This window comes from Falsiroseomonas sp. HC035 (assembly GCF_050563525.1).
In the GTDB taxonomy this organism is placed as follows: Bacteria; Pseudomonadota; Alphaproteobacteria; order Acetobacterales; family Acetobacteraceae; genus Falsiroseomonas.
In genome coordinates, this window is sequence record NZ_JBNXUN010000024.1 from 1 (window position 1) to 48,053 (window position 48,053).

Below are 48,053 nucleotides of genomic sequence, written 5' to 3' on the forward strand. Positions count from 1 at the left end.
ACGGACGAGGAGGCCGCTCCTGGCTACGTCCACGCCGGTTTTGCTATGACAGCACTGCCGCACAAGCGGATCGACGTCTCGGAGTGGGTACGCGACGGCGCCGACGTTCGCCTACGTATCGAGAGCGGCAAGAGCCACGACGGCACCGTCGTAGGCATTCCCTTCGGCTACGTCGCTCGGTTGATCCTCCTTTATCTCCAAACAGAAGCCATCAAAACGCGTTCCCGCGAGGTCGAACTCGGCAGGTCGATGCACAGTTGGCTTAAAGCGATGGGCCTCAACAGCGGCGGCAAGGGCTATGAGGCGGTCCGCGAGCAGAGCAGGCGCCTGAGCCTCTGCCGGCTGACCTTCTATCGCCTTGGGGAAGGCGGGGAGGCGGTCCTGAACGGCAGCTTCGTCCGCGAGGCGATCCTGCCCGGCCGCGACACCGGCTCGCAGCTCTCCCTCTGGCGCGAGACCGTGTTGCTCGACGAGGTCTTCTACGAGTCGCTAATCCGTCATCCGCTCCCGGTTCGCGAAACGGCCATCCGGACGCTGTCGGGCCGCAGCATGGCCATCGACCTTTACATCTGGCTCGCCTACCGGCTGCACCACCTTACACACCCGACCCGCGTCCCCTGGCCAGCGCTCTACCGCCAGTTTGGCGCCGGCTTCGCACAGCCGCGGCAGTTCCGCGCGCACGCCCGGGAGGCGCTGGCGCTCGCCCTGTCGGCCTACCCGGAAGCCCAGGTCCGCGTCGATGACGAGGTTGTCACGCTCATGCCGTCGCCAGCACCCGTTCCGGAACGGCTGCGCCAACCGGGACGCGCTACAAAGAAGCAGCTAGCTGATAGGTATTAGATGGCCAGACTGACCTCGCCTGAGAGGGGTCAGTCGGTAATGAAGGCCTGAGCTTCCTTAGAAAGAGGCAAAGATGCTGAGGAATCGTCACGCGGTGGAGCAGATCACCGGCCTGCTGCGGCAGGCTGAGGCGGAGCTGGCGCAGCGGTGTACGGTGGTAGATATCTGCCGCGATGGCGCATAGAAAGGCGCCGTCCGAGATCGGCAAGTGCCTCGCGCAACTCGGGCGGCGACAGCACCATCACATCATCACCCCACGTCGCGAAGTGGTTTGTCATCTCGATGAGGCCGCACGCCCGGAAGCAGACGATCAGGCTCCCGTCCGGCATCCGTTCTGTCTCCTGCGACGAGTGGAAGCGCCAGGTCGCGGCGTCGGCAGCGGCCTCAGGCGAGAAGCGGAGAACAACATCACGTACCGTGTCGCGGCCGACGCCGAAGCAGTCGGCAATCTGCTGCGCCAGCTCGAAGCGCGGGGTGAAGCCCTCATTCATGACCCGCAGCGACACGATGCGGTCGAGGCGCCAGAGCGCTGTGTCCGGCTTGTCGGGCGCTGCGGCGAGCAGATAGGGGCGGCTGCCGTAGAGCAGGCCGTAGGGCTCGAGGAGGTGCTTCCGCTCTCCGCCAGCCTGGCCCCTGTAGCTGATCTCGATGTGGCGCATCGCGACGAGCGCCTCACGGAGATCGCCGACAAGGTTGGGAGGCAGTGCGACACGAGGGCCAGGGCGGATGGCCACGCCCTCGGCGGCGAGCAGAGCCTCGCCGTCCACCTCGGCCCGACCCAGCATGGCTTCCGGAGCGCGAGCCGCCAGCTTGTCGCGCACGCTTCGGAGCACCGCCGCACGATGCGGCAGGCCGGCCTCCTGCAGCGTACGGGCCGAGAGCTCGAGTTCTGCCAGTTCCTCGCTCGTCGGCCCGGCAGCGCGGGAGATGGGCGTCAGCGGCAAAGTCCACCGCTTCTCGCGCTCGACCGTCTCGACCTCCTGCAGGAGGCCACAGGTACTCTCGATCGCCCGCATCAGTCGTTCGATCTTGCGGCGCCCACACCCGAGTTCCTGCTCCATCTCGCGGATGGTGCGCCCGCCGCGGCTGCCGGCGAGGAAGCGGAGGAGGGCAAGCCCCTCCGCGAGCCTGGCATGGCGGGGAGGGGCGTCAGGCAGTGGCATGCTGGTGGTTGCGGGCGGCGGCGATGCTCGCATCGAGGACTGATGCGTTCTTCGTCCAGGTCGCACGGGCCTGACCCGAGAAGTGCGGCAGGAGCAGGACGCCGCAGCTGTGCTCGGTGCCGGCGACGCGGAGGTGCATGTCGGGGTGGAAGCGCCAATGGCCGGGGTCACCCTGTCCCGTCAGGTACTTCCAGCTGTCGATCCCGAAGCACACCACGACGTCGGGCTGGACGATCCGGAGAAGGTGCGCATGCACGGGCGCACAGTGATCCTCCCAGACCTTCCGGCTGTCGGTGGGAAGTGTCACCGCGGTCGGGCTGCGCAGGAACAGGGCATTCGTGGTGAGCGTGGAGAGGGGCTCGGCTTCCAGCGCGGTCATGACGGAGAGCACCGATCCCGCATGCCCGGCTGCCTCATCGGAGGCGAAGTAGTTCCAGGCCCTGGGATGCTGCTCGAGCGTTTCGCCGATGGTGTCCGACCGCTGCTCGGCCTTTTCGGCCTCGCCCCCGGGGTTGAGGCCCATGACGTAGTAGCGGCCCTTCCGCACGGTGTCCCAGCCGCTCATCAGGACGCGGCCGGACCGGGCAAGAATGCCCGGCAGGTCTTCCCGCGGGCCCAGGAGGCCCTTGATGTCGGCGATCAGCTTCTCGTTCATCCCTGGCATCCTCAACGGCTGAATCCGATCCGCACCTGTCGCAGGCCCGGCTTTGCGTCCTGCTCCGCCCGCAGGCGCATCAGCAGCCACGAGGCATCTCCCTCGTACCCCTCCAGGCTGGCCTGTCGTTGAACGATCGTAAAGTCAGATGGGGTCAACGTTTCGAGGAGCGCAATTTCCTCCGGCGGCTCCGCTGCGAAGCAGCGCCGGAAGGCCAGGGCCGCCTGGGTGGCGGTGAGGTACCCGAAGCGCGCCTTCACCAGGAAGCGCCGCATCGCCGCCGGGTCGAGCCGCTCGACCAGGTTGGTGGTGCAGCAGAAGGGGAGGGGATGGCTCTCCATCCAGGTGAGCATCTCGTTCACCTCGCTCACCTCCCAGCCATGGGCGGCGTGCTGACGGTCCCCAAGCAGGCTGTCCGCCTCGTCGAAGACGAGGAAGGCGCTGCTGTCCCGCGCCTCCGCGAAGGCCGCGGCGATCAGCGCCTCCGTTCCGCCCACCCACATGCTCAGGAGGTCGGAGGCACGCTTCTGCAGCACCGGCAGCCCCATCCGATCCGCGAGGTAGCGCGCGTAGGCGCTCTTGCCCGAGCCAGGTGGCCCGGAGAGCAGCAGCGACACCGCCCGCGTCGCGCCCGGCAGGGCCAGCCGCTCCGCCAGGGTGCCAAGGTCGCGATCCGCGTTCACCAGGGCAGGCTCGTAGCCCTCCAGGACCGTCTGAGGGAGGGGCAGCCGGCCGCCCGCCATCGCACGCGCCATGCCGGTGACGGCCCATTCCACCGTCTCCGCCGCCCCGCCCGCGAGCCGCGCGGCCCTCATGGCCGTGCGCGCGACACCGGGTGACGCGGGAAGCCAGCCTGCCAGACGGGCGAAGGTCTCCGGCGCGGCCGCCACGCCCTCGGCCACCGCGGCCTCGCGCCAGAGTCTCGCCCGTTCGGCCGGTGGCGGGACGCGCACCTCGACGCAACAGGTCATGCGGCGAAGCACGGCGGCTCCGAACCCCTCGAGGCTGTTGGCGGTCCAGATCACGGGAGTCCGGGTTTCCTCCAGCATGCGGTGGAAGAAGACCCTCGATCGGTGCCGCGCGTCGAAGGCGTCCTCCGCCTCGTCGAAGAGCAGGAGCCCGGGGTTGGAAGGCCCGAGGAGCCGCTGGGACAGGCGCAGCCAGAACCATCCGGTCCTGGGTGGCCCAAGGCATCCTGCCGGCCCCGCTGAGCCGCGGCCCCACCGCGCGCTACCCCGCCGACACCCTGCAGCGCCTGATGGCCATCCGCGCCATGCGCGACCTCCTCGGCATGTCGCTCGGCGCCATCCGCCAGGAGCTGCTCGTCGCCAGCGCCGACCAGATCAAGGCCTATGCCGCCAAGGCCGGCGCGCTGGCGCCTGAGCGGACGGAGCTCGCCGAAGCACCGGCCGATGCGCTCGACTACATCCGGCGCCTCCGCAGCGACCCCAGCGGCCCCGCGAGTGCAGGTGAGGTCTCCGCCTCTATCCCGACGCCACCTGCTTCCGCGCCGCCCCGGGCGCTGGCAAGGCGGGACACCTCGCAGGCTGCGGCGCCCCGGGGGTTCGAGGCGCTGGAGCAGCGCCTTGGCCAAGGCCGCGCCAGCCCCGCCGCCCGCAAGGCACGGGCCGAGGATTGGCTGCGCATCCCCATCACCCCCGACGTCGAACTCGCAGTCCGCGGACGCCTCGACGCCGAGCAGCGCGCCCAGCTCGAGCGCTGCGCCGACCTCGTCCGCGACATCCTGCTCAGGAGCGAGCCATGACCGACAGCACCACCAGCCTGACTCTCACCCTCGGCCTGGACCGCAGCCTCGCCTGGCAGGAGGGCAACAGCGTCCGCTACGCCGTCGCCGAGCTGCTCGCCGCCGGAGATGTCCGGCCGGAGAAGGCACCGGCGGTCAATCTGGCGCTTGCCGTCGATGTCTCCGGCTCCATGGCCGGATCCAAGATCGAGGCCGCCCGGCGCACCGCCACCGCGGTCATCGAGGCGCTCACCCCGCGTGATCGCCTGACCCTGGTCGCCTTCGACAGCACCGCCGAACTGCTGCTCGACGCCCGCGCCATGGACAAGGCCGGACGCGCCGCCGCGCAGGCCGCCGTACGACGCCTGGAGGACCGTGGCGGCACCAACCTCTGGGAGGGATGGCTGCTGGCCGCCGAGCGCGTCGCCACGGCCATGGCGGCCGATCCACGTGCCTCGCACCGCGTGCTGATCCTCTCGGACGGCCAAGCGAATGAGGGCGTGACCGAGGTCCAGCAACTCGCCCGCCACACGGGCGGCCTGCTGGAGCGCGGCATCGTCACCTCCGCCGTCGGTATCGGCGACGGCTATGACGAGGTGCTGCTGGGCGCCATGGTCGAGGCCGGCGGCGGCCGCCTGCACGACGCCGAGCACGCGGCGGAGATCGCCGAGGTGGTGCTGGGCGAGTTGCTGGAGGGTCGCTCCGCGCTGGTCGAGCGCACCACGCTGCGCTTCGCGGTGCCGGCCAACCTGCGCGCCGAGGTGGTCGGCGGCTGGGCGCACACGGTGCTGCCAGGCGCCATCGAGGTGCTGGTCGGCAACCTGCTGCCGGAAACCCCGAAGCGCATCGTCTTCCGCCTGCACTGCCCGGCCGGCACGCCAGGCACGGCGCTGCTGGTCGGCGCATCCGCGCGCGGTACCTCGCCCGACGGCGGGGAGGCAGTCGAGGCGGCCCCGTTGGAGGCGGAGCTGCGCCTCGCCCGCGGTCCCGAGAACAACGCGCAGCCTCGCGACCCCGCCCGCGCCATGGCGGTGCTACAGGCCTGGCAGGCGGAGACGTTCCGAAAGGCGGTGACGATGAACCGCGAAGGCGATCGGCGCGGCGTGAAGCACTTCCTCGAGCGGGAGGTGCGCCACATCGAGCGCTACGCCCGCGGGCTGGAGGGGGCGGAGCCGCTGCTGGCCGAGCTTGTGTTGCTGCTGCGCCGCGCCGACGAGGAGCTCGACCCGCGCCTGAGCAAGGAGCTCTATGCGGCCTCCGCCTCCCGGGCCTTTTCCGCACCGGAGCACCGCATGATGCCGCGCGCCAGCCTCGCCTCCAGGCTCCGCCGGGACCAGCCATGACGCGGCGCTACCTCGCCTACGGCTCCAACCTCTGCGCCAGCCAGATGGCGCGGCGCTGCCCAGCCGCGAAGCGTGGCGAGGTGGTCGAGCTGCCGGGCTGGCGCTTCGTCATCAACCGCCGCGGCGTCGCCACCCTGCTGCCCGAGCCCGGTGCCTGCGCCGCGGGCCTGGTCTGGCACCTGACCACGGTCTGCGAGGCGGCGCTCGACAGGTATGAGGGCGTTGCCCAGGGTCTCTACCGCCGCGAGGAGGTCGAGGCGGGTGGCGCGCCGGCGCTGGTCTACCTCGCCGCCGAGACGCGCCCGGGCATGCCGCGTCCTGGCTATCTCGAGGGCATCCTCGCCGCGGCGGAAGCGCTTGGCCTGACCGAGGATCGCCGCGCGGAGATCGCGGCCTGGGCACGCCCGGTGGCGCCCTGGCTGGTGGCGGAGGTGTTGGCCGGCTACCGCCTGGAGATCGACGGCATCCATGGCCCGGAGCATTGGCTGCGGGTGCGGGCCAACGGCCTGGCACTGGCTGCGCGCACGCCCGGTGCCGACGCGGCGGCGATCGAGCTTTTCGCCCTGCTGCATGACTGCCGGCGCCAGGATGACGGCACCGACCCCGGTCATGGCGAACGTGCTGCCGCCCATGCCCGGGCGCTGGCGCGGGATGGGGTGCTGCGGCTGGATGCGAAGCGGCTCGATCTGCTGGCCACGGCCTGCGCCCGGCACGAGCACGGTGAGGTCACGGACGATCCGACCATCGGCTGTTGCTGGGATGCGGACCGGCTGGAGCTCTCTCGCCTTGGCCGGCGCCCGATCGGGCGACTTCTGAGCACCGCGGCCGCCCGCGATCCTGACATCCAGGCCGAGGCGTGGCTGCGGGGGCAGGGGAGGGGGCTGGATGCAAAGGCCACCGCAGCCTGGGGCCTGCATGCGCCGGTCGCGGCCTGAAGCACACCAGGGTTTGGACGACGGGCCACACCAGCAAACGCCGACCATGCTGCCGATTAGGCGGATCCACCAGCCTGACAACGCCGCCACATGAGGACGCCATGTACCCGAAGCTCATCATGACGAATGGCGAGGGCGAGGCCATTCCGCTGGAGCGCGTCCCGCTAGCCTCGGGTGAACGCAACGAGGCATGGCTGCGGGATTTCCTGTTGCGCCATCCCGAAACCCTGCCCGCCGCCGAGATCGACACCGCCTATGGCAATCTCATCCCGGTTTGCCGGGAACTGCCGACGGATGCCGGTCCCATCGACGCGGTGTTCGTGAACCGCGCCGGGGCGCTCACGATCGTGGAGTGCAAGCTGTGGCGAAACCCGCAGGCACGGCGCGAGGTGATCGGGCAGATCCTCGACTACGCCAAGGAACTTGCGCGCTGGCGCTATGAGGACATGCAGCGGCAGGTTTCACGCGCGCTGCGCTCGCCGGGCAATGCATTGTTCAGGCTGGTGGCGGAACGCCATCCGGATGCCGATGAGGCCGCCTTCGTCGATGCGGTCGGACGCAACCTGCGGGCCGGGCGTTTCCTGCTGCTCGTGGCAGGCGACGGCATCCGCGAGGGCACCGAGAGCATCGTGCAGTTCATGCAGGAGCACTCCGGCATGCGCTTCACCTTCGGTCTGGTGGAGATGGCCGGGTACGCGATGCCGGATGGCCGGCTTCTGGTGCAGCCCCGGGTCCTGGCAAGGACGGTTGCGATCGAGCGGACGATCATGCGCGTGGTCGAGCCCCTGGCGGCGGCAGGGCAAATGGAGGCGGTGGAGGAGGATGACCTCACGGAGGAGCCGCCGATTCTCCAGCGCCGTCGCGATCCGGCTCTGCTGGAGGCTGACCGGCGTTTCTGGCTCCGCTTCGGCCAGATCCTGCGCCTGGATGACCCATCGCAGCCGCCACCACGGCGGCGGGGGTTTGGATGGGCGCGCTACGACCTGGGTCTGCCGGAAGCCTGGATCACCGCCTACCGCGCCCGCTCGGTCGATCTCCTGGGTACCTACATCGACTTCCGCGGCGAGGCCGGAGCGCGTCTGCTGGCCGCGCTCGAGCCGGAGCGCGCCGAAATCGACGCACTGCTCCGCGGCGCGGTGCCAGAAGGGGAGCTGGAGTGGGGAGAGACACCGCCGGACTCGCGCTGGGTCGCCCTTCGGCTGCGCATACCGGGTCCCTGGACGGAGGCAGATGACGCCAGGCACCTCGCCTGGCTTGCCGCGGCTGGCAATGCCTTCGTCAACGCCTTCCGTCCACGGCTTCAGCGGCTGGTCGGTACCGCTCCGCGGGCCTGACGGGTTTCGGGAGGCAGCCGTGGCGGCAGACGCCTCGGCTGCCTGAGCAATGGATTCAACCGGTGCAGTACACTGCGCTCCAGCGCCCTGGGCAGCTGGCGACCTTCCGCGAGGACCTGGACCAGCCGGTGCTGGAACCCCAGGTCGTGACGCATGATGACGACAGGTGACGCTGCTCAGGCCAGCATGAGGATGGGATGACCCTACCCGCCGTCGCCACGGCCGCTGGTCGCGGGCCTGAGACGGAGGCGCTGGCTGGGCTGGTGGAGCGGGTCACCTTCCACAACGCCGACAGCGGCTTCTGCGTGCTCCGCGTGAAGGTGCGCGGGCAGCGTGACCTCGTCACCGTGGTCGGCCACGCCGCCGCCATCGCCGCCGGCGAGTGGGTGCAGATGAGCGGCACCTGGACCAACGACCGCACCCACGGCCTGCAGTTCAAGGCCGCCTTCCTCAAGGCCAGCCCGCCCACCACCCTCGAGGGGATCGAGAAGTACCTCGGCTCCGGCATGATCCGCGGCATCGGCCCGGTCTATGCCACGAAGCTGGTCCGGGCCTTCGGAGAGGCTGTGTTCGAATTGATCGAGCAGGAGCCGGCCCGGCTTCGCGAGGTCACGGGCATCGGCCCCAAGCGTGCCGCCCGCATCATCGCCGGCTGGGCCGACCAGAAGGTGATCCGCGAGATCATGCTGTTCCTGCACGCCCACGGCGTCGGCACCTCGCGGGCCGTCCGGATCTACAAGACCTACGGGGTCGAGGCGGTGCGGCTGATCAGCGAAAACCCCTACCGCCTGGCCCGCGACATCCGCGGCATCGGCTTCCTCACCGCCGACCGGGTCGCCGAGCGGCTGGGCATCGACAAGACGGCGATGATCCGGGTGCGCGCCGGCATCTCCTTCGCCCTGGCCGAGGCGATGGACGAGGGGCATTGCGGCCTGCCGGTGGACGAGCTGGCGGTGCTGACGGAGAAGCTCATCGAGGTGCCGCCGGCGCTGATCGAGGCGGCGCTCGGGCTCGAGCTGGAGAGCGGCGAGGTGGTGGCCGACCGGGTGGAGGGCCGCCGCTGCGTGTTCCTGGCCGGGCTCCACCGCGCCGAGCAGGTCATCGCCGAGCGCCTGCGCATCCTGGCCTCTGGGCGCCCGCCCTGGCCCGAGATCGACGCGGCGAAGGCGGTGCCATGGGTCGAGGCCAGGACCGGCCTGACGCTCGCCGAGAGCCAGCTGGCGGCGGTGCGCCTAGCGCTGCGTTCCAAGGTGCTGGTGATCACCGGCGGCCCCGGCGTGGGCAAGACCACCCTGGTCAACTCCATCCTGAAGATCCTCACCGCCAAGGGCGTCGAGGTGGCGCTGTGCGCGCCGACCGGCCGCGCCGCCAAGCGCCTGTCGGAGAGCACCGGGCTGGAGGCGCAGACCATCCACCGGCTGCTCGAGACCGACCCCAGGACCGGCGGCTTCAAGCGGGACGAGACGCACCCGCTCGCCTGCGACCTGCTGGTGGTGGACGAGACCAGCATGGTGGACGTGCCGCTGATGCGGGCCCTGCTCAGGGCGCTGCCGGACCGGGCGGCGCTGCTGGTGGTGGGCGACGTCGACCAGCTGCCCAGCGTCGGGCCGGGCCAGGTGCTGGCCGATGTCATCGCCTCCGGCGCCGTGCCGGTGGTGCGGCTGACAGAGGTGTTCCGCCAAGCCGCCAAAAGCCGCGTCATCGTCAACGCGCACCGCATCAACCACGGGCAGATGCCAGAGCTGGAGGCGGCGGAGGGCTCCGACTTCTTCTTCGTGGAGGCGGCCGAGCCGGGGGAGGGGGTGCGCCGCCTGCTGGCGGTGGTGCGCGACCGCATCCCGGCACGCTTCGGGCTCGATCCGGTGCGCGACGTGCAGGTGCTGTGCCCGATGAACCGCGGCGGCCTCGGCGCGCGGGCGCTGAACCTCGAGTTGCAGCAGGCGCTGAACCCGCCGGGCGAGCTGCGGGTGGAGCGCTTCGGTTGGACCTTCTGTCCGGGCGACAAGGTGATGCAGGTGGCCAACAACTACGACCGGGATGTGTTCAACGGCGACCTCGGCGTGATCGGCGGGCTCGACCTGGAGGAGGGTGAGCTTACGGTGATCTTCGACGGGCGGCCGGTGGTCTACGGCTTCGCGGAACTGGACGAGCTGGTGCTGGCTTATGCGACGACGATCCACAAGGCGCAGGGGTCGGAGTACCCGGCGGTGGTGATCCCGCTGACGACGCAGCACTACGCCATGCTGGCACGCAACCTGCTCTACACCGGCGTGACCCGCGGCAAGCGGCTCGTGGTGCTGGTCGGGCAGCGCCGCGCCCTGGCCATCGCCGTCAAGAACGCCAACGGCCGCCGGCGCTGGTCCAAGCTGCGCGAGTGGCTCGCGCCGAGCCTCAGCCCGCCGCACGCGCAAAGAAGCTGAGGGTGCCGCCACCCGCCCGCTGCTCCCCGCTGCCTGCAAACTCCTACATCCATAATTTTCCGTTGTGGACAGAAGCCGGCCTGGACCAGCGGCTACATACGAATTTCAGCGGCGGCGCGACGACACAGGGACACCCATGGACTCATGGGTCAGCAGCGGCATCATATCCATAGGGCGATCGCCTCTCTGCGGCGCGACACCATCCGGCGAGATGTGGGCTGTCGCCCGAGTTATGGCGAAGCGCGTCACGCATGGGCCTTCCCAGGTAACCGTCTGGGTGCTGGTCCCGCGGCTGGCATCATAAGGGGGGACACGCAGGTCCGTCTCCGCAACTCTGGTTTCGCGCTGGTTCATCAGCTTCTCGTAGCCAACGATGTGGAGCACCAAACCGGTGATCCTGCCAAGCTCTGCCGCCCCGGCGTAGTTGACATAGAACGTATGGGTGCAAGCGCCTTGGCCTGCGAACAGGGCGTAGGGCATCACGACATTGATTTTCGGAATCGGTTCGCTAGCCTGCGCTTCAGCGGCCAGTATTGGCACGAAGAATGCTGCCAAGGCAGCAACACTTAGGGGAAGACGATGCATGATGGTCTCCACGAGCACTGCCAGAATAGAAAATCAGAAGGCAGCTTTCTTACTTCAAAAAACATTTATGTCAATATACGAACACATAGCTGATATTTCAAAAATTGTCAGGTCGGCATACACATAGCGATGCCTGCCTCAATGCTGCTCATTTTGATTTCGTTACACGATACGAGTTGGCAGCGGCAGCATGGGGTTTCGGCGGTCTAAATCCTGGTTCTTGTGAGACCGGGATTTGGCCGGAATTATTTCAGTCGATCGAGAAAAGCGGCCTTGGACGTGGGTCCGGCTGCCGCATAATGATCAATATGGAAAATCGGGCACCTAAACCATTGATATTTGCCCGAAATCCGCAACGCCGTGAGACGCTATCCGACCCACGTGAGATCCCTGCTTCTCTCAAAGCAGCTGCTCCATCTGATTTACGCCGGTGTATTCATGAGCGACCGGAGCAGCTCTGCAGGGTCAAAGCTGAGCGCCTCGGCGATCTCCAGGAATTCAACGACATCGAGCCGTCGTTCGCCCGTCTCATACTTCGAAACGAAACTCTGGGGACGACCCAGGCGAGTTGCCAACTCCACCTGCGTCAGACCCGCCGCCAGGCGACGCTCGGCGATCAACTCCTGAAACCGCGCTCGACGCGGCGAACGACGCGAGCGGGGCATGGGAAGGGCGGGCCAATCCGGCTGTACCCGCCCGTCGCTACGGAGTTGCGCGCCTCAAACCCAAAATGGGATATTTTCGCATGGCCGGGTGCCCCCCGATTCGGGGGACGGCGGCACCTGCAGAGAAGGTCAGTGGAGCATGCCGGCCGAGACTGATTTTGCCCGTTGCATCGCGCTCTACAAGCGCCACGACGTCGCGTTCATCGCACAGCTGGTGGGGGACACGCCGGTAGAGGTCTGTCGCGTGCTGCGCCGCGAGAGAGCCCTGCGCGACATCCAGGCGTGCGAAGCGTCATTCATCCAGGAAAGATTCGGCGTGTGGCCTGACCAGGAAATCGCATCCCACCTCGGCCTGAGCGCAACACAGTTGGACCAGTTCGTGCGCCGCCATGAGTTGGTGCGGGCACGTCGGGACGAGCCACTGACCGCCGAGACGTGTGCTGCAAAAACACGATGGCTTGTGGAGGAGCGGCTCAGGCTCCTCGTGGATGTACAATTGCCGCGGCGCATTCGCGGTCAAGACTTCCTCGACAATCACCTCCACGCGGTCATCGCCTACGCCACTCGTGAGAAGGCAAAATGCGCTACCGGCCGGCATTTCAGCGCCTGCGCCTTCCTGGTTCGCCTCGCCTACCCGGACCGCTTCAAGCCATGGCAGTTCAGGCACGCGAAAACCAATGACTACTTCTCCGGCGTGAAGGGACGAAAGCGCCTGCTTGATGCCCTTTTGCCGTTCGCTGTCGAGACTGCGGGTTCACTGGCGGCCTTGCCGCTGGCCCTGCGCACCAACGGCTTCCTGAACACGCGTTGCCTGCAGGATCATGGGCTTGGGGCTCACTGGTGGAGGCGTCACTGGCGAACCAAGGAGGAGATGCTGGAGGCCCTGGCGCGTCACGCTGGGATTGAGCCTCCTGGCCGCCGCGGCAACCTGACCAGGCCGCGAGCGCGGGCCCGGCTTGAGGCGGCCAGCATCGACACAGGCCGGTGCGCCGTGCCGGGCTGCCTGATCGCAGGGAGCGGCGAGGTTCAATTCCATCACATCGTACGCAAGACAACGCGGGTGATTCGCGGCTTCGACGTGCATTGCGCCGAGAACCTCATCCCGCTGTGCCGACATCACCACGGCATCGCCGACCGCTTCCGAAGGCGCGACTACGACATCAGTACCCCCGCCACGCTTCGCACCCAGCTGCTTGCCAAGCTTGGGTAAGGGACGGTCGCCCACCACGCCCTCACCTAGGATTGCAGACGAGATCTTCATCGTATCCGAGAGCAACAAGTGGACGTCATGTCAGGCTGCGATGGAACGCGCCTTATCCCTTCAAATTAAGTCTGACGTCACTTCGGCTCCCACAGGCGCCCAGTTTGTCCGCAATGGCCGGGTCGGTCATCACCGCGCTCACTCCAGCACAGATAGTGGTTGTCTGGAAAAGGCGGCTCGTCCTTCCCGGTAACGAGGTGGTCGAGGTCCGGCCGCAGGCCGTGTTGTGGGTGTCGTGCTGCCGGATGCATGCATCGTGCGAGGCGTAAAGCACGTCGGCTTTCAATCCTGAACAATCTTGCCAGTGAGTTTGCATCCGGCCGCGCATGGCGGCAGTCGCGGCAGAGCCGCGTGATCGTGTCGATTTCGGCGACCTCTTCTGGCATGGCCTCTATCTCATCCCGTTCGCGACCAGCCTACCCCGGGATGCAGTTCGCCTGTCGACCAAACTGCGCAACCCTTCGGTGAGAGGTTTTGATCAGTAGGCGGAGCGCGCCACCGGCACTGGTGCTGCCGGCGTACAGCAACATCCAGGCCGGCTGGAGCCTCGCGCGACGCGTATCCCGCCTCAAGGTTGCTGCGGCGGCGGCGCAGGAGGGTGTGATGCTGATCGTGGTATTGTGCTCGCGCGTCGAGACAGGCGCACCGACCCGGCAGGAGGCACCTATATACGTTTGCAACGGCCTGCTCGGTCTCGTGCCGAGCAGCATCCTGCTTCTCGCCTTGCACAAGGGTTGGCGTCAGAAGTGACGGTCGCTGGCTGGAAGCTCTCCCGTAGCACGGGTGACGTCCTATGGTGAATTCAGCGGATCAAGAAGCGACGCATCATCGTCGCCCACGCCGGTGGCGTTCATCCGCTTGGACACTGGCCACTCCCGCAGCGCGTTGGCTGGCGCCGGATGCAGCGCCTCCGTCCCCAGCGACCCGTCCAGCCAGCCAGCGAAGTCCTGCGGGCTCAGCAGCACGGGCATGCGGTCGTGGTAGGCCTCCATCCAGGCGCTGGCGCCCGACACAATCATCGTGCAGGTCAGCACCTCCTCCGCCGCGACCGGGTCGCGCCAGCGATTCCACAGGCCGGCGAAGGCCAGCACGGGCGTGCCGTCCGCGGCGGTGAACAGGTGCGGCTGTCGGTCCTTCTTCCCGCCGGTCCACTCGTAGAAGCCCGAGGCCGGGATGATGCAGCGGCGGCGCTTGAAGGCGTCGCGGAACATCGGCTTCTCCGCCACCGTCTCGGCGCGGGCGTTGAAGGTCGACGGCACCTCCTTCGCGGACTTCTTCCACCAAGCCGGGATCAGGCCCCAGCGCATCGAAACCAGCTCACGGCCGGCCTCGCCGGCGCGCACCACGTCGATGCTGGTCGTCGGCGCGATGTTGTGGCGGGGGCGGAGGTTGCGCGGCGACCCGATCAGGTCGAGCAGCGCGTGCAGCTCCGTCCAGGTGTACCGCTGCGTGAAGCGCCCGCACATGCCGCCAGCCTCCATGGGTTCCGCCTGCCGAGGACACCCGCTGCATGTCGCAGGCTCAGCCCGATCCTACAGTCCCGACCCCAGGCTGCCGCTCAGGCAATCCACTCCTGCTGGTAGATAACCCAGCCTGTCAGGGGCGGTTCGCAGCACTCGCCGCACCAGAGCTCGCGGCGCAGCCCGATCAGGTGCAGTCGGGCGTCGCGCCCAACCAGCGCCATCAGGTCGCGCCGGCTGAAGGTGCGGATGCGGCAGGCGCAGGGCAGCCTGAGTGCCTGGTCGCGGGCAAGATCCTCGACGGTGAAGCCGAAGGCGGGATCGCTCGGCATGGACGCTGCCTACGGCGTCCGATGTGGGGCGGTGGGTGCCCGGCGCATCAGCACGAAGCCGCTGGCCAGGAGGCGCTGGACCAGCTGCTCGGCGGCGATCTTCGAGGCGTACTCGACACCGGTCCGCCGCGCCCTGCCCCGCTCGTCGAAGCGCATGGCGTAGGCGAGGCTGTCGGCCACCTCCGCGGGATCGGCCGGACGCAGCCCATGGCCATCCAGATCCGGCGGTGCCGGCGACGCACAGGCGTCGAGCTCGATCAGTAGCGCCGTCACGGCCTCGTCCAACGCCGTGGTTGGCAGCCTGGGGCAGAGGCCGCGCGCGAGGCCGCAGGCTTCGGCGGCCGTCTCGCGCAGGCTGGCGGAGCGGGTGGCGATCGCGGCGGCGAGGAGCTCGCGCATCCGCCGGACGACCTCGGGATCAAGAGGGACTTGGGCTCTCATCGCGACCAGCGTGTTCTATTTATGTTCCACAGACAAGCTGGAGTAGATCCATCACCGGCAGGGGCGGAAGCAGACGGCTCCAGCTTGAAGGGAACAGTGGCAGTCTGTCGGGGGCAGGCCACTCACGACGTCAGGGCAGGCCTTGGCCAGACACGAAGAGCATGGCCGAGAAGCTTGTCGCTGCGGCTGAGGATCGCTTGTTCGTCCCAGGTCTCGTAGCCGCCGAGCATCGCGTTCAGCTGCATCAGGCCATGCTGCCGAAGCGCCACTCTCTTGCAGTCGGCATCCAGGGTATTCCAGGGAGAGTTGGAGAGCTTCTCGTTGAGCTTCTGCTTCACGAGGGTCAGGTTTCCCAAAGTGTGAAGCATTTTGTCCCGCTGTGCTGCGGCACCGACCTCGGCGCCTGAGGGCAGGGGCCACCACTGCTCCCAGCGCTGCGGCATGACATGCTCGACGCTCAGCGTCTTCGGGATGGCCACGGGATCGGTCAGGTAGGGATCCCGGAGCGACATCTCGAGCGCGCGCAGGATCATGGTGAGACGGCCGCGCTTCAGGGTTCTGTAGAGCGGGTATGTCCGCCAAGCGTTGCCGAACTCCTCATCGCTTGGCCAGCGAGTGCTGTCCGAACTCTCCTTCAGGAATTTCCCAGCAATGGCATCCGAGGCGACTTCAGCCTGCGCGACCACGTTCATGACATCGACAAAGAACAACCCGTACATGCCAGTGTTGAGCCCACACACCATGCGGCGGACCAGGAAGCTTTCCAGCCAGATGGCCGTCTTTGCGATGTCGGTCTGATCCCGGCCGGGTGTGGCCAGGAGGATCATCAGAACCGGCAGCGCGGTCGAGAAGTCCATCGCGCGAATCCGTGACGCGGCGACCAAGGCACGATCCGCTTCGTCCTCTTCCGCCAGGAAGATCCGACGTGCGGTGGACGACAGATCGCTTACTCGCCGAAGGTGCTCGGCGGCCGTGATCTGACCCTTGGTCGCGGAGAGGTAGGCGACGAAGGAGTCGTAGACCTGGGACATCGGAATCGGCTTGCCGGTCAGCACCGTCAGAGCCTGCTGCAGGAAGAAGTCGAGCCGCGGCCGCGCCGTGTATCCGGCACCGACCTTCTGCTGCCAGACGGCATCCTCGTCGAAGTGGCGCCAGTGCTTCTCGTAGAGTGCCGCGGTTGGCGCGCCCTCGTCCTGCGCGCGACGAAGCAGGATGTTCTTGACCAGGTCGCCCGGAGTGAGAGGGGTGCCGCGCGCATTCAGCGTCTCGAAGATCACCTGAGCCTGATCGTCTTCGGCCAGGTTCAGCACGATCAGCCAGAGATGCTGCCGGAGGGCCCGGGCCAAGGCGTCGGCGCGGCTGGCACGGATTTCGGGGTCGTTGCCACCGGCTGCCAGCCAGGTCTTCACCATCGTGCGGAAGAACAGGTAGCCAGCCGAGAATCGATCTGTGGCTCCGTTCGCTTCCTGGACGGTGCCGTCCATCACCTTCCGGAAGCGCGGCCTGTCCACGTTCGTGGGCCAGACCTTGTAGGTACCCTCGACATCGGTCTTGGCGGCGAAGGGGTGACGCAGGAGGGCGGCGAGTGGCAAGGCGGCGTCGGCCGTGACAACGTCCGCCTCAAGCTCGTCCGAAGTGGATTTCAGCAGGATCTGCAGGGTCGTGAGGCGTTGCTGCCCATCGATCACCTCGCGGCGGGGAACCTGGGTGACGCCGTTCGGACGTTGCTGCACGACGATCGACCCCAGGAAGTGGCGCCGCGGCGCCGCCTCAAGGCTGAGGGTTTCCTCGGCGACGCGGGTGATGTCCTCCCAGAGAAGCTCCCAGCGCTCATCGTCCCAGACATAGGGCCGCTGGAAGAGCGGCACGACGTAGACGCTTTCGCGAGAGAAGAGGTCGCCGATGGATACGTACTCAGGCTGCATCACAGGTCTCCAGTAGCCAGCCGATCCAAGATCTGGAACCGACTAAATAATGTTTGTATATCAAAACTTCTTAGGGCGAGAGTGGTCGCGGCGGCTCCAAGCACTGACCACCTGCTCCTGGACCTCGACGCGGTGTCGAGCCTCGAAGGTCTGCCTGATCTACGGCTTGCGGAGGCGTTGGGTGCGCCAAGCCGTGGTGACGACATGGCCGTCGTCGCCGCAGACGACGTAGGCGTCCAGGTAGGTCTCGACGATGGCGTGGATGCGGCAGCCGAGGCTGCGCCGGATGCGCCGGCGGGCAGCCTTGTCGGCGTAGTACACCTCGGCGCCCTGGTGGCGCATGCAGGCGCCCTGATCCATCAGCAGGCCGACGACGAAGGCCGGAATGGCCCGTTGCTGGCGGCGCACCGAAGCATGGCGGGTCTCGACGATATCCATGTCACGCCGCCTCCGCGCTCTTGGCGGCAAGCCGCTGGTCGATTTCTGACTTGCTCACCGCAACCCAGGGGCCGCGGGCGCGCACGATGCCCCAGTTTCCGACGGCGTTGCGGCGGCGCCAGCGGGCGACGTCCATCTTCGCGAGGGCGGCGAGGGCCTCATAGAAGTCGTGATGCTGCTCCTCTGAGCCTTTGGCCCCGATGGTGATGCTAAGGCCCGGCCCGCTCCTCGCCGTGCGCACCACGTGCTCTGGCGTAAAAGGCGTACCGTCCACATCCTGCGGTACGAGGATGGTGCCCCTCGTGTCGACCTCCGCCACTCGCGCCAGGTCGAAAGCCTCCTGGTCATCGCCCAGGTTGTGCCACCGGGACGGGCAGAACTCGCGGCGGCGCATCAGCCAGGCCATGGCCTCATTGGCCGGTATATGCCCTGCCTCGTCGGGGTGGAGTTCGCCGAGGCTGACCGCGTTGCGGACGGCGCCGAGCGAGACGCCTGAAAGGAACTGTAGCCCGTCTAGCGTCACCAATCCGCCGAAGTCGATGGCCTCTCGCGCGAGAACGCCTCTCCAGATGTAGAGATGGTCCGTGCCGAAGAGCGCAGCGCCGTGTTCCAGCAACGTCCTGCCCCGCGCGGTCAGCGCCTTGACCCGTTGCTCGCGGTCGTCGTGCGAGACAGGCTGTCCATGCCGCTCCCATGGGGCGATTCCTTGCGCGGCATATTCGGCACCAAATCGCCAAATCTGGGTCAGTTCAATGGTGTCGATCTCGCTGATCTTCTGATCGAGATAGGTGCGCCAACCCATGCCCTCGTAGAGCGCGCGAAGCTGCTCGCGGCGCTCGCCGAAGTTGCTGGCATCGACAAGAAGCGCCCGCATGGCGGTCCTCGTCGTCTCCTCGCCGACAGTCTGCTCGAGGATCTCGCCGATCCGGCGGAGACCCTGTTCGAATGAGCTGGCCACGGCGTGATGGAGGTTTGCGAAGCCGGCGTCGTCGCGAGGGAAGGCGGGGTCTGATGCGAGGGTCATTTGATGTCTCCGATCTCGTTTACCTTTGTGTCGGACTCGAACCGGATTGTAAAGGCAAATCTGACAGGAAGAATAACTTTCACCTCTACACCTATCGGTCTCCTGTTTTTTCCACTGTTTTTTTCCACCTTTCCATCATTAGAATGCTCGTGATCGGAAGCGCCGGTGGGGCAAGTTTGACGAGCAAACCCCCGAGGACGTCATGCTCAAGATAGAAACCCAAACCGATCTCATTCTCACCATTCACGGTCGCCAGCGAGCGCGGGAGCGTGGCATGTCGCACCACTCACTACGCGCGCTCCTTGCCGCAGCAGACCTTCTCGTTCCGGTAGGCAATGGATGTGTTGCCCTGTCCGCGTCTGCGGCGGCACTCATGGAAGCGCGCGCCGACGGACTGCCGCTGTCCATCGTGGATCGTCTCCGTAGTCGGGTTCTTGTGCTCGATGGGGAGGGGCGGGTGGTCACTGCACTCGTCCGGCAGGGATCGCGGGGACGGCGCTATGGGCGTACCTCAGGGCAGCCGCGACAGCGCTCGCACGGTGCCCATCGCGGGAGGACCTGAAGATGGGCAAGATCATCCATTTCGCGCCGCGTGATGAGAAGAGGGGCGAAGCCGACCTTGAGCGAACGGCACAGGCCAGGGCCGTGCGGCAACGCCTGGAGGAGCATCCTGGTGGCTTTGGGCAGGAGATCCAGACTGCTGTTGCTGAGCTGCACCGAATTATTGAGGAGCAAGGCCGTGACTTCAAGGCGCGCCTTTGCGAGCACGTCTTCGGTTCAAGGACGCGCTATCCAACGAAGCGCCTTTGGGGTGTGGTCTGGGATCCAGTTGGAAAACAACCATCGGTGAAGCGTCGCCAGCGGGCGACAATCTACGTCCGTATCTCTGACGGAATCGCAGACCTGACCGGCACTTCCCGCGACGAGATGCTCCTCCGAGTCTTCCCCGATATCGAAGCTGACCCGACCGTGCTCGCGCATGCACCATCTGGAAGGATTGGAGATGCGCTGCGTGACGAACTCTGGACGGCTTGGACGCGCGCGAGCGACGCGATCGCAGGCGAATTCGACCTGAGGCGGGCGCTTCGGGTCGCGATGGAAATCCCGCCCGAAAGACTTCACCCGCATCCTGTGTTCAGGCTGGAGTTTAACCAAGTTCTTGGTGAGCCTCAGGACATCTCTGAACGGCTAGGCCCTGTTGCCTACGCCCTCATGCCGTCGCCATGGACGTATGTGACGAGGGTGGCGCCGAGGCTCTTCCTGGGCGAAGCCGAGGTACGGACCCTGCGCGCCCGTGTCGAGGTGAAGAGGGAGGAGGGTAGATCACGGCGCCAAATGCCGAAACTGACGAGCTGGGCAAAGGTCTGGGTGCGCTTCTGGTGGGCAATCCTACCAATCGGACCCACCGGTGAACCGCGTGGTTGCTTCCTTGCGTCGCTCGCGACGACGCGGTTGACGACCGTCTTCGACGCTAAGCGCTGGCGCGATGTCGCAGGCAATCAGAGACCAGTTCCTGACCGGCCCGTGCCTTGGACGGCGCTGCTTAGCCCTGAACCAAGCCGCGATCATCCGTTGTGCTTCTTCCACCATAACCGAGACCGTCATGCCCCAGGGCTCGCGCTGGAGTGGGAGGCTTGGTCTGATGACTCTGAACATCGCTTCCGCTGCACGTCGGAACCAGACGAGGTGGTGCGGCGGGTGATCCTGGCGGTGTTCGGGTGCGATCCTTTGCTGCTGCCGCCGAACCCGATCCGTATCCTCCCCGCGACGCCACGGTGGCGCGACGCAATCTTCGGTTTACCGGATGGGGCGCTCGCGGACTGGGTTGGCCCTGATCCTGATGAGCCTGGCATTCCCCTACCCGAAGAGCCGCAAGAAGAAGACTTTGGGACCGACGAGGAGTATTTGGCCGCTGCCGAGATTCATTCTGCAGCGCTCAATGAGTGGGCAGACGCGGAGGACGCCTACCAGCTGCGGTTTTCAACAACGGCAAGCATCAAGAGCCTGACCGCGTATAGTCCCGTTGTCGTCCGCCACGAAGAATCCTATCAAGTGTGTCATACCTCGATCGGAGAGAAGCTTGAACGCAGCCTTCTCGAATTGCCCGAGGAGCGTCGTCCCGATGTTGCACTTCGTCAACAGGCAAAAAATCTTGCGAATCGCGCACAAGCAGCGACAACGGGAGGCCTCACTAGACGGCGCGAAAGGCTTTCAAGTTTGGGGCTGCCGCCTAGGAATGAATAAAGCCCAACGCTTGCCGCCTCGGCTGCTTACCTAAGGGCATTTTACATGCGTACGCGCCCAGCGGAGGAATGCGAGGCACTTGAGAGAACACTAGCATTAATCATGCGCTATACTCAGCCCGAAACACATCGATTTTGGCCAATTCCTCTGTGCGCCTTGAGATGGTGCTGAGGCTCCCCGATCATGACGTGGGGCTTTGTACTGCGACCCCAGTACAGCACACGACCTTGCGCCAAACCAACAGGCAATGCTCCCCACCGTAATTTGTACGTATACCAAAATCCATAAATAAATTAGATGAGTGAGTAGCTTTATATGATTGTCGATAAAGACTACTATGCGGTTCTTGGTGTTTTGCCAAGTGTGGATGCGCCTGTGCTCCAAGTCGTCTACCATGCCCTAGTAAAAAAACATCATCCTGATGCGGGTGGAAGCACTAGCAAATTCTTGGAAATCCAGGAGGCCTACGAGGCTCTGCGGGATCCCAAGAAAAGGGCAAACTACGATCAGCTTTGGACGGCGCGACAAGAACAAGCGGGCCACTACGACCAAGCCTCAGAAAGTGCTCCGGCCAGTACTACCAATGAAGATCTTGATGATGAGGCTTGGGAAATCGTGCGGGAGTATGAACCCGCAGTTATCCTTATAGAGCAGAAGCTTCATCGCCTCTCTCCAGACATCTCATTTTTATTTCGTGTTATTATTCTGACTAACAGAGATTTCAAAAATGCCGAGAAAATTGGCGGTTTGCTCGAAGATGAATTTATTCAGAGATATTTTGGCGATAATAAGACAATACAAATTTTTGCCCGGAGTCTACTTAGTCCGGCGACGGGAAGTGCGCGCCGTGATGCCGCCCGCGAGCTGAATCGTGTGATCCGTGCGCTGCGGAACCCGTCCGATCCCAAGTCGGTTATACGGCGTATTTGCGATAAGTTCGGACTGTATCAAGCGGGAGAAGCGCCTCGTCGCAACCTGCCGAACACCCCTCAGGGATGGAAAATCGTAATCGCAGCTGCTGAAGCGAGTGGGTGGAGGTATAAAGGAATTTTCTCTCCAAAATTTGTAAATAAAGCAACAGGAGAAACAATTGCTCCAAGGACGCCGCAAGATGCCTGGATTCAAATGGGGCTCGTTGAGCCACATGCTTTATAACGTAATGTAGGCTCATTGACTCGACGGATCTACTGATGCACATCGCAGAGATCAAGCCCGTCCCGTTATTGCGGTGCAATGATTATGCCGGTTTTGTTAACGTTTTATATATGATAATGTGCTTTATCAGATGTAGTTGGAGCCCACGGATGCCGAAGCGGAATCCAGCTACCACCAGTACGGTCCGCACGGTCATCCGAACCGGCGCGGACGCCGATGCCCTCATGGAGCGCATCCGCGCCTCGGCCAGGCGAGCCCATGACTGGGTCGCCGCCCAGTCCGGCGATCCGCTCGACATGCTCCGCCGCATGAAGTTCGAGCAGGTGGGCTTCCACCCGGTCGAGGACCGCATGCTCAACCTGGTCGAACAGATCAACCAGACCTGGACCTTCGCCGTGGCGATTGCCGCCGCGCGACAGCTCCTCGAGCTGCATCCCCAGGCGGGCGGGTTCTGCCTGGCGCCCGGAGCGCACGCGTCGCAGTCTCTCGACATCATGAGCGAGGAGGCGGGCCTTGTCGGCGCCGAGACCTTCGCCGCGGTGACGCCGCGCAACAACGGCAAGCTCGAAGCCGATCTCGCCAAGCTGGCCATCCGGACGGAAATCCACCGCTACGTCTTCTTCATGTCGCCTCTCTTCCCGGGCAATGCACGGCAGCCGCAGTTCGAGCGGAACGGCGTCCAGGTGTGGTCGGTCGATGTCTGAACACCCGCTTGCCCTCCACGCTCACGTTGGCCTGCCCGCGCTCGTCACGGCTGCCGGCGAGCGCGCCGGCCTGCGCTTCCTGGAGTTCTTCGCGGCCGCCATCCGCAACCCGCACACGCGACGCGCCTATGCCCGCGCCGCCACCGACTTCCTCGTCTGGTGCGAGGCGAAGGCCAGCATCGCCTCACTAGCCGCCGTGCAGCCGCTGCACGTCGCGACCTGGATAGAGATGCAGACCCGCGAGCACTCGGCGCCCACCGCGAAGCTGCGGCTTGCCGCGCTGCGCCATCTCTTCGACTGGCTGGTCACCGGCCAGGTGATCCCGACCAACCCGGCCGCCTCGATGCGGGGGCCGCGGCACAGCGCGCTCAAGGGGAAAACGCCGGTGCTCGACGCCGCCGAGGCGCGGGCGCTGCTCGACAGCATCGACGTGTCGACCCCCGGCGGCCTGCGCGACCGGGCGCTGATCGCGCTGATGGTGTTCTCCTTCGCGCGGGTCGGCGCGGCGCTCGGGATGCGCGTGGAGGACGTCTACACCCAGGGGCGGCGGCTCTGGGTGCGGCTGCGCGAGAAGGGCGGCAAGCGGCACGAGATGCCCTGCCACCACACGCTCGAGGAATACCTGCACGCCTACATCGATGGCGCCGGCATCGGCGACGATCCGAAGGGGCCGCTGTTCCGCACGATCGGGCGCGGTACGAGGAAGCTCGCCCGCACGGCGCTGCCGCAGGCCAACGCCTACGCGATGATCCAGCGCCGCGCTGCGGCGACCGGCATCGACACGCGGATCGGCAACCACACCTTCCGGGCTACGGGCATCACCGCCTACCTGAAGAACGGCGGCACGCTGGAGAACGCAGCCGCCATGGCCAACCACGCCAGCACGCGCACCACACAGCTCTACGACCGAAGACGCAACGAGATCAGCCTCGACGAGGTCGAGCGGATCCGAGTCTGAAGAGAACGCAGTGTAGCAGTCTACGTCCCCACCGGTAGGTAGCCGAACAGTTCCACATAGGCCGACGAAGCGACCACAGAAGCATCTTTATCCAACGTAGAGGTCGAGGCAAAGCGTATGTACTCAGCTGGACGCACCGTTTACCCCACCCCGACGTGGATCCAACGCTGCAACGTCTCCGCCGTGCAGCCGATCTTCGCCGCGATCAAGCCGATCGCCGCCATTGCGAGCCATGATCTTCGGAGCCGCCCAGCACCAGCCGCACCGCGGCCGCGCCAACACCTTCTTCAGCACACTCTGGACCGCTGCCATCGTCGTCTTCTGGCTTGGTCAATGAGTGCTGAGCTCAGCTTCGACTCGGTTCTGGAAATCCTAATGGTTTCTCAAAATCCGAATTTGCGGGCACGCATTCCTATTTGATACTCTGCACCTCAGACATTTTCGCCCGGGGATCAAAGCTCGACGCGAGAGAAATGCGGGAAGATGCGGTAGTAATTCCTGAAGGACGCGATGGGATCCACTCCCATGTCGGACATAGGGAACTCGAAGTCCATTTTGGTTTTCGGTTCCTCGCTACATTCCAATGTGAGCCTTTCCAGGGTCGAAAGGGCCGGCATGTCAAAGCGGCGGGGAGTCTCGGGTGTGGAATAGAACTCCCACGATGTGACGAGCCGTTCTGTGGTGTCGTCGTCGGGAGCGCATACGATCAAAGCTGCCGTCACCATGGCTTGACCGTCCGCGTAGTGCGTCGCGAGGGCCCACACGATCTTTCGGTCTCGGAAACTCATAACTTCCTTCTCGGCTGCGAGGTGCAGCACGCGCAGCAGGGTTCCACCAAAGGCCTTAAAGGTCATTCCCGCAGCGGCCAGGTCGGCGGGGAAAAGAGATCCGAGTCGCTCCCGCAAACGCTCCAATCGCCACTCTTGGATAGTCGGTCTTGTGGCGCGATTGCCAGACTTCAGCCCACCAATCTCCACCGACAGCTCGCCGGGATCCGGCTTGCCTAGGGTTTCTGGATGCGCGTTAAGGGTCACCCGCAACACACTTCCGACGGGTGCGGTACCGATCGTCCTGGCAAAGCGCTCGATTTGGGTCGTGAGCTTCTTGGGATCAGTGTAATCGAACCACACGATGACTGGAGCTTCGAAATCGTTCTCGTCCAGGTAGTCGTCGAGTGTGGCGTGGACGCACGTGATCGATGGAATGGGCTTATTGAAGAGTTGTCGCTTGTGGACTCGCTTCTCAGCTTCCACGCACGTCATGTTCGTAAGCCCCAAGCGGCCGTGAACCAACCTGAAGTCCTCAAGAAAGGGGCCACCGAGGCCGATGTAGTGGTGACCTTCCAAACTCAGAGCCGGCGCAAGTCTCGTCAGCAGTGACAGGAACAGTTCCCTGTCCACGGCCTTGTTCGGCCTTAACCGGTAGGGGAGGGAGGAGCCTGCACTCATCCTCTGCCCTCCTGCTCCTCGGCTCTGGTCAGAGTCATCTCGAAACACCTCTCGCCAACCAAGCCGGGTTTCGTGTCCTCGGCATCGAAAAGCAGCTTGGAGACGATCCGAATCTCTTCGATCGGTCTTGAGAAGACGATCCTTCGGGACGAGGGCGTCTTGCTCGGAGGCAGAGGCAACACCTTCGCCTTCTGCGGGTTGAACTCCAGTTGGACCAAGCTCGCCTTTACACCGACGCGCTCGCTGATCGCGGCCACGGCGTCCATGAGTGGCACCGCGCGTGCGCCCTCCCAAAACTGCGACTGGTCGCCACGCGGATGGTTCTTCCACTGGTTGGTATAGTTAATCCAGACTCGCAGTCCTTCCTTCATCTTGACCAAAGCTTCCAGCCAAACGTTCGAAGACGTATCAAGCGCGCGCTTCGTCGTGGTCACTGGAAGCTTGTCGGCAAGATTCGAACGGAAGCTGACGATGCCCGTGATGATGGCGAACTGCGGATGATACAGGGGTACACTATCGCCCCAGCCAGTAAGACGACTTTTGTCGCCGACGATTACCGCGCGGTCGTTGCATAAAACTGTCCATCCCGCCGTCGCGGAAGACCGGTCGCGCTCGAAGCCCGGGTCATCGTCGTCGTCATCGCCTAGGCTACGTCCCGAGTTCAATCCGACGGTGATCGACACGAGAACGTCGTCGATGCTCTTTTGGAACACGTAGGGTGCCGGTCCATCTTTGCGGTCGGAAAGGAGTACCGCGACCAGCACTGGATATACGGGCGCTCCATTGAGAGAGACCTTTAAACCCTTCTGGAGGAACATCGTGAAGTGTTCGGAAATAGCCGAACGGAGCTCGTTCTCGAATGCTGCGTTTCCGAACTGCCTCGCCACGCCTTCGTAAAGTTTTGAGACCTTGATCGTGGTACCAGGCTCAGCCAGCTTCTCGTCGGGTTCGGTCGGCTCATTTATTGGCAGCGGGCTCCAATCCTTCGCTTCTAACCATGCCGAGTCAATCGGTACTTCGAACATGTCATTCTCAAAGCTGGTACGCACTAAAGCCTCGCGACCCATTTTGAAGATGGCGCGTTTCATGCCGACGCCGTACATTCCGATCGTTGCGGCCTCATTGTCGCGGTCGTCGTCGGGCTCGCGCCCCATCTTAAACGCGTAGTTTTTGGCGACCTCGCGAGGAATGCCCCCGCAGTTGTCTTCGATCTTAAAGTGGCTAGTTGCGATCTCGATCTTCACGAAGTGTTGGGAGTAGTTGACGTCGGCACCCTGTGCGAGCCGTAGGGCGCCGTCAAGGCAGTTGTCGAGGAGATCAAGTATAGCATCGGCAAGATTAATGTCCCGGGTCAGCATGGACACGAAGAACCGCTTGGTAGGTCTCGCTTCCGCTTGGTCGCTGCTGGGCTTGGTCATCGCGCGGCTCTCCAATCGGCAGAAATTGGACGATGCTACAATCTAAATTACCGATTGGCGCCATCCGGCAGGCGTTCGCCGAACAACGTGCCCGCCGGCGTAACCAGCCGGAGACTACTGGCGCGGATGAAAAGATCTAGTAGCCGCTGCTCCGATTTTACGACGCTTTTTAAGGAGCGCCGCGGCCAAACAGGTGCCTCCGCAAGGTTTGCGCGTCATTCCCCGCCACTATCGAGAATGCGCTTAACCTGCATCGGGTGCCAAGCGCGTCCGCCAGCCGGCGCCGGCACACCGCGAGCAGTGAGCGCCGCAGCGATCTCGCGCAGCGTCGCCGCGCCAGCACGCCGTGCTGCCTCGACGCAGGGCAGCACGTCGACGGCACGGGCGCGTGAGATCTCCTGCTTCACCGCCGCCGCCACGCGCGCCTGTTCAGGCGTGCCGGCGCGCAGGCGCGGGTTGCCGAGTACCACGCCCCGCGCCTTCGCCATGGCGAGCGCCGCGCGCGTGCGTTGGCTGATCAGCCCGGCCTCGAGCTCCGCGACGGCGGCCATCTGCGTCACCAGGAACTTGCCCACCGGGCCGGGCGGCACGGTGGGCAGGTCGCAGAACACCACGCCCCCTTCCCCGCTGCCCTCGACCACCCCGAGCAGGAAGCGGGCGTTGCGCGCCAGGCGGTCGAGCTTGGCGATCAGCAGCGTTGCACGCTGGGCACGGCATGCGGCCAGCGCCGCGGTGAGCTGCGGCCGGTCGGCCCGCTTGCCGCTCTCGACCTCCTGGAAGGCGGCCAGGACCGCGCCGCCGGCGAAGGCGACGTGGCGCGCCACTGCCTCGCGCTGGGCGTCGAGGCCGAGCCCTGAGCGGCCCTGCCGTTCGGTCGAGACCCGGTAATACGCGACGAAGCGCACCGGCCCGATCGGGGTGGCGACAAGCGCCTGGACGGTATTCCTGGGATCGGGGGGCATGTAGGGCGGTTCTACCCCCTGCCTGTCCGCTTGTCACGGATCCAAAGGCATGTTTGACGGTCCGTGACAGTGGCGCTGGAGTTTACCCCGTGGCAGAATCAATGGTGCAGTAAAGGCGAGGGCCGAGGATGTCGACGGCTAACAAGAGATCGAAGGAGCGCCGATGGATCGTGCTCGGCATCGACGGTCGGTATGTCACGCTCGGCCGCGCTTCGGACCCCTCCGAGGATGAGGTGCGCGGCGCCGAGGACGCGCTCCGTGCCCAAGGTCTCGCCGGCTGGCTCGCCATAATGGAAGGCAACCCCTACGTCGGCGTCCTCCCAAGCCTCATGGAGGTGCGACCGTTAGCTAGCCCCAGCGTACCTTTCGCGGATGCCGTGGCGGCTTGCGCGCATGCGATTGCCGCTCGCCGTGCGGAGACCCTCCTTTGACAAGGTGGACCGCGCGCAATCCGGATTGAACGAAGTGGACACCGACATGAGAACATGCCGATGACGAGAACAGGGGCAGGATCTAGATGAAAAGTGAGACGCGAGTGGCGGAGCGAGCCAAGGAGCGCAAGCTCGCGAGAAAGGCCGTTCACGAGACCCTCGTCTCTCGTCCTCAAGGGTCGGTCGTCGACCTCTTCTGCGGAGCCGGCGGCCTGACGCATGGGTTCCGGCTTGAAGACTATCACGTCGCGGCGGGAATCGATGTCGACGAGCACTGCCGCTACGCGTACGAGCACAACAACGATGCGCCCTTCCTTTGCAAGGATGTCTCCGAACTCGGAAGCGACGAGCTCGCTGAACTGTTCCTCCCCGACGAGCCCCGCATTCTGGTCGGATGTGCGCCGTGTCAGCCGTTCTCGACTTACAACCAGAAAAACGACGACCCGAAGTGGCGGCTGGTCGAGAAGTTCGGCGAACTGATTGAGGAGCTGCTTCCGGACGTTGTCTCAATGGAGAACGTCCCGCGCCTCCTGGAATTCCGCGACCGTGGCGTCTTCTCGTCGTTCAAGGCCGTGCTCGAACGGAACGGCTACCACGTCCACGCCGAGGTGGCCTACGCCCCCGACTTCGGCGTGCCGCAACGCAGATCGCGCCTGGTCGTCCTCGCCTCTCGCCGAGGGCCAATCTCGCTGGTCCGGCCCAAGCTGGAGGATCTTCCGGGCACGGTCGAGGAGGCGATCGGGATGCTCCCCGCGCTCGGCGCGGGCGAGATCGACCCCAACGACCCCATGCACCGGTCGAGCCGACTTTCCGAGCTCAATCTGGAGCGCATCCGCGCGTCCCAGCCGGGGGGATCCTGGCAGGACTGGTCCGAGCATCTTCGTGCGAACTGCCATCGCGTCGATACGGGCAAGGGGTATGGATCGGTCTACGGCCGCATGATCGCAACCGAACCGTCGCCGACAATCACCACGCAATTCTACGGCTTCGGCAACGGACGGTTCGGCCATCCTCGGCAGGACCGAGGACTATCGCTGCGCGAAGGGGCAATCCTCCAGTCGTTTCCGCCCAAGTATCAGTTCGTCCAGCCGGGCGATCCGATCGAGTTCAAGAAGCTCGGCCGCATGATCGGCAACGCCGTACCAGTCCTCCTAGGCCGGGCCATTGCTAGATCTATACGACTCCATCTGGCGGAGCCTGCGCAGTGAGGGCGGGTTGGACGTTGTGTCGGGCCGAAAGCGAATGGGACATCTAGTCCAACGATGGACACCGTCTACGATTCTCCGGTGACAGCTGCGCGATCTGCCCTAATGGCACGCGTCCGCGGAAAGAACACGCGACCGGAATTGATTGTCCGGCGCACGCTTCATGCGATGGGGGAGCGCTTTCGCCTTCACCGTGCGGACTATCCAGGGCGACCCGACATCGTCCTGCCGCGGCATCGTCTCGCCATATTCGTTCATGGTTGCTTCTGGCACCGCCATCCCGGCTGTCGCCTCAGTTCGATGCCGAAGACCCGGGTCGACTTCTGGAAGGACAAGTTCGCGACCAATGTTGCGCGCGACGCCCGCAACGTGGCGGCGCTCCAGGCCATGGGCTGGCGCGTGGCGACGGTGTGGGAGTGCGAGACCCGAAATCCGGAGTTGCTCGCGGTGGCGCTCGAGCAGCTTGTAGGCTCCGGCTCGAAGCGCCGGCCTCCAAGAATGCCGTCGCCAAGCGAGGAGATCGGTAGATGAGCAGGATATCCTTCGCCGATCTCAGAACCGCCAATCTGACTGTCGACGCCGTCTATGAGAGCGACCGCGCTTCGACGACGTTAGGATCGGAACCGCTGGCGCCGCTGACGGGAACGGGAAATCAGGGTGGTTTCCGCTTCTCCGGCACCATCGTGATGCCCGAGATCGTCGTCCTCTACACGACCATGGCGGAGGCGGATTGGCCGGACTCAATCGACGAAGAGAATGGGCTCTTCTTCTATTACGGTGACAACCGCAGGCCAGGGTTCGAACTGCACGATCGACGTGCCGGGCGAGGTGGCAACCAGATTCTTCGCAACGTGTTCGAGCGGGCACATGCCGGGCCTGCCGAACGGGCGCAGATCCCTCCGTTCCTGATCTTCTCCAAAGGCGAGACTCGCCGCGACGCTGTTTTCCGCGGCCTCGCCGTTCCAGGCGCGGAGCAGCTCGACTCCAGATCCGATCTGATCGCGACGTGGAAGTCGATCGAAGGGCAGCGCTTCCAGAACTATCGCGCCGTGTTCACGATCCTCGACGTCGCCAAGGTAGATCGAGCCTGGCTGAACGCGATCCGCGTCGGCGAGAAGCTCGGCCCGACCTGCCCGAAGCCATTCCGCCAATGGGTCGAGACGGGGCGCGCCAAGGCGCTGCGGGCCGAACCCGTCAAGCGCACGCGGTCGGCGGCCGAGCAGTTGGGCCGCACGTCGAGCCAGCGTGCCGTCGCAAGGGCAGTCTACGACTACTTCTTGGGCTCACCGATCGCGTTCGAGCATTTTGCGGCGGCCGTCGCGCGCATGATGGATACGAACATCGTCAGCCTCGACGTCACCCGAGTAACCGTCGTCTGCGCCCCACGGCGATAGTGGCTTGACGGTGTGGCGAAGGGCGGCTCAGCGGGTCGTTTGGTGGTGCCGCCAGTAGTCGCGGATCCCGCAGACGGCTTCAGGGATGTGGTGGTATGCGCGGCCCACGTGGTCGCGGACTTCCTGTGGCCGTCCGGCAATCAGCTTCTCGACCTCCTCGGCTTCCGAGCAGGCGATGATCGGCAGCAAGAGGCCGACGTGATCGTTGCGCTCGAACATGGGACGCCAGGCGACGGGCCAGCGCTTGACCGCGAACATGAAGCCCGCGGCCCAGGGCTGGGGGAGGACGGTGCCGTCGTCGGTGCGCATGTATAGCGGGCGCCAGCGGCGGCCGTGGTCGATGTGGAGGTCGCGGTGGGTGGCGTTGCGGTGATCCAGCACGGCCTGGATGGCGGCGAGGCCCATCGGCGTGGTCGGCAGGCTGGCCCCGAAGATCACGCGAAGCCAGGCTTCGGTGGCGATGCGCTCGGGGCCGACGACGAGGGCGGCGCAGAAGCCGTTGATGGCGGAGACGGTCCAGTTGCGCCGGGCGATGTCGGGCTGGTCGGCGAGCCAGGCTTCAAGGTCGTCGAGGGCCAGCGCCGGGAGGCGGGCGCGACGGGGGCTCATGCCGCGACGGCGGTGCCGGGCTGGCGCCAATTCCAGGGCAGCAGGGTGGCGAGCTGGGTCGAGCGGACCTCGCCGCTGACCATCCGCTCCAGCACATCCGTCAGCCAAGCCTGCGGGTTGATGCCGTTCAGGATGGCGGTGCGGATCAGCGTGGTGGCGATCGCCCAGCTCTCGCCGCCGCCCTCGCTGCCGGCGAAGAGCGCGGCCTTCCTGGTCACGGCCACCGGGCGGATTTCCCGCTCCACGATGTTGGTATCCAGCTCGAGCCGGCCGTCGGTCAGGAAGCGCTCCAGCCCCGCCCAGTGGCGCAGGCCGTAGCGGATGGCCTTGGCGAGCCGGCTGTCGCTGCTGACCCGGTTCAACTGCGCCCGAAGCCAGGTCTGCATGGCGGCGACGAGTGGCGCGGTGCTGGCCTGGCGGATGGTGACGCGTTGCTGTGGCGACTGGCCGCGGATTTCGCGCTCGATGGCGTAGATCTCGCCGATGCGCAGCAGGGCCTCGGCCGCGATCGGCGAGGCGGTGCCAGCATGGATCTCGAAGAAGCGCCGGCGCAGATGGGCCCAGCAGAAGGCGAGCACGACCGAGCCGTCGTTGCGCGATTTCTCCAGCGCCTTGAAGCCGGCATAGCCATCGACCTGCAGCACGCCACGGAAGCCGGCGAGATGGGCGGCGGGCCGTATGCCCTTGCGGTCCGGGGCGTAGAGGTAGGCGACCGCCGGTGGCCCGGTGCCACCGCAGGCGCGGTCGTCCACGGCGTAGGCCCAGAGCCGGCCGTCCATGGTCCGTCCCAGGCCGCGCTCGAGGGTCGGCAGCGGCGTGTCGTCCGCGAAAACCCTGGCGTTGCTGGTGATGTGGGCGAGGATCAGCCCGTGCAGCGGCCGCAGCCACCAGCAGGACTTGGCGACCCAATCGCACAGCGTCGAGCGGTCGAGGTTGATGCCCTGGCGTGCCAGGATCGTCGCCTGGCGGTAGAGCGGCAGGCCGTCGCCGTACTTGGCCACCAGCACCTGGGCGAGCAGCGCCTCGGTCGGCAGGCCGCCGGGGATGGCGCGGGCCGGGGCGGGCGCCTGATGGACGCCCTCCTCGCATCGCCGGCAGGCATAGCGCGGGCGGATGGTGACGCGGACGCGCAGTTGCGCCGGCACCACGTCGAGCCGTTCCGACCGATCCTCGCCGATCCGGCGCATCGCGATCCCGCAGCAGGGGCAGCCCTGGTCGGCGAGGTCCAGCACCTCCTCGACCCGCTCGAGATGGGAAGGCAGCGCGCCGCGGTTCCGCCGGCGCTGGCCTGTGCCAGTGTTGTCACGAGACTTGCCCGGCGTGTCGTTTGCGGGTTCGGGCAGCACCGGCGCGCGGCCGAGTTCCAGCGCGAGTTGACCAACCTCGACACGTTCGCTGCTCTGCCCGAAGCGCGCTCGTTGGAAGCCCTTGATGATCTGCTCAAGGGCCGCGATCCGGACCTCCGCCGCCTGCAACGCAGCGCGCAGCAAGGCGGTCTCGTCGGGCTGGTCGGGGCTTTGCGGGGTGTCGTCCGGCACGAGGGAATCGTCACCGATGCGGCCGCGTCGCGGCAAGCCAAAATCGACATCTGCGCGACGATCACGTGGCGCTCGGCCGCCAGGTGCGCTGTGGGTTCCGCCAATCGATTCCTTCGAGCAGCATCGAGGCCTGCGCGGCCGACAGCGCGACGCTGCCGGTGCTCGTCACCGGCCAGGGGAAGTGTCCCTGCTCCAGCCGTTTCGCGAACAGGCACAGGCCCTGCCCATCGTGCCAAAGGCACTTCACCAGCCGGCCGCGACGGCCGCGGAAGAACCAGAGCGCGCCAATGAAGGGATCCGCGCCGAAGGCCTGCTGCACCAATGCCGCCAGCCCATCCATGCCGCGGCGCATATCGGTGTGGCCGCAGGCCAGGAAGATGCGCGTCCCCGGTGCCGGACCGATCATGGCGACGCCAGCACGGCGAGCACCCGGCGCAGCGCGGACCCGTCCACATCAGCGCCGACCCGCACGACCACGCCGCCCGGCAGTGCGATCTCCATCTGGCCTGTCGCCGGCGCCATGTTGGGTTTGACCGCAGGCGGATGTGGCGGTGCGGCCTCAGGTTCTGCCGGCGCAGCCAGGCTAACCTGGGCGAAGACAGGCGACGGCACCGGCGGCTCGCCCAACTCGCCTGCAAAGAACTGCTGCCGCCACGTGTAGAGCAGACCCGTGCCGATGCCCCAGCGCCGCGCCACCTCCGTCGGCGTCGCGCCCGGCTGCATCGCCTGGGCGACGATCAGGCGTTTCTGATCCACCGACCAAGCCCGACGCCGCTCGCCGCGGGTCACCACCTCAACAACCTCCCTGCGTGCGCTCATACGACTTCTCGTATGAGCGCTCACAGCCTCCGCCTCGATCTCCATCCCGAACCCCACCGCGACATCAGCCGCGACAGCGCACCATCAGACGCCCGCGCCGCAAGGTGGTTGCCAGACGACGGTTACGCCAATTCGGCATTCTGATTACGACCAGCTTCCTCGCGGACCAGGCTTATCAGGAGCTGATCGAGGACGGCCATCCGATCGTGGTGTGCGCAGGTGGCGATATCGCCGAGCTACTCATCGATAGGGCTGGAGTAGCGACCGCTGTCGAGGCGACCGAATGGCTCCGACGGACGTTTCCGCGGGCCGGTGCCGATCAGGACGAAGTGGTTGCCTAGTGGTCTGCCGCCTCCAGGAGCGCTGATACCTTTTACGGCATGTTTTCCGGCCTCTCTCTTGCCGTCTCAAGTGCTCGTACCGGCCGTCGAGCTGCCTCGAACGTATCAAGGAGATACACCGGGCCACCGCCCAAACCGGCTACTGTGCTGCGAAGCTCGCTACCCAGGCTATCATCCTGGAGACGCCAGAACGGATGGACCAGCAGATAGCGTTCGGGGATGCCGTTGCGGCGCCAGGTCACCAAAGGCAGTGCCAAGGAGCCGGTTGTAGCGACCTCCATCTCGCCGGGGCGCAGACGGGCGATATCATTTGCAAGGTCCGCAGCAAGATGCGGCCAGTCCCTTAGCTCGGCCGATGCATTCCAGCGCCCGTCGAGGCCGGCGCGGTATCTGGGGTCGAGTAGGCCGTGCAGAAAGCCTAGACCCAGTCGCCAATCCAGAAGACCATGGTAGCCTCGGTTTCCGTACCGCTGAAGACAGAGATAGCAGGCTTGCCCGCAAACCTGCCGATGCGCCTGCAGCGAGAACCCGGCAACGAGCCGATCGCGCGGATCCTGCACCATCGACCGGATCAGCCGCACGACCATCCGCTCACCACTTGGCTCCCGCTCGGCAAGACGGCGCGAGAAGCCGGCTCCATTGACGAGGAAGTCAGCGATTTGCAGTACCGGGCGCCCGTCCCGAAGACGCGGCTCAAGCGCCTCGAATTCCTCTGGAGCGATGTCGAGTTCCAGCGCCGCGCGCTGGACAAGGAGCTGCGTGGCGCTGATTGCGGCTGCACGGACACTCGTCTGCCAGCGTTGGCGACCGAGCCGGTTGAAGGCTGTTCCCGGTGGGATGGTGTCCATGGCCAGATAGACGGCGTCCGTGGCCTTTCGTGAAATCAGCCGCACCCCGTCGCGATCCTCCCGCTCGGAAAGGCTGGTAGAGCGTCTCCAAAGCTGGGGCCGCTCGTCGTGAACAGCAGGCAGAATAAACTGATTACGTATGTTCAGAAACGCGCCCCGGTGTCCGGGCACGGACTGGCCTTTTTGCTCGGCGTGGTACACCGCGTAGCCCATAGGGCGGCCATCGTCGCCGACCGGCCCCTCGTTAAGCCGAAGCACCGCCGCATCGCCGCCTGCTGATATCGCGAGGTTAGTGCCCTCGACGCGATCTGTTGTGATCTCCCTGATCTCGGCCGTTACTACTCGACGGATCGTCTGCATTTCCTCGTCCTCGTTGGCCTGGCGAGGCATGAAGTCTGTGCGGAAGCCCGCGGGCGTGAAGAATTCCTTGAAGTTGCTTGCCGGCATGTCGGACCCACAGTCAATGCAGCGTAGATCGTCGATTGGCTGCACGTACTCCTTGCGCGGGCCGCCACAACCTTCGCAAAAACCTAGGTAGAAGCTCTCCGTGTACCATTGACGGTCGGGCTTGGTCGGCTGGAACCCCCTGCCGCCTTCGAAAGGCTGGGGCTTCTGGAGCGGCGCGGTGAACCCGATCGGGCGGTGGCGCCGCTTGTCACGCACTAGCGTCTGTCCCGGTGCGAATTCGTAGATCGCCATGTCAAGGTCGCGGTCTATCGTGTCCCATGTCACCTCGTTCCGATCGGCTTCTAATCCCAAATAGAGTTCGCGAACACGGGTTGGCATCCCATACATCGGCAGGACACCATACTCGGCCAGGAAGCTAGCGAGGCTTCCACCGGACACCTTGCCGATCTCCTGCAGCTTCATGATTGCTGACATTACGGCATCGGGCGTGGATCGCTCCAGGAGCGCCGAAATCCGTCCGTCAGCCCCAGCGGCCATGGTCTGTGCGAAGGTTCTGCGCTGTCCGTCACACCTCTCCAGGGCTGCCCTGAGCCGCTCCGGCCAAGGCGAACCCTCGGCGAAGAATGGCAGCGTGGGCACGAACTCGCCATGAACATCGGGGATCGTGACGTCGTCTCCGATATAGCTTCGCCCGTCTGCGCGCCTCAACCTATCGAAGGCATTGGTCAGTGCGATCTTGCGTAGCAGCCGCAATGGAATTTCGAGGTGGTCGGGCGTAAGGAACGGCGGAGGGGGTGCATCCCCCGTAATTGCCTCGGGATGCCGGAAGTAGTGAAGGTCATGGCTGCGGCTGCGGCACAGCGTCGCGACAATGGAGTAGGCTTGGCCGCGGCGGCCGGCGCGGCCAACACGCTGCTGGTAGTTGAAGCGCATCGGCGGCATGTTGGCTTGGTAGACAGCCTGCAGGGCGCCAATGTCGATGCCCACTTCCATCGTCGTGGTCACCGACAGCATGTCAATCTCCTGCGCGGCACGAGAAAGTGCCGCGCCAGCCCCGCCGGCAGGTCCGTCCACGAAGATGCCGCGGAAGCGCCTCAGCCGCTCGGCCGGCGATCCGGTCTGGCCGGTAAGCTCCTCGCAGCGCAACCTGTAGGCGGACACGCCCTCCGCAGATCCCCTCTCGATGCGCCGCGAAAGAAAATTCAAACTCCACAGCTCCTCGACTAAGCCAGTGGCTGTGGCAGGCAGCGTTACGAAGCAACGAGTGCAGACGCCCGTGCCTCGATGCAGATGTACGCGGCCGCAGTTTTCACAGCGGAGATATGTGTCTCCTTTGCGGGCCACGCACACAAAGAGCCGCTCCAGGCGTACCAGCGCATCCTGGTGTCCCTGCTGCGCTAGAGCGTCGAGCATCGTCTGCAGCTGGCCCGTCGGGTCCGCTGGGTTTGAGGCTGCTGCGAACTTCCGGAGACGATTATTCACGGGAACCTGGGCCGCGACGCCCCAGGGCTTGATAGCCTTGCCGTCCACCCAGTGGTTTCCCTGGACCCTGTAGGCGTCAGATAGCACACGCAGGACGGCGTCGAGCCGGTTTGCTTCGGGACCGTCAGCTGCCGAAAGCGAGGGGTAACCAAGTCCAGTCTCCTCCAGCGCGAAGTATGTCTTCGAGAAGAGAACCTCGTCGACGAGCGCCTGCTGTTCTTTGATGACGTCAACGCGCGCGGGCAGCACCTCAAGCGGCTGGTCGCCCAACCGCCACGCATATCCGGGACCCTCGCCGTTCCGCTCGAAGAGCTCCTGCCACGGCTTCCCTGCAATCTCTGTAATGCCGGCGTCGTCCGTAGGATGGATGCCGAGCTCGACCATGCGCGAGAGCATAGCATTCGCAGCTGGCCCAAGCCCGAGCTGCGGGTCTCGCTCAAGGATGTCGGCCATCGGTACCCGTCGTGAGTCGGCACCTTCCTTAAGGTTTTTGGCCCGCTGCAGCAGCGCCATGGCGTCCTCATTCCGGCCATCCTGCAAGGCACGCATCGCTTCCGCGTTCAGCTCGGCTCGTGTCGGCCCCGATAAAGCTTTCTCCGCCTCCCGTCTGACAATCTCCACCAGGACCTGCCGACGCACGTCCTGATGGTGTCGCTGCTCAATGTTCAGCGCAGCCCGCGCCGCGTCCTGGCGGCTATCCGAGAACACGACGACCTTTGCTGCGGCGCCGCTGGACTGCAACAGCTCAAACACCTCCGTCGCCACGAGCTGTGAGCTCTTGGCGAAGCCAGTCCTGAAGCTCCTAACCGAGGAGCGGCGGCCTCGCACCCTACGGGAATAGTCGGTACCGCAGGCGGGACAGCAGGTCGGCGCGGCCGTCCCAGGACGGCCGTTGTCCCCATTTGCGTTCGGCCGCCTGAAGGCGCGCCCGTGCACGATCGCGGCGTCGCTGCCCCTCCCGTCCGGGGCCTTTACCTGGCCGGTCCGGGTGTCCAGTACGGCTTCGTCCCAGGCTTCCCGCTCCTCGCCTTGCGCTGGCTCGCGCCGCGACGGCCAGAAGATGCCGAAATCGTCGTAACTCAGATCCTCGTAGTGCCCCGTTGTTCCAAGCTCGGGAAGGCTCTCGAGCTCGGGCGAGGCCGGCAGCAATTCATGCGATGCCGCGAGCTCGTGGGGCGAACGGCCACGCCGGCCACCAAGTAAGATTTCGCCACACGCTTCACAGTAAACTAGCTCAAAGGTGCGCCTCGGTCCGTCGCCACGCTCTTCTGTGTAGGTGGTCCCGCGCTCAACGGTGACCCCGTCGAAGACGATACCCGTTTCCTTTTCCCGAGGAGTTGCGAAGAGGCCCTCAATGCTCCGTAGGAACATGTGGACGCGGAAGCTCGGTGTCGTCTCGCTCGGCGCAGTCCCGTACAGCGCACGCAAGTGGTCACCGAGGCCCCTCAGCATCGTGAGCCCGCGAAGCCCGGCTGCGGCGGCTCCGTCCTGAGTGCCGAAGATCCGTTCACACAGGATGTCGGTAGCCGTGGCGCGGGTGCGGCCTTCCTCTGCAGGCGATCTGCAAGCCGCCGCGAGTACGGCGGCAGACTCTTCCACGGCGCTTCTCGCGGCAGCGCTCGCCTCCCCTGATACATCACCGACACTCAGTGCCGTGCAGCACCTACGCAATACGTCGTCCAGCATGGAAGTTCGGCTTGGGCGTCCGCCCATGCCACCATCGGTGGTCAACAGCTGCGCAAGATCTACGAAAGGAGCGGGCGCGAGCGGCACTCTGGCGACTGGCGACGAAATAACAGGCTTCCCGGGCACGATGCAGCCGCGCCAGAAGTCTGGCCCGCTGGCGCCTTCCGATCCCGGCCGAGAAAAAGTTCCAAATGGCCCGAAGAAGTCGTGCAGGTATTTCAAGCTGCGACTTCCGTCTTCGCCCTCCACGGGGAGCGAGGCGCTGGATGCCAGCACGCGGAGCTTGTGTCGGTGTGCCGGTTGGTCGAGCCCGAGCCGGTTGAGAAGAGCGCGGACGAGCCCCGATACCTCCGTGCCGGCCGAGCCACGCACAAGGTGCAACTCATCAAGCACCAGGAAAAAGTAAGCGTCTTCGTGGGTCTCCAGCCAAGTTCGTGTTGCGTCGAAGATCCTCGCTTCTACCTCGCGTGACAGCATGGTTCCGAGCATGGAGACGTTAGTGACCAGGATGTCGGGCGGTGAATGTTGCATGTCCCAGCGCGACAGAAGCTCGCCGCCGTCCACGGCCGGGAACAAGAAGCGGGTCGGTTCCGGCGCCCGTTCGCCCTTGCGATGGGCCTCTTCGGCTTCCTGCCTGTCGAAGTGACGGGCAGTCTCCTGGTCCTGCTCGAATCTTGCGAGGGCCTCGGCAAGCTCCGCGTTTTTCCTCTCGAGGCGCCGGATCTCCTTTCGATCGTCCGGACGACGTGGATGGAGGAGGTGGCCTGTTACGGGTGTCGCACCCGTGTATCGGCCGAAGAAGATTCGGTTGCCACCGAAGCGCTCGTCCATGACCGAACGTGCCTCATCGGAGTCGAGGGCCTTGCGTAGGCGGGCCAGCTGGTCCTCCACAAGTGCGTTCATCGGGTACAGGACGAGGGCACGCATCGCCTTCGGTCGACCTTCGGGCTCCTTATCTCGCCGGAGCCGAAACCGGTCAGGGCTCGTTATCCACCACTGATCACCAAGGAAGCCGCGCGGCGCCGCGGGCCATTGAACAGCCTCGGCCGTGATGGAGGCTAGTATCGGGAGCATGAACGCCTCGGTCTTTCCTGACCCCGTTCCCGACGTAACGATACCAGGATGGCCAGGCCGGACGCCCCGTCCAAGCATTTCCATCTGGTGGGTGTAGGGGTTGAAGAGACTCCGCCGCCTGACTTTGGTGGAGGGGCTAGGCTCACCCGGAAACAGACCAGAAAGCGCGAGCTCGGCGAATGCCCTGCGCGCCTCCCACGGCAGCTCGGCTATGGAATTGTCGGGGCCAGGCTCGACGAGGTCTTCCAGCGAGACCTTCGCCGTCTGGTAGCGAGGTACGGGTTCGATGAAGGGAGCGGTCGTGAGTGTGCCGGCCCGCCGCAAAAGGTCCCGGCGCGTAGTCGCGAGATCCTCGGTGCGGATTCGGAAAGCCGTGTCGAGGTACGAGATGTAGAAGTCGCGGATGCGCTCATAGCCACCGATCGGATCTAGCATGCTGTTCCCGTTTCCTCAGCCTGTTGCTCGGTCGACTATCTCACGAAGTAACCTGACACCCCGCCCGAGGCAGGCAGTACCGATGTCTGCTGCCGCACCTACGATTGCATGCGCGGAGGCGAGACGCGCCACATCAAGCGCCAGCTGGAGCGCGGCGCTGTCGCAAATCACGCCGCGTGCAGCGCGGAAGACACGGGCGGCACGGATCGCCCCTGCGGACCTCAGGCCGTGGACCTCGTTGAGCCGGGCCATCAGCTCACCAGCTGCCTGCTTTGCCAATGGGGCCTGGCTAGACACGCTCAGTGCAGTTGTTGGCTCGGCCTCCTCAAGACCAGTGGCAAGAAAGGCAGCGCGCATCCAGGTGTCCGCCGTCGTCGCTTGGGAGATCGGAGCGAGTATATCGACTAGCCGTGACGCGCCGCTCCTATCGGTCCATCGTCCCGCGCACAGCGAGCCAACGACTAGGAGGTTGGGTGGGCGCGCCTCTCCGTGCAGTTCCTTCAGTAGCGTGGGCAGCCAAAAGCCAATCGGCGCCGTCTCCATACACTCAATGGCAAGCAACACGACCCTATCCGGATGAGCGCGCGCGGCCGTCCATGCCCGCGCGAGCGGGGTCGGCGATCCACTTGCAGGCTGCCGCCAGAGATCGTCCAGACCGATGATGCTGGGATCCAGAACGAACCTGCGTACACGGCCACCGACTACGCATCGCGCGTACGCATCGAGCAAGGGTCGCCCGTCGTCGTCCAATACCACCACAAGTTCTCCGCCCCGCAATAGCGCGTCGAGCGCGAGCAGATCGGTCGCGTCGAGGCCGGTGCGGTCCGCCTCGCTCTCAAGGCGCTCACGGAGTTGGTCAAAGCCGATGATGGGTGTCTCCGTCGAGGTCCCGAGGGCCCAAGGGGGAGTTGCCGGCGCGACCACGTCCGCGGACAGTTGTGTGCCGGCAAGCGCCTTGGAAATCCGGCGTGCGAGCACTTGGACTCTGTCGGCCGCGTCGTCGGGCAAGGCCTCTAACATGTCATGCACGACGCCGACCTCTCTTGCGAGCGCGGCCGCAACCTCGCGTTCAGCGCAGCGGAGCACCTCAACCCGCTTTACTGCCTCGACCTCCATGGTCTCGGCCTCAGTTGCCTTCATGAGCGCAGTCTCGAGCTGGGCTGCCGCATCTGCATGCCGACGCTCAAGCTCCGCGCGTACGACGGGTTCTAGCGATCTACGCAACTCCGCCTCAATCTCGGTGCGACGTGCGGTGACCTCGGCCTCAATCATGCCCGCCACAGGAGAGAACGACCGCAGCGCAGCGACGATGGCTTCGAGGTCCGCGATGCCGGCCCGGAACTGTGGAAGGAAGTCGCTCATGCGCTGGCGCATGCGCCGCAGCGCGTCCGCGTCACCCGATACGACGCCGCTGCTGCGCACAAAATGAGCGATCGCCTCAATAGCCGCCTTCGTCAGGGATTCCGCTTCGGGAGCCTGGCCACCATCTCGACTAGCTCGGCGGATGCGTTTCAGGGCCTTGGGCAGGAACTCATGGTCAGGAGACCAATCTACGCGGTCGATCACCTCATGCGGCTGGCGCCCAGGCACGACGAACCTGATGCCGTCCAGATCCCCTCCAGCCGCGATGGCATCATTGTACTTGAGGACTGGCAGGTCATCGAGACCATCAATGTCTGCGCGCCGCCGACCGGTGCCATCATCGGTGAAGAGGTGAAGGCGAACGCAGGCGCCTCGTCGAAGGCGCACCAGGACATCGGTATATTGGGCCTGCAAGGTGGTCAGGCCGATCTCGACCAGCTGCCGACGCACCTCATCGAAGGGCATGTTCGAGTAGTCCAGGACTTGGACAGGCGAGCGCGGGTCCCGCGCCAAGAAGCGATCTTGGGCGCGGCCAGGTTCATACCTGCGGTTCGTCTCGGCGGTGAACACCCATAGGCTACCAACCCGCGGCAGAACGCCCTGCGCCTCGGGGCTAAAAACCTTGCCGGCATCTGGGAAAAGGGCCTTCGCATCCAGGATGTGCCGCCATCCCGCGTCCGTGCTGAGGAGCAGTGGATCGTACCGGATAATGCCCGGTGCTGCGTAGGCACAACGGCCAAGCACAATCTGGGTCTGAACGCCGACGCCGGCGGCTCCGAGGCCATCAGACATGGCCATCTCCTTGCAAGCGTACATCTACCAGCCGCCCGCCCCAGACAAGGCGATGGGCTCGGCCTCGATGGCGCGCGAGCGCGATCGAAGCCAAGTCATCCTCGGCGACAGCCCGAGTGTCCGGAAAGCCAATGGCGGCACCGAACCACGTCGCCACGAGACGAGCACTGACTTCGTCGGCCGGGTAGGCAAGCGATGAATCGCTGCCGTCATGCGCGGCATTAAGGAATGGGCCCGCCAGATGGACAAGGCGCAGCATGAAGGCCACGGGGAAGGGCAGGTGACCGTCAACAGCCCGACGTTGGAGTGCATTCGCGCGAAACTCGAATAGGGGGCGTTGGGCGATGCGATGCGCCTCAAGGAGAGCGGCGTTACGTGATCCAAAGATCCTGCGGGGAACCTCGGGCGCCGTCAGGAGCAGAATATCGCGATCGTCTGCACGTGCGCGGATGTAACGCTCCAGGCAAACCTTTTCTCCAGAAGGTCCGCCTGCCTGTACAAAATGGCCGCGTTCCCACGACCAGCGAGTCGCCAACTCTCGATGCTCAATGGTCCGCCTCTCGGCAGGCCAGCACGCAGGCGCAGCGGACGCAGCTAACGCCACTTCCGCGTGGAAGGGGACATCAAGGAGACGCGCCAACTCGCTCGGGTCAACTCCCATCACGGCATGCACCGGAAGGCACCAAGTGCCTCGCGAGTCCCCTCCGGCAGGTTGCGCACGCAACCTCGTCGAGATGTTGAAGAACCGCTCCTGAACGGCCAGTGGCGCTGCACCGTCCAGGACGGCAACTGCATGCGTTCCCGCGAATACTCCAACAATACGGGGCGGCCGCAGGTACCAGCGGCGCCCCTTCCAACTGGTGAGCAGGCGCGGCTCGATCCATCCTGCTGCCTGCAGGAGATGGAGCACATCCCAAGGTCTTGGCTGTCGATCACCTCTCAGAACCTGGCGCACAAGTGCCATCAGGTCCGCCTCGGACCACCCAGCGCGCCCACATGCGTAGACCGCCTCTGTCAAATCGATCAGTGCGGCGTCTGTTGATACTGCAGACGCCGCCTCACCCAGCGGCCTTACTTGGATGGACGCGGCAGGACGGACGACCATCTCGATTTCAGGCTCGACCCGGGAGGGGTCACGGTCCGGGTCCGTCAGACAATCATGCTCCACCGCTTGAGCGTCGAAGCGCAGCACTCGCTCTGCCTCCGAGGCCTCATTGCTTTGGCTGGCAACCTCGCTGGCGCTAACGCGCCAGGTGCCAGTCACGGGACCTTCGGAGACAAGCGCCCAACTATCCGGACCGATTGCTGAGGCGGAAATCTCTCCCTCACTTCCGTCGAGGGATTGCAGATGGACGATCGAGCCGACCGTAGCTCGGACATGCGGGAGGAGGCGCGGACGCCCAAGCAGGGCCCGGCCCGTCGCCACGCCACCGACTAACTTCAGTTCAGTTAACTCGTCTACTCGGTCGGGAGGCTGCTGCCGCACGAGGTTCAGCAGCGCTTCCAATGCGCCCGGCGCAAGAACTCCGGAAACCTGCCATGAGCCGCCTGCTGGGCGCCATGCGACACGAGGAGCGGGGAGCCGCTGGGCGAGGTCAGTGCGCGCGATTGCGACCGCTCCAATTGGCTGAATTAGAGAAGGAATAGCGAAGGCCCATCTTCCCCAAGCAACCTCGACGAACACGAGGACGCCCGAGCGCAGCGCATCAACGATTTCGCGTACCGCCGTAGACACGTCGTTCGAGATCCGCGCCGAAAGATCATGCACTCCTCTGAGTACCGTATCCACGCGTCCGGCGAGCCGAATGATATCGCTCTTGTCCTTGAGGCCACCGCCTGCGTGCCGCGCTGTGAACTCTAGTTCCACATCCACGTCGTCAAGCCCGACCACCAAGGAAAGGCTGACTTCAACACCGCGAACACAGGGGCCAGGCTGGCCACCGGCGGCAGTGCAGATGTCGCCCAGCAGGCGCCAGAACCTATGCCCGGTCAGAAGGCGTTCGCCCCGTTGGAACCGCTCACGGAAGTCCCGAAAGGCATCACGCATTGAGGCCGTGTAGTTACCGAACTCAATGCGATGCTGCAGGTGCGCGATGGCGGTCCGTGGCGATGCTAAGCTCCTTGCACCGACATGGGAGACCTCTCTGACGAGCCGGTCCCGGTCGCGCCAGGACGGGAAGGCAAGCCCTACTGAGTAGCCGATGAGGCGCATGTGCCTAGGGTCGGGGAGAACAACGCGCCGATATGGCTCACCCTCTGCCCGGCGTCGGTCACACCAGCTCACAAGCTTCCCCCACAGGTCGGGGAGCCCCTCTAGCGCTGAAAGCGACCCTTCCAACTCAAGCAACCGACCAAGTCGAAGCCTGAAGTCACGGATCGATACACTGTCTTCAGACAGGGCTGGGACAAGGGTGCTGAGTATTAGGTAGCGGAAGTAGCCAGGGGTTTCCTTCCCACGAGCTCGGGGAACGGTGACGCCACGGAGGACGTCCCTCGTAATGGCCCTGCCCTGAAAGCAGGCGAGGAAAGAGCGCTTTGCTGCCTCGGGAGCGATACCCTCCAGACCGGTCGCCCGCGCCAACTCAAGGGGCGTAGCATCGATCGAGCGAAGCGGTGCGTCGCCGTATGGCCCGTCCGTTCGCAGATAATGGCGGACGAGAAGCTCCTCCCACGCCTCCTGACCAAGTGCGATCTCAGGCCCTGAGGCGCTCCCGCCTAGCGCGTTGAATAGCCCATCCCCCAAAGCGCCATTCATGATTTGAGTATATGGCGATCATGCTCATTTCGACAGCAGAAAAGACTGCGCCGCTCCGGCTTCTTCATGCGGCGATTAGGGATCCGCGATAGAGGTAACTCCCTTCTCTGCTGACCTGCCACTCGCTACCCTTTCCCCCCTGACCAAATGCAATTTGAGATGATAGCGTTGAAATTTTTGGTCGGCCACCCGTCCGTTGTCCGGGTACTTCCGAGATCCTTCGGCTCCCAGTTGCTCCAAGCGATCCCGCCAAGGCAATACCCTGCTCAAGGATAACCGACCCGTCGCGGGCGAGTTCAAGCTCGGCCAAAAGCGTGCTGGCAATGGCCACCCGTCGCTGCAGCGGCGTTTGCGCCCGTGCGTGGGACGAAGTGCGCAAGGGAGCACCCTCCCCGGGTCGGGCTACCAGCAGAGCGCGGATCCTCGCGAGGGCGTCCAACACGCGCGTGCGCATCGGCAGGGTGATCAGCCGCAGACAGGTGCGCAGGAGCTCGGTGATGTCGGCCAGCAGCGGAGAGCCGCCATTGCGGCAAGCCTCGTCTCACCCGCGGTAAGCGGCACTTATCGCGGGTCAGCCGATGCTGCCCACAAGCCGACCGCCTGCTCGAGGTCGGCGCGCTACCATCGCACGGTCGATTGGCAGGGCGCGCATTGCAGGGTGATGCCCTCTCTGGCCGGGGCCAGGTCGCGAACCTTCATCTCCCTGGCATTTGATACTCACTCAGGAGATTAGGGAAAGGTGATCTTCAAGCCGCGCATTGCTTCAGTAATGCCGGCTTTGATCTGATTGTAAAATTCCTCGCCCGGGTCTTCATAACCTTCTACAGCAATCTTACGGAAGATGTCGGCTACGCCTTTACTGATCGCCGCACTGACCAGTTCTGTGGAAATATTTTCCATGTTTTCGGCGAATGCTTGCTTAACACCTTCAGTTACGGCTTGCTTCATTTCGTCGCGGCTGAGTTCCACCATAGTTATTGACTCCATGTTGGTATTGCTAGGGGCGTCTTGGATCACTGCCAGAGCAATTTCTTTGCGCAGGCGGAGTTCTCGACGCTGGTGGAGCAGGCGCCGCGGATGCTCTCGGCGGCCTGTCGATTCTAGTGGCGCTGGTGCGCGAGGGCGTGGCGGTCATCAGCCTCAGCTGAAGGCTCAGCGCTGTCCGTATGCCACCACGCGGCCGTTCTGCAGCGCTACGAAGTAGTCCTGGTACCAGGGGTTCGCGGTCGCGCCCGCGTAGAGCCGGTACTGCAGCAGCTCGTTGCCGCTCTGTGCCGCCGTGCTCACTGGCGCGCCCAGGGTGCGGATGACGTCCGCCTTCGTCATTCCGACGGAGACGGAGTTGATGCTCTGTGAGGATGAGCACCCCGCAGTGAAGAGTGCAGCCAGGAGAGCAGCAGCGGACAGACGCATTGGGATCTCCGACTATCACGGGATCGTAATTCAACTTGTCGTCTGAGACCAGCCTGCCCGAATGACCCGGCCAACCTGCTCCTTCGTACGAGCGCCGAGAAAGTCTGCTTCGGGTCGAGAGCAGCTATGGCGCGATGGGTACCAAGCGTCAGGTTCTGATCACTAGCTCCCCCTGGCCCTACTACCCACAAGCCGCGTTGTGTCCGATAACCATTACGGCAAGCCCTTTATCACCGCGGTAAGCCGGCCGTTCCACGGGTGTGGGCGCTTTTGACACCCGCGGGCAGCCGTTGATGCCGTAGCCACCTTTATAGCTATAGTATAGCAGCTAAAAGCTAGACATAGCTGCTAGCTGCTTGTGTATAGCAAAATATCTACTAAGCTGTGCCTCCACCGCATCGGGCGGTTGGGGGACGCTATGACCGCGACAGTCCTGACCGTGGCATCGACCAAGGGCGGCGCCGGCAAGACCACTCTGGTCATGGCGCTAGCGGGCACGCTCGCGGCCGAGGGCTTCCACGTCGCCGTCGTCGACGCTGACCCGAACCGGGCTTACGCCTCCTGGGCTGAGAGTGCCTACGAGGGTCCCGCTGTCTCAGTACGCGCCGAAGCTGACGAGACCCGGCTTGCCGAGGCGATCGATGAGCTGGCTCCCTCCTCCGACCTGGTGCTTGTCGACACCGCCGGCTTCGGCAATCGGGCGGCACTCCTGGCCATCGCGGCGGCGGACGCCGTGCTCGTCCCCTGCACCCCGAGCCGCGCCGACATCGAGCAGGCGGCTAAGACCCTGAAGCTTATCGAGGGTGCCGCCCGTGCCTCCCGCAGGGCGATCCCCGCTCGGGTTGTGCCCTGCCGGCTGAAGCTCGCCACGGCCGTCACTCGACACGCCCTCGCCGAGCTCGACGCCGCCGCCCTCCCCCGCACCGAGGCCAGTATTGGCGACCGGGTTGCCTTTGCTGAGATGACTTTCTCCGGGCGGGTACCGGCCGGCGACGCCGGGCAGGAGGTCGCCGCGCTGATTGCGGAACTGCGCGGCCTCGGCTGGCTCCCCAATCGACCGTCGGCTTCCGCCGCGCCTTCGTAGTTAATATCTGCTAGCAATTAGCGGTGGTGGAGGGAATCGAGATGTCGAACAAGGGGCTAAAGCCTGCCTTGACACGGCCCTCGGCGCGCGACGCGCTCGTCGCCGCGGATACGGTCGCGCAGCAGGCCGGGCTGCCGCCCGCCGCGCTTACGCCGACGTCCGACCGGTCGGACGCGACCGAACCCGTCGACGAGCTGGTGCAGGTCAACATCCGCGTCCGCCGCGGCCTAGGCGACCAGCTCGCCGACCGGGCCCGGGCCGAGGGAACGACCCAGAAGGTGCTCGTCTGCCGCGCGCTCGCCGCCACGGGCTTCACCGTGCACCCCGAGGATCTCAAGGCAGTGCCCGCGCCGCGCCGGCGTGGTAGCCGCTAGCCGCTTTCAGCTAGTAGCTAGCACTTATCTTAGGGCCGTCACCAGGGTACGAATCGGCTGCTGGTCCCGAGGCTAGTGCAGCCAGACCGGCCATTCCGCCATAGGGCTTGTACCGCTGCGTTCGTACCCTGGTGACGCCGTCCCGGAGCGGCACCGCGTCGTTGTCCACAAGTCCGTTCGTACCCTGCTGACGCAAGTTCGTACTCTGGTGACGCAAACCGGAGTCGCCCCCCGTACTCTGGTGACGCATCCTAATAGAACTCAAATAGCCTTCTAGAGGTGTCACCAGGGTACGAACCCGTCCTGTGGACTTCCACCGCGCCACGCACCCGTCAGCAGGGTACGAATTGCGGTTCCAGTCTCTGCAAGGGCAAACTGGGCGCAATGTCCGACTCCGCCACCAACCCCTGGACCACTTCGATCGGTGCTGACGATGCTCTCGAAGGCCGCCTACGTCGGCAGCTGGAAACCTTGGGCATGAAGCAGGCACTGGGCTTAGCCGTGACCAGTCTGGACCGTCGCTGTGTCGAGGCGGTCCATCAGGTACTG

The 48,053-nt window shown here is 65.1% G+C and carries 42 protein-coding genes; 19 read left to right on the top strand and 23 right to left on the bottom strand.

Annotation, left to right across the window (positions count from 1 at the left end):
* The coding region (locus ACLF3G_RS26655) for a replication protein RepA (protein ID WP_430672418.1) at positions 1 to 840 on the top strand (840 nt) is incomplete at its 5' end.
* A gap of 104 nt (positions 841 to 944) precedes the next feature.
* Here the strand turns inward: ACLF3G_RS26655 and ACLF3G_RS26660 are convergent.
* From ACLF3G_RS26660 to ACLF3G_RS26670, 3 genes are read right to left on the bottom strand one after another with little or no spacing between them, the layout of a single operon-like run.
* Entirely contained in the window at positions 945 to 2,003 is a 1,059-nt protein-coding gene (locus ACLF3G_RS26660; RefSeq protein ID WP_430672419.1) for a helix-turn-helix transcriptional regulator, read from the bottom strand.
* Positions 1,990 to 2,658 carry a hypothetical protein gene (locus tag ACLF3G_RS26665; RefSeq protein ID WP_430672420.1) on the bottom strand — a complete coding sequence of 223 codons (669 nt, stop codon included), beginning with the start codon at positions 2,656 to 2,658 and terminating at the stop codon, positions 1,990 to 1,992. Before ACLF3G_RS26665 ends, ACLF3G_RS26660 begins: the two co-directional genes overlap by 14 nt.
* An 11-nt stretch (positions 2,659 to 2,669) precedes the next feature.
* On the bottom strand, positions 2,670 to 3,707 hold the full coding sequence (locus ACLF3G_RS26670) for an ATP-binding protein (RefSeq protein ID WP_430672421.1): 1,038 nt from the start codon (positions 3,705 to 3,707) through the stop codon (positions 2,670 to 2,672).
* Between ACLF3G_RS26670 and ACLF3G_RS26675 the strand changes: the two genes are divergently transcribed.
* The 5 genes from ACLF3G_RS26675 (at position 3,596) to recD2 (ending at position 10,434) form a co-directional block, all read left to right on the top strand.
* Positions 3,596 to 4,423, top strand: coding sequence for a MerR family transcriptional regulator (locus ACLF3G_RS26675; protein ID WP_430672422.1), 828 nt, complete (start codon positions 3,596 to 3,598; stop codon positions 4,421 to 4,423). The two genes, ACLF3G_RS26670 and ACLF3G_RS26675, sit on opposite strands and share 112 nt — an antisense overlap.
* Positions 4,420 to 5,745, top strand: a complete 1,326-nt coding sequence (locus ACLF3G_RS26680; RefSeq protein WP_430672423.1) for a vWA domain-containing protein — start codon at positions 4,420 to 4,422, stop codon at positions 5,743 to 5,745. The genes ACLF3G_RS26675 and ACLF3G_RS26680 overlap by 4 nt, the downstream gene beginning before the upstream one ends.
* A complete protein-coding gene (locus ACLF3G_RS26685; protein WP_430672424.1) occupies positions 5,742 to 6,680 on the top strand; it encodes a gamma-glutamylcyclotransferase family protein in 939 nt (312 codons plus the stop codon). The genes ACLF3G_RS26680 and ACLF3G_RS26685 overlap by 4 nt, the downstream gene beginning before the upstream one ends.
* A 101-nt stretch (positions 6,681 to 6,781) precedes the next feature.
* On the top strand, positions 6,782 to 8,014 hold the full coding sequence (locus tag ACLF3G_RS26690; protein ID WP_430672425.1) for a hypothetical protein: 1,233 nt from the start codon (positions 6,782 to 6,784) through the stop codon (positions 8,012 to 8,014).
* A gap of 197 nt (positions 8,015 to 8,211) precedes the next feature.
* A complete protein-coding gene (gene recD2 / locus ACLF3G_RS26695; protein ID WP_430672426.1) occupies positions 8,212 to 10,434 on the top strand; it encodes an SF1B family DNA helicase RecD2 in 2,223 nt (740 codons plus the stop codon).
* Positions 10,435 to 10,539: 105 nt separating this feature from the next.
* Here the strand turns inward: recD2 and ACLF3G_RS26700 are convergent, their stop codons facing one another.
* Positions 10,540 to 11,019: a hypothetical protein gene (locus tag ACLF3G_RS26700; protein ID WP_430672427.1), complete on the bottom strand. Its 480-nt coding sequence runs from the start codon at positions 11,017 to 11,019 to the stop codon at positions 10,540 to 10,542.
* Positions 11,020 to 11,441: 422 nt separating this feature from the next.
* Positions 11,442 to 11,639 (bottom strand): helix-turn-helix domain-containing protein, encoded by a 198-nt coding sequence (locus tag ACLF3G_RS26705; protein WP_430672428.1) that lies wholly within the window; start codon positions 11,637 to 11,639, stop codon positions 11,442 to 11,444.
* A 184-nt stretch (positions 11,640 to 11,823) separates the two neighbouring features.
* On the opposite strand from ACLF3G_RS26705, the gene ACLF3G_RS26710 reads away from it, so the two are divergent.
* From ACLF3G_RS26710 to ACLF3G_RS26720, 3 genes are all read left to right on the top strand, one after another.
* The gene (locus ACLF3G_RS26710; protein ID WP_430672429.1) at positions 11,824 to 12,894 is read left to right on the top strand and encodes an HNH endonuclease signature motif containing protein; all 1,071 of its coding nucleotides are present in this window, start codon (positions 11,824 to 11,826) and stop codon (positions 12,892 to 12,894) included.
* Positions 12,895 to 13,271: 377 nt separating this feature from the next.
* Positions 13,272 to 13,430, top strand: a complete 159-nt coding sequence (locus tag ACLF3G_RS26715; RefSeq protein WP_430672430.1) for a hypothetical protein — start codon at positions 13,272 to 13,274, stop codon at positions 13,428 to 13,430.
* Between the two features lie 22 nt (positions 13,431 to 13,452).
* Positions 13,453 to 13,695: a hypothetical protein gene (locus ACLF3G_RS26720; protein ID WP_430672431.1), complete on the top strand. Its 243-nt coding sequence runs from the start codon at positions 13,453 to 13,455 to the stop codon at positions 13,693 to 13,695.
* A gap of 41 nt (positions 13,696 to 13,736) precedes the next feature.
* Here the strand turns inward: ACLF3G_RS26720 and ACLF3G_RS26725 are convergent, their stop codons facing one another.
* From ACLF3G_RS26725 to ACLF3G_RS26750, 6 genes are all read right to left on the bottom strand, one after another.
* Positions 13,737 to 14,411 carry an SOS response-associated peptidase gene (locus ACLF3G_RS26725; RefSeq protein ID WP_430672432.1) on the bottom strand — a complete coding sequence of 225 codons (675 nt, stop codon included), beginning with the start codon at positions 14,409 to 14,411 and terminating at the stop codon, positions 13,737 to 13,739.
* Positions 14,412 to 14,503: 92 nt separating this feature from the next.
* Positions 14,504 to 14,737: a hypothetical protein gene (locus ACLF3G_RS26730; protein ID WP_430672433.1), complete on the bottom strand. Its 234-nt coding sequence runs from the start codon at positions 14,735 to 14,737 to the stop codon at positions 14,504 to 14,506.
* A 9-nt stretch (positions 14,738 to 14,746) separates the two neighbouring features.
* Positions 14,747 to 15,136 carry a hypothetical protein gene (locus ACLF3G_RS26735; protein WP_430672434.1) on the bottom strand — a complete coding sequence of 130 codons (390 nt, stop codon included), beginning with the start codon at positions 15,134 to 15,136 and terminating at the stop codon, positions 14,747 to 14,749.
* A gap of 164 nt (positions 15,137 to 15,300) precedes the next feature.
* Positions 15,301 to 17,103: a DUF262 domain-containing protein gene (locus tag ACLF3G_RS26740; protein WP_430672435.1), complete on the bottom strand. Its 1,803-nt coding sequence runs from the start codon at positions 17,101 to 17,103 to the stop codon at positions 15,301 to 15,303.
* A gap of 159 nt (positions 17,104 to 17,262) precedes the next feature.
* On the bottom strand, positions 17,263 to 17,541 hold the full coding sequence (locus tag ACLF3G_RS26745) for a hypothetical protein (protein ID WP_430672436.1): 279 nt from the start codon (positions 17,539 to 17,541) through the stop codon (positions 17,263 to 17,265).
* Position 17,542: 1 nt separating this feature from the next.
* Positions 17,543 to 18,565 carry a hypothetical protein gene (locus tag ACLF3G_RS26750; protein ID WP_430672437.1) on the bottom strand — a complete coding sequence of 341 codons (1,023 nt, stop codon included), beginning with the start codon at positions 18,563 to 18,565 and terminating at the stop codon, positions 17,543 to 17,545.
* A 564-nt stretch (positions 18,566 to 19,129) separates the two neighbouring features.
* Between ACLF3G_RS26750 and ACLF3G_RS26755 the strand changes: the two genes are divergently transcribed.
* The 4 genes from ACLF3G_RS26755 (at position 19,130) to ACLF3G_RS26770 (ending at position 23,626) form a co-directional block, all read left to right on the top strand.
* Positions 19,130 to 20,809, top strand: a complete 1,680-nt coding sequence (locus ACLF3G_RS26755) for a hypothetical protein (protein WP_430672438.1) — start codon at positions 19,130 to 19,132, stop codon at positions 20,807 to 20,809.
* Positions 20,810 to 21,124: 315 nt separating this feature from the next.
* Positions 21,125 to 21,964 carry a DnaJ domain-containing protein gene (locus tag ACLF3G_RS26760; protein WP_430672439.1) on the top strand — a complete coding sequence of 280 codons (840 nt, stop codon included), beginning with the start codon at positions 21,125 to 21,127 and terminating at the stop codon, positions 21,962 to 21,964.
* Positions 21,965 to 22,188: 224 nt separating this feature from the next.
* On the top strand, positions 22,189 to 22,668 hold the full coding sequence (locus tag ACLF3G_RS26765; protein ID WP_430672440.1) for a hypothetical protein: 480 nt from the start codon (positions 22,189 to 22,191) through the stop codon (positions 22,666 to 22,668).
* Positions 22,661 to 23,626, top strand: coding sequence for a tyrosine-type recombinase/integrase (locus ACLF3G_RS26770; protein ID WP_430672441.1), 966 nt, complete (start codon positions 22,661 to 22,663; stop codon positions 23,624 to 23,626). The genes ACLF3G_RS26765 and ACLF3G_RS26770 overlap by 8 nt, the downstream gene beginning before the upstream one ends.
* Positions 23,627 to 24,078: 452 nt before the next feature.
* Here ACLF3G_RS26770 and ACLF3G_RS26775 read toward each other — a convergent pair whose 3' ends face one another.
* The 3 genes from ACLF3G_RS26775 to ACLF3G_RS26785 form a co-directional block, all read right to left on the bottom strand.
* The gene (locus ACLF3G_RS26775) at positions 24,079 to 25,074 is read right to left on the bottom strand and encodes an O-methyltransferase (RefSeq protein ID WP_430672442.1); all 996 of its coding nucleotides are present in this window, start codon (positions 25,072 to 25,074) and stop codon (positions 24,079 to 24,081) included.
* Entirely contained in the window at positions 25,071 to 26,492 is a 1,422-nt protein-coding gene (locus ACLF3G_RS26780) for an ATP-binding protein (RefSeq protein ID WP_430672443.1), read from the bottom strand. The genes ACLF3G_RS26775 and ACLF3G_RS26780 overlap by 4 nt, the downstream gene beginning before the upstream one ends.
* Positions 26,493 to 26,707: 215 nt before the next feature.
* Positions 26,708 to 27,454, bottom strand: coding sequence for a recombinase family protein (locus ACLF3G_RS26785; protein WP_430672444.1), 747 nt, complete (start codon positions 27,452 to 27,454; stop codon positions 26,708 to 26,710).
* Positions 27,455 to 27,624: 170 nt separating this feature from the next.
* Between ACLF3G_RS26785 and ACLF3G_RS26790 the strand changes: the two genes are divergently transcribed.
* The 4 genes from ACLF3G_RS26790 to ACLF3G_RS26805 all read left to right on the top strand — a co-directional run bounded on the left by ACLF3G_RS26790 (position 27,625) and on the right by ACLF3G_RS26805 (position 30,484).
* A complete protein-coding gene (locus ACLF3G_RS26790; protein ID WP_430672445.1) occupies positions 27,625 to 27,885 on the top strand; it encodes a hypothetical protein in 261 nt (86 codons plus the stop codon).
* Positions 27,886 to 27,971: 86 nt separating this feature from the next.
* Positions 27,972 to 29,093, top strand: coding sequence for a DNA cytosine methyltransferase (locus ACLF3G_RS26795; RefSeq protein WP_430672446.1), 1,122 nt, complete (start codon positions 27,972 to 27,974; stop codon positions 29,091 to 29,093).
* A 54-nt stretch (positions 29,094 to 29,147) separates the two neighbouring features.
* Positions 29,148 to 29,621 carry a very short patch repair endonuclease gene (locus ACLF3G_RS26800; RefSeq protein WP_430672447.1) on the top strand — a complete coding sequence of 158 codons (474 nt, stop codon included), beginning with the start codon at positions 29,148 to 29,150 and terminating at the stop codon, positions 29,619 to 29,621.
* Entirely contained in the window at positions 29,618 to 30,484 is an 867-nt protein-coding gene (locus ACLF3G_RS26805; RefSeq protein WP_430672448.1) for a hypothetical protein, read from the top strand. The genes ACLF3G_RS26800 and ACLF3G_RS26805 overlap by 4 nt, the downstream gene beginning before the upstream one ends.
* A gap of 27 nt (positions 30,485 to 30,511) precedes the next feature.
* Here ACLF3G_RS26805 and ACLF3G_RS26810 read toward each other — a convergent pair whose 3' ends face one another.
* From ACLF3G_RS26810 to ACLF3G_RS26850, 9 genes are all read right to left on the bottom strand, one after another.
* Positions 30,512 to 31,093 carry a YecA family protein gene (locus tag ACLF3G_RS26810; RefSeq protein WP_430672449.1) on the bottom strand — a complete coding sequence of 194 codons (582 nt, stop codon included), beginning with the start codon at positions 31,091 to 31,093 and terminating at the stop codon, positions 30,512 to 30,514.
* Positions 31,090 to 32,631 carry an IS66 family transposase gene (tnpC, locus tag ACLF3G_RS26815; protein WP_430672450.1) on the bottom strand — a complete coding sequence of 514 codons (1,542 nt, stop codon included), beginning with the start codon at positions 32,629 to 32,631 and terminating at the stop codon, positions 31,090 to 31,092. The genes ACLF3G_RS26810 and tnpC overlap by 4 nt, the downstream gene beginning before the upstream one ends.
* A gap of 61 nt (positions 32,632 to 32,692) precedes the next feature.
* Positions 32,693 to 33,037, bottom strand: a complete 345-nt coding sequence (gene tnpB, locus ACLF3G_RS26820; RefSeq protein WP_430672451.1) for an IS66 family insertion sequence element accessory protein TnpB — start codon at positions 33,035 to 33,037, stop codon at positions 32,693 to 32,695.
* A complete protein-coding gene (gene tnpA, locus ACLF3G_RS26825; RefSeq protein ID WP_430672452.1) occupies positions 33,034 to 33,495 on the bottom strand; it encodes an IS66-like element accessory protein TnpA in 462 nt (153 codons plus the stop codon). Before tnpA ends, tnpB begins: the two co-directional genes overlap by 4 nt.
* 328 nt (positions 33,496 to 33,823) lie before the next feature.
* Positions 33,824 to 39,724 (bottom strand): DEAD/DEAH box helicase, encoded by a 5,901-nt coding sequence (locus ACLF3G_RS26830; protein ID WP_430672453.1) that lies wholly within the window; start codon positions 39,722 to 39,724, stop codon positions 33,824 to 33,826.
* A 15-nt stretch (positions 39,725 to 39,739) separates the two neighbouring features.
* Entirely contained in the window at positions 39,740 to 41,878 is a 2,139-nt protein-coding gene (locus tag ACLF3G_RS26835; RefSeq protein WP_430672454.1) for a hypothetical protein, read from the bottom strand.
* Complete coding sequence (locus ACLF3G_RS26840; RefSeq protein ID WP_430672455.1) at positions 41,871 to 44,090, bottom strand: hypothetical protein; 2,220 nt, start codon at positions 44,088 to 44,090, stop codon at positions 41,871 to 41,873. Before ACLF3G_RS26840 ends, ACLF3G_RS26835 begins: the two co-directional genes overlap by 8 nt.
* Before the next feature lie 1,272 nt (positions 44,091 to 45,362).
* The gene (locus tag ACLF3G_RS26845; protein WP_430672456.1) at positions 45,363 to 45,605 is read right to left on the bottom strand and encodes a hypothetical protein; all 243 of its coding nucleotides are present in this window, start codon (positions 45,603 to 45,605) and stop codon (positions 45,363 to 45,365) included.
* Positions 45,606 to 45,785: 180 nt separating this feature from the next.
* Positions 45,786 to 45,959 (bottom strand): hypothetical protein, encoded by a 174-nt coding sequence (locus ACLF3G_RS26850; protein WP_430672457.1) that lies wholly within the window; start codon positions 45,957 to 45,959, stop codon positions 45,786 to 45,788.
* A 505-nt stretch (positions 45,960 to 46,464) separates the two neighbouring features.
* Here ACLF3G_RS26850 and ACLF3G_RS26855 point away from each other — a divergent pair.
* The gene (locus tag ACLF3G_RS26855) at positions 46,465 to 47,130 is read left to right on the top strand and encodes an AAA family ATPase (protein ID WP_430672458.1); all 666 of its coding nucleotides are present in this window, start codon (positions 46,465 to 46,467) and stop codon (positions 47,128 to 47,130) included.
* 41 nt (positions 47,131 to 47,171) lie between these two features.
* Positions 47,172 to 47,504 carry a hypothetical protein gene (locus ACLF3G_RS26860; protein WP_430672459.1) on the top strand — a complete coding sequence of 111 codons (333 nt, stop codon included), beginning with the start codon at positions 47,172 to 47,174 and terminating at the stop codon, positions 47,502 to 47,504.
* The last annotated feature ends 549 nt before the right edge of the window (positions 47,505 to 48,053 follow it).

Bases quoted from the DNA above. Each gene is read 5' to 3' on its own strand.
- ACLF3G_RS26755 (WP_430672438.1), top strand. From the start codon at position 19,130: ATGGGCAAGATCATCCATTTCGCGCCGCGTGATGAGAAGAGGGGCGAA.
- ACLF3G_RS26665 (WP_430672420.1), bottom strand. From the start codon at position 2,658: ATGAACGAGAAGCTGATCGCCGACATCAAGGGCCTCCTGGGCCCGCGG.
- ACLF3G_RS26680 (WP_430672423.1), top strand. From the start codon at position 4,420: ATGACCGACAGCACCACCAGCCTGACTCTCACCCTCGGCCTGGACCGC.
- recD2 (WP_430672426.1), top strand. From the start codon at position 8,212: ATGACCCTACCCGCCGTCGCCACGGCCGCTGGTCGCGGGCCTGAGACG.
- ACLF3G_RS26745 (WP_430672436.1), bottom strand. From the start codon at position 17,541: ATGGATATCGTCGAGACCCGCCATGCTTCGGTGCGCCGCCAGCAACGG.
- ACLF3G_RS26785 (WP_430672444.1), bottom strand. From the start codon at position 27,454: ATGCCCCCCGATCCCAGGAATACCGTCCAGGCGCTTGTCGCCACCCCG.
- ACLF3G_RS26750 (WP_430672437.1), bottom strand. From the start codon at position 18,565: ATGACCCTCGCATCAGACCCCGCCTTCCCTCGCGACGACGCCGGCTTC.
- ACLF3G_RS26670 (WP_430672421.1), bottom strand. From the start codon at position 3,707: ATGCTGGAGGAAACCCGGACTCCCGTGATCTGGACCGCCAACAGCCTC.
- ACLF3G_RS26740 (WP_430672435.1), bottom strand. From the start codon at position 17,103: ATGCAGCCTGAGTACGTATCCATCGGCGACCTCTTCTCTCGCGAAAGC.
- ACLF3G_RS26835 (WP_430672454.1), bottom strand. From the start codon at position 41,878: ATGTCTGATGGCCTCGGAGCCGCCGGCGTCGGCGTTCAGACCCAGATT.
- ACLF3G_RS26765 (WP_430672440.1), top strand. From the start codon at position 22,189: ATGGAGCGCATCCGCGCCTCGGCCAGGCGAGCCCATGACTGGGTCGCC.
- ACLF3G_RS26840 (WP_430672455.1), bottom strand. From the start codon at position 44,090: ATGCGCCTCATCGGCTACTCAGTAGGGCTTGCCTTCCCGTCCTGGCGC.
- ACLF3G_RS26800 (WP_430672447.1), top strand. From the start codon at position 29,148: ATGGACACCGTCTACGATTCTCCGGTGACAGCTGCGCGATCTGCCCTA.
- tnpB (WP_430672451.1), bottom strand. From the start codon at position 33,037: ATGATCGGTCCGGCACCGGGGACGCGCATCTTCCTGGCCTGCGGCCAC.
- ACLF3G_RS26760 (WP_430672439.1), top strand. From the start codon at position 21,125: ATGATTGTCGATAAAGACTACTATGCGGTTCTTGGTGTTTTGCCAAGT.
- tnpA (WP_430672452.1), bottom strand. From the start codon at position 33,495: ATGGAGATCGAGGCGGAGGCTGTGAGCGCTCATACGAGAAGTCGTATG.
- ACLF3G_RS26860 (WP_430672459.1), top strand. From the start codon at position 47,172: ATGTCGAACAAGGGGCTAAAGCCTGCCTTGACACGGCCCTCGGCGCGC.
- ACLF3G_RS26805 (WP_430672448.1), top strand. From the start codon at position 29,618: ATGAGCAGGATATCCTTCGCCGATCTCAGAACCGCCAATCTGACTGTC.
- ACLF3G_RS26770 (WP_430672441.1), top strand. From the start codon at position 22,661: ATGTCTGAACACCCGCTTGCCCTCCACGCTCACGTTGGCCTGCCCGCG.
- ACLF3G_RS26700 (WP_430672427.1), bottom strand. From the start codon at position 11,019: ATGCATCGTCTTCCCCTAAGTGTTGCTGCCTTGGCAGCATTCTTCGTG.
- ACLF3G_RS26710 (WP_430672429.1), top strand. From the start codon at position 11,824: ATGCCGGCCGAGACTGATTTTGCCCGTTGCATCGCGCTCTACAAGCGC.
- ACLF3G_RS26735 (WP_430672434.1), bottom strand. From the start codon at position 15,136: ATGCGCGAGCTCCTCGCCGCCGCGATCGCCACCCGCTCCGCCAGCCTG.
- ACLF3G_RS26775 (WP_430672442.1), bottom strand. From the start codon at position 25,074: ATGAGTGCAGGCTCCTCCCTCCCCTACCGGTTAAGGCCGAACAAGGCC.
- ACLF3G_RS26850 (WP_430672457.1), bottom strand. From the start codon at position 45,959: ATGACGAAGGCGGACGTCATCCGCACCCTGGGCGCGCCAGTGAGCACG.
- ACLF3G_RS26795 (WP_430672446.1), top strand. From the start codon at position 27,972: ATGAAAAGTGAGACGCGAGTGGCGGAGCGAGCCAAGGAGCGCAAGCTC.
- ACLF3G_RS26725 (WP_430672432.1), bottom strand. From the start codon at position 14,411: ATGTGCGGGCGCTTCACGCAGCGGTACACCTGGACGGAGCTGCACGCG.
- ACLF3G_RS26685 (WP_430672424.1), top strand. From the start codon at position 5,742: ATGACGCGGCGCTACCTCGCCTACGGCTCCAACCTCTGCGCCAGCCAG.
- ACLF3G_RS26810 (WP_430672449.1), bottom strand. From the start codon at position 31,093: ATGAGCCCCCGTCGCGCCCGCCTCCCGGCGCTGGCCCTCGACGACCTT.
- ACLF3G_RS26830 (WP_430672453.1), bottom strand. From the start codon at position 39,724: ATGCTAGATCCGATCGGTGGCTATGAGCGCATCCGCGACTTCTACATC.
- ACLF3G_RS26690 (WP_430672425.1), top strand. From the start codon at position 6,782: ATGTACCCGAAGCTCATCATGACGAATGGCGAGGGCGAGGCCATTCCG.
- ACLF3G_RS26855 (WP_430672458.1), top strand. From the start codon at position 46,465: ATGACCGCGACAGTCCTGACCGTGGCATCGACCAAGGGCGGCGCCGGC.
- ACLF3G_RS26660 (WP_430672419.1), bottom strand. From the start codon at position 2,003: ATGCCACTGCCTGACGCCCCTCCCCGCCATGCCAGGCTCGCGGAGGGG.
- ACLF3G_RS26715 (WP_430672430.1), top strand. From the start codon at position 13,272: ATGGCGGCAGTCGCGGCAGAGCCGCGTGATCGTGTCGATTTCGGCGAC.
- ACLF3G_RS26780 (WP_430672443.1), bottom strand. From the start codon at position 26,492: ATGACCAAGCCCAGCAGCGACCAAGCGGAAGCGAGACCTACCAAGCGG.
- ACLF3G_RS26730 (WP_430672433.1), bottom strand. From the start codon at position 14,737: ATGCCGAGCGATCCCGCCTTCGGCTTCACCGTCGAGGATCTTGCCCGC.
- ACLF3G_RS26845 (WP_430672456.1), bottom strand. From the start codon at position 45,605: ATGGTGGAACTCAGCCGCGACGAAATGAAGCAAGCCGTAACTGAAGGT.